This is a genomic window from Pseudomonas sp. Soil_N_39, assembly GCF_057655955.1.
The window spans coordinates 56,130-102,472 of record NZ_JBDGLI010000008.1 but is presented as its reverse complement, the minus strand read 5'-3'; the positions used below and the strand labels follow the sequence as shown (position 1 = coordinate 102,472).

Annotated in this window: 30 protein-coding genes (1 of these 30 only partly in view); 12 read left to right on the top strand and 18 right to left on the bottom strand. The window is 63.6% G+C overall.

The features are described from left to right. The first annotated feature begins 253 nt into the window (after window positions 1-253). Together AC3A5O_RS13860 and AC3A5O_RS13855 are read left to right on the top strand one after the other, a co-directional pair. Entirely contained in the window at window positions 254-889 is a 636-nt protein-coding gene (locus AC3A5O_RS13860) for a ferric reductase-like transmembrane domain-containing protein (RefSeq protein ID WP_305470746.1), read from the top strand. A 17-nt stretch (window positions 890-906) separates the two neighbouring features. Then, a complete protein-coding gene (locus tag AC3A5O_RS13855; protein ID WP_487753301.1) occupies window positions 907-1,413 on the top strand; it encodes an HvfX family Cu-binding RiPP maturation protein in 507 nt (168 codons plus the stop codon). 153 nt (window positions 1,414-1,566) lie between these two features. On the opposite strand, the gene AC3A5O_RS13850 is transcribed toward AC3A5O_RS13855, so the two are convergent. The 3 genes from AC3A5O_RS13850 to AC3A5O_RS13840 form a co-directional block, all read right to left on the bottom strand. Beyond that, entirely contained in the window at window positions 1,567-2,316 is a 750-nt protein-coding gene (locus tag AC3A5O_RS13850) for an HvfC family RiPP maturation protein (RefSeq protein WP_305492248.1), read from the bottom strand. Then, a complete protein-coding gene (locus AC3A5O_RS13845; RefSeq protein ID WP_487753300.1) occupies window positions 2,309-3,154 on the bottom strand; it encodes an HvfB family MNIO-type RiPP peptide maturase in 846 nt (281 codons plus the stop codon). The genes AC3A5O_RS13850 and AC3A5O_RS13845 overlap by 8 nt, the downstream gene beginning before the upstream one ends. Window positions 3,155-3,415: 261 nt before the next feature. After that, window positions 3,416-3,802: an HvfA family oxazolone/thioamide-modified RiPP metallophore gene (locus AC3A5O_RS13840; protein ID WP_053119671.1), complete on the bottom strand. Its 387-nt coding sequence runs from the start codon at window positions 3,800-3,802 to the stop codon at window positions 3,416-3,418. 299 nt (window positions 3,803-4,101) lie between these two features. Between AC3A5O_RS13840 and AC3A5O_RS13835 the strand changes: the two genes are divergently transcribed. Together AC3A5O_RS13835 and AC3A5O_RS13830 are read left to right on the top strand one after the other, a co-directional pair. Further along, on the top strand, window positions 4,102-5,901 hold the full coding sequence (locus AC3A5O_RS13835; protein WP_487753299.1) for a thiamine pyrophosphate-requiring protein: 1,800 nt from the start codon (window positions 4,102-4,104) through the stop codon (window positions 5,899-5,901). A 280-nt stretch (window positions 5,902-6,181) separates the two neighbouring features. After that, window positions 6,182-8,755 (top strand): bifunctional diguanylate cyclase/phosphodiesterase, encoded by a 2,574-nt coding sequence (locus tag AC3A5O_RS13830; RefSeq protein WP_487753298.1) that lies wholly within the window; start codon window positions 6,182-6,184, stop codon window positions 8,753-8,755. 282 nt (window positions 8,756-9,037) lie between these two features. On the opposite strand, the gene AC3A5O_RS13825 is transcribed toward AC3A5O_RS13830, so the two are convergent. From AC3A5O_RS13825 to gspG, 9 genes are all read right to left on the bottom strand, one after another. Next, window positions 9,038-21,658 (bottom strand): filamentous haemagglutinin family protein, encoded by a 12,621-nt coding sequence (locus tag AC3A5O_RS13825; protein ID WP_487753297.1) that lies wholly within the window; start codon window positions 21,656-21,658, stop codon window positions 9,038-9,040. 210 nt (window positions 21,659-21,868) lie between these two features. Next, window positions 21,869-23,038 (bottom strand): substrate-binding domain-containing protein, encoded by a 1,170-nt coding sequence (locus tag AC3A5O_RS13820; protein ID WP_305470732.1) that lies wholly within the window; start codon window positions 23,036-23,038, stop codon window positions 21,869-21,871. A 541-nt stretch (window positions 23,039-23,579) separates the two neighbouring features. Then, window positions 23,580-24,791 carry a type II secretion system inner membrane protein GspF gene (gene gspF / locus AC3A5O_RS13815; RefSeq protein WP_487753296.1) on the bottom strand — a complete coding sequence of 404 codons (1,212 nt, stop codon included), beginning with the start codon at window positions 24,789-24,791 and terminating at the stop codon, window positions 23,580-23,582. Continuing rightward, on the bottom strand, window positions 24,791-26,209 hold the full coding sequence (gspE, locus tag AC3A5O_RS13810; protein WP_487753295.1) for a type II secretion system ATPase GspE: 1,419 nt from the start codon (window positions 26,207-26,209) through the stop codon (window positions 24,791-24,793). Before gspE ends, gspF begins: the two co-directional genes overlap by 1 nt. 184 nt (window positions 26,210-26,393) lie before the next feature. Then, window positions 26,394-28,754 (bottom strand): type II secretion system secretin GspD, encoded by a 2,361-nt coding sequence (gspD, locus tag AC3A5O_RS13805; protein ID WP_487753294.1) that lies wholly within the window; start codon window positions 28,752-28,754, stop codon window positions 26,394-26,396. After that, window positions 28,751-29,326, bottom strand: a complete 576-nt coding sequence (locus tag AC3A5O_RS13800; RefSeq protein ID WP_305470724.1) for a type II secretion system protein M — start codon at window positions 29,324-29,326, stop codon at window positions 28,751-28,753. The genes gspD and AC3A5O_RS13800 overlap by 4 nt, the downstream gene beginning before the upstream one ends. After that, window positions 29,319-30,500 carry a type II secretion system protein GspL gene (gspL, locus tag AC3A5O_RS13795; RefSeq protein ID WP_487753293.1) on the bottom strand — a complete coding sequence of 394 codons (1,182 nt, stop codon included), beginning with the start codon at window positions 30,498-30,500 and terminating at the stop codon, window positions 29,319-29,321. Before gspL ends, AC3A5O_RS13800 begins: the two co-directional genes overlap by 8 nt. Then, the gene (gspK, locus tag AC3A5O_RS13790; protein ID WP_487753292.1) at window positions 30,497-31,483 is read right to left on the bottom strand and encodes a type II secretion system minor pseudopilin GspK; all 987 of its coding nucleotides are present in this window, start codon (window positions 31,481-31,483) and stop codon (window positions 30,497-30,499) included. The genes gspL and gspK overlap by 4 nt, the downstream gene beginning before the upstream one ends. A gap of 8 nt (window positions 31,484-31,491) precedes the next feature. Continuing rightward, window positions 31,492-31,941 (bottom strand): type II secretion system major pseudopilin GspG, encoded by a 450-nt coding sequence (gspG, locus tag AC3A5O_RS13785; protein ID WP_122566419.1) that lies wholly within the window; start codon window positions 31,939-31,941, stop codon window positions 31,492-31,494. Window positions 31,942-32,089: 148 nt separating this feature from the next. Here gspG and gspI point away from each other — a divergent pair, with 148 nt between their 5' ends. After that, window positions 32,090-32,467, top strand: coding sequence for a type II secretion system minor pseudopilin GspI (gene gspI, locus AC3A5O_RS13780; RefSeq protein ID WP_122566418.1), 378 nt, complete (start codon window positions 32,090-32,092; stop codon window positions 32,465-32,467). A gap of 75 nt (window positions 32,468-32,542) precedes the next feature. Here gspI and AC3A5O_RS13775 read toward each other — a convergent pair whose 3' ends face one another. Beyond that, window positions 32,543-33,013: a type II secretion system protein N gene (locus AC3A5O_RS13775; RefSeq protein WP_122566417.1), complete on the bottom strand. Its 471-nt coding sequence runs from the start codon at window positions 33,011-33,013 to the stop codon at window positions 32,543-32,545. Window positions 33,014-33,130: 117 nt separating this feature from the next. Between AC3A5O_RS13775 and gspH the strand changes: the two genes are divergently transcribed. Next, complete coding sequence (gene gspH / locus AC3A5O_RS13770) at window positions 33,131-33,583, top strand: type II secretion system minor pseudopilin GspH (protein ID WP_092445040.1); 453 nt, start codon at window positions 33,131-33,133, stop codon at window positions 33,581-33,583. Beyond that, window positions 33,580-34,191 carry a type II secretion system protein GspJ gene (locus AC3A5O_RS13765; RefSeq protein WP_305492235.1) on the top strand — a complete coding sequence of 204 codons (612 nt, stop codon included), beginning with the start codon at window positions 33,580-33,582 and terminating at the stop codon, window positions 34,189-34,191. The genes gspH and AC3A5O_RS13765 overlap by 4 nt, the downstream gene beginning before the upstream one ends. A gap of 470 nt (window positions 34,192-34,661) precedes the next feature. Here AC3A5O_RS13765 and AC3A5O_RS13760 read toward each other — a convergent pair whose 3' ends face one another. From AC3A5O_RS13760 to AC3A5O_RS13750, 3 genes are read right to left on the bottom strand one after another with little or no spacing between them, the layout of a single operon-like run. Continuing rightward, window positions 34,662-35,603, bottom strand: coding sequence for a FecR family protein (locus AC3A5O_RS13760; RefSeq protein WP_305492430.1), 942 nt, complete (start codon window positions 35,601-35,603; stop codon window positions 34,662-34,664). A gap of 37 nt (window positions 35,604-35,640) precedes the next feature. Continuing rightward, window positions 35,641-36,186, bottom strand: coding sequence for a sigma-70 family RNA polymerase sigma factor (locus AC3A5O_RS13755; RefSeq protein WP_060742015.1), 546 nt, complete (start codon window positions 36,184-36,186; stop codon window positions 35,641-35,643). Then, window positions 36,183-36,815: a secretin and TonB N-terminal domain-containing protein gene (locus tag AC3A5O_RS13750; RefSeq protein ID WP_122566520.1), complete on the bottom strand. Its 633-nt coding sequence runs from the start codon at window positions 36,813-36,815 to the stop codon at window positions 36,183-36,185. The genes AC3A5O_RS13755 and AC3A5O_RS13750 overlap by 4 nt, the downstream gene beginning before the upstream one ends. Window positions 36,816-37,020: 205 nt before the next feature. Between AC3A5O_RS13750 and AC3A5O_RS13745 the strand changes: the two genes are divergently transcribed. Then, a complete protein-coding gene (locus AC3A5O_RS13745; protein WP_122566415.1) occupies window positions 37,021-37,362 on the top strand; it encodes a hypothetical protein in 342 nt (113 codons plus the stop codon). A gap of 191 nt (window positions 37,363-37,553) precedes the next feature. Here the strand turns inward: AC3A5O_RS13745 and AC3A5O_RS13740 are convergent, their stop codons facing one another. Further along, window positions 37,554-37,994 carry a carboxymuconolactone decarboxylase family protein gene (locus AC3A5O_RS13740; protein WP_487753291.1) on the bottom strand — a complete coding sequence of 147 codons (441 nt, stop codon included), beginning with the start codon at window positions 37,992-37,994 and terminating at the stop codon, window positions 37,554-37,556. A gap of 194 nt (window positions 37,995-38,188) precedes the next feature. Here AC3A5O_RS13740 and pdxR point away from each other — a divergent pair, with 194 nt between their 5' ends. From pdxR to AC3A5O_RS13725, 3 genes are all read left to right on the top strand, one after another. After that, entirely contained in the window at window positions 38,189-39,622 is a 1,434-nt protein-coding gene (gene pdxR / locus AC3A5O_RS13735; RefSeq protein WP_487753290.1) for a MocR-like pyridoxine biosynthesis transcription factor PdxR, read from the top strand. Between the two features lie 121 nt (window positions 39,623-39,743). Next, window positions 39,744-40,037 carry a putative quinol monooxygenase gene (locus AC3A5O_RS13730; protein ID WP_305492232.1) on the top strand — a complete coding sequence of 98 codons (294 nt, stop codon included), beginning with the start codon at window positions 39,744-39,746 and terminating at the stop codon, window positions 40,035-40,037. 298 nt (window positions 40,038-40,335) lie between these two features. Next, window positions 40,336-40,740, top strand: a complete 405-nt coding sequence (locus AC3A5O_RS13725) for a cupin domain-containing protein (RefSeq protein WP_122566411.1) — start codon at window positions 40,336-40,338, stop codon at window positions 40,738-40,740. Between the two features lie 184 nt (window positions 40,741-40,924). Here AC3A5O_RS13725 and AC3A5O_RS13720 read toward each other — a convergent pair whose 3' ends face one another. Continuing rightward, complete coding sequence (locus tag AC3A5O_RS13720; protein ID WP_305470711.1) at window positions 40,925-45,793, bottom strand: NAD-glutamate dehydrogenase; 4,869 nt, start codon at window positions 45,791-45,793, stop codon at window positions 40,925-40,927. 430 nt (window positions 45,794-46,223) lie between these two features. Here AC3A5O_RS13720 and AC3A5O_RS13715 point away from each other — a divergent pair, with 430 nt between their 5' ends. Continuing rightward, window positions 46,224-46,343, top strand: the 5' portion of a protein-coding gene (locus AC3A5O_RS13715) for a hypothetical protein (protein ID WP_046062747.1). 234 nt of this gene lie beyond the right edge of the window; 120 of the gene's 354 nt are visible here — the first part of the coding sequence; it begins with the start codon at window positions 46,224-46,226; the stop codon falls past the right edge of the window.

The following is a 46,343-nucleotide window of genomic DNA, read 5'->3' as shown; positions in this document are numbered from 1 at the left end:
GCTTGCTCGCGATAGCGGTGTGTCTGCCGGCATCCATTCAACTGACCTGACGCCATCGCGAGCAAGCTCGCTCCCACAGGGGTTTGGTCAAGTTGGGATGCGGTTTGTATGCCAGTGTGTCTACGGATAATCGACATACACAAACTTGCACAATGCTGCGTCGCGGACACACCCTGCTTACACCCGCTTGAAAGACTCCCTTGTATCCCCGGCGACTATCCCGACCGGGTCTCGACATCCAAGGAGCCGTTACATGCCTACCGCAACTGCATCCCCCCTTCGTTTCCAGGGCTGGTCGCTGTTCAGCCTGCTCGCCGCCCTGGTGCTGTTGATGACCGGGTTGATCCTGGTGCTCAACCCGGACCTGACCGAAGGCGTGCGCAGTGCCATTCGCGCCACGGCGCGTTCGTCCTTCGCCTTGTTCCTGCTGGCCTTCACCGCCTCGGCATTCGCGGTGCTGGTGCCCTCGCCCCTGAGCCGGTCGCTGGTGCGTGAACGGCGCTTCATCGGACTGGCCTTTGCCTTTTCCCACCTGGTCCATGCCGTGCTGATCTACAGCTACGGCCAGCTCAACACCGAGTTCTGGCCCGGCCGCACCACCCTCGGCAACGTGCCCGGCACCGTGGGCTACGTGTTCATCCTGCTGCTGGCGCTGACCTCGTTCAAAAGCACCACGCGCCTGATCGGTTTCAAGGCCTGGAAGCGCCTGCATGTCACCGGTATGTGGGTGCTGGCGGCGATCTTTGCCTATTCCAACTTCAAGCGCATCCCCATGAGCGACTGGTACGTGCTGCCCTTCGGCCTGATTTGCGCCGCTACCGCCATCCGCCTGGTGGGCAAGCTAGCCCAGGCCATCCAGCGTCACCAACGGTCACAACACGCCGCTTGAGCCCTGGGAGATCGGTCATGTACTCAAATGTCTTGAAAACACTGCATATCCAGCTCGATAACATCGGGGCATGGCTCGCGCCGCTGGGCCTGCGCCTGTTCCTGGCCTGGGAGTTTTTCGAATCCGGACTGGAGAAATGGAACGGCGAGAACTGGTTCGCCGATATCCAGTCCGCCTTCCCGTTCCCCTTCGACCATGTACCGGCCCTGTGGAATTGGGAACTGGCAATGTGGGCCGAGCTGATCGGCGCCATCGCCCTGCTGATCGGATTGGGTACGCGCTTGTCGGCGCTGGTGCTGATCGTCGTCACCGTGGTGGCGACCGCTGCCGTGCACTGGCCGGCGGACTGGTCGAGCCTGAGCGAACTGGCCCAGGGGTATGCGATTAGCAACAAGGGACATGGCAACTTCAAGCTGCCATTGATCTACCTGGTGGCGTTGCTGCCGTTGCTGCTGCAGGGGGCTGGAAAATTGAGTGTGGATGCCCTGCTGAAGACCGGGCTGTATCACCAAAACAAGGCCTGACAAAAATCCCTGTGGGAGCGAGCTTGCTGTGGGAGCAAGGCTTGCCCGCGATACAGACGACCCGGTCAATCAGTCAGGCCAAGGGCGCCCCATCGCGAGCAAGCTTTGCTCCCACAGCAGCCCCTCACAAGGGCTAGCATTTCAATGGGCAGACTACTGCTGCACGCCAACAACCCCTTCCACCTGCATCCGCCGCAACAGCGCGACGGCGCTGTCCATGAACTCGAACGAAGCCACCCCTGCCTCCCGTGCCAACGCCAGCAACTGCCCTCGCCCCGCCAACCCGGGATCTTCCTCGATGCGTTGCAAAAGCCGCCAGGCCAGCGGGCTGAGTTCGGAAAAACGTACCTCAAACCCAGGCGTGCGCCGCACCAGCAACAGCGTCGGCTGGGCCGGTGGCGTCGAAGGCTGGTAGTTCGGTGCCAGGCGATGCACCGGCCACTGGTACGCCAGCGGCCAGGCCAGGGGGGAGACATGCAGCGGCAGATCGAGCAAAGCGGCCTCGTCATGAGCCAGCAACGGCTCGGCCTCGGACTGCAGCAGCGCCATCTCGACCCACTCGTAGTGCGCCAGCTCCGCCACGAACGGCGGCCAGTCCGGCGACGGCTGGGCGGCGAGGTAGGCCACAAACTCCTCGGCGATTTCACCGAACTTCGGCGTGGCACAGCGATGCTCCCGCAAGAAACGGCGCACGCAGGCACGCCAACGCTCCTGTCCCAGCACGCCCACCAACACCGGGAAGGTGCCGCTGAGCAGCGAGCGCATGTTTTCGAAGATCAGGTCGCGGTAGACCTGCGCCCGCGCCGCGTCCATGCCGGCTGGGACCGGGCAGTGTTCCGGGTCACGCAGGTACCGGGTCAGCGCCTGTTGCTGCTGATGCAGCGTTTGTCGGGCCTCAGCCATGGGTCACCGCCTGCCGGGTGACGGCCGGGTGTTGCAACTGGCGAATGGTCTGTAATTCGGCCACCAGCGCGGCATAGGGCGGGAAATTGAAGTCCCGTTCGAGCAAGGTCGGCTGCACACCGAAACGTGCGTAGGCCTGGGCCAGCAGCGCCCAGACCACCGGCTTGACCGGCGCGCCATGGCTGTCGATTTTCAGCGTGTCGGACTCGTCGTAATGCCCGGCCACATGCATCGCGACCACCCGCCCCGGCTCGAGGCCCGCCAGGAATGCCTGGGGGTCGAAACCGTGATTGACCGAGTTGACGTAGACGTTGTTGACGTCCAGCAACAGGTCGCAATCGGCTTCGCCCAACACCGCCCGGGTGAACTCCAGCTCGCTCATGTCGTGTTGGGGCGCGGCGTAATAAGAGACGTTTTCCACCGCCAGGCGCCGCCCCAGCACATCCTGGGCCTGACGGATCCGCGCCGCCACGTGATGCACCGCTTCTTCGGTAAAGGGCAGCGGCAACAGGTCATACAAATGCCCGTCATCGCCGCAGTAGCTCAAGTGCTCGCTGTACAACGGCACGTTGAAACGTTCGAGGAAAGCGCGCACCTGGTCGAGAAACGCCAGGTCTAGCGGCGCCGGCCCACCCAAAGACAACGACAGGCCATGGCACGTCAACGGATAACGTTCGGCCAGCGCATGCAGAGCGGCGCCATGAGGGCCGCCGATTCCGATCCAGTTTTCCGGGGCCACTTCGAGAAAGTCGAAATCCCCGGTCGGTGCCTGGCGCAGTTCATCGAGCAAGGCCCGGCGCAGGCCGAGGCCTGCCGAAGGTTGAGGTAAATTCAACATGGACACATCTCCTGGGAAAGCAAGAGATGAGGAAGCGCAGCGAATGGTGCCAGTCGAACACCAAACTTGTGGCGAGGGGATTTATCCCCGCTGGGCTGCGAAGCAGCCCTGAAGCCTGCCAACTCGGTGTGCCAGGAAGATTGAGTCTGCTGCATTGGGGCTGCTGCGCAGCCCAGCGGGGATAAATCCCCTCGCCACATAGACAGCGCATGGCTCCTTTCTCATTTCGGCCATTCGCATACGCCCCTCACCCGTTAGAAATCAGGACTCGATAGCCGCCCCACACTTGCCTTCGCCACATTTGCCTTCCGCGGTCTTCGCCTGGGCCGACAGGTATTGCTTGGCTTCCGGCAACGAGATACCGCCGTCATGGTTGGCGTCGATCTTGTCGAACTCAGCGGCGCGCTCCGGTGCCGCGGCGATGAACTCGTCCCGCGAGACCTGGCCATCGTGGTTTTTATCGGTCTTGGCGAATTTGTCTTCGCCGCACTTGCCTTCGGCGGGTTTCTTCACGGTATCGGCTGCCGCCAGGGTGTAGCCCTGGGCCAGATCGTTCATGGTCAAGGCCGAAGCCGCCGTGGAGAGACCCAGGCCGCCGACCAGGGCCAGGCCGAGTGCAAGGGACGAATTGCGAGAGAAGTTGAGCATGGGGTATTCCTCTGACGATTGACGATTAAGGCGCCAGTCACCCGCACCGAAGCTCGGTGTCGGCTGGCTGGCGTAGTTAATCGCCGGTGTGTATCCGGCCTGTGTCGCCGGCCCGGGCCTTCGTCAAGCAGGTGTATCTGGGCCGGTGCGGTACACATTGCGATACACGCCCGCCCGGCCTCAGGTCCCTGGCGTTGAAAAAATCGAAACCTTGGAAGGCCTGCACCGGTCAAGTCCTGTATGAACGTCAACCGCTGCGCGTCGCGCCAAGCGCCCGCGGCCTGAAACGAGGGACAGACATGAGCATGACCGTCGGTGATTTTCTGGTGGAACGTCTTTATGAATGGGGGGTTCGCCGCATCTATGGCTATCCGGGCGATGGCATCAACGGCGTGTTTGGCGCCTTGAACCGCGCCGAGGGAAAAATCCGCTTCATCCAGGCCCGCCACGAGGAAATGGCCGCGTTCATGGCCTGCGCCCACGCCAAGTTCACCGGCGAGCTGGGGGTCTGCATCGCCACCTCCGGGCCCGGCGCGTCCCACTTGGTGACTGGCCTCTACGACGCCCGGATGGACCACATGCCCGTGCTCGCCATCTGCGGCCAACAGGCCCGCGCCGCGCTGGGCGGGCATTACCAGCAGGAACTGGACCTGGTCAGCCTGTTCAAGGACGTGGCCGGAGCGTTCGTGCAGCAAGCCAGCGTGCCCGCCCAGGTGCGCCACCTGGTGGACCGTGCCGTACGCACGGCGGTGGGCGAGCGCCGGGTCACGGCGCTGATCCTGCCGAACGACCTGCAAGACATGGAATACACCGCGCCGCGCCACAAGCACGGTACGGTTCACTCCGGCGTCGGCTACCGCAAGCCCAGCATCGTCCCCTACGAAGAGGACCTGCGCAAAGCCGCCGAGGTCCTCAATGCCGGCAAGAAAGTCGCCATCCTGGTCGGTGCCGGCGCGCTGCACGCCACCGACGAAGTGATCGCCATCGCCGAGAAACTTGGCGCTGGCGTGGCCAAGGCACTGCTGGGCAAGGCCGCCCTGCCCGATGACCTGCCCTGGGTCACCGGCACCATCGGCCTGCTAGGCACCGAGCCCAGCGACAACCTCATGGCCGGCTGCGACACGTTGCTGATGATCGGCTCCGGCTTCCCCTACGCCGAGTTCCTGCCCCCTGAAGGCCAGGCCCGGGGCGTGCAGATCGACATTCAGGCGGACATGCTCAGCCTGCGCTACCCCATGGAAGTCAACCTGCACGGCGACAGTGTCGACACCTTGCGCGCCCTGCTACCGCTGATCGAAGAAAAACCCGACCGCGCCTGGCGCAAGAAAATCGAACATTGGCGCGAACGCTGGGACCGGACCCTGGAAAAACGCGCCAGGGTATCCGCCAAGCCGATCAACCCGCAACGGGTCACCTTCGAACTGTCGCCGCGGCTGCCGGACCGCGCCATCATCACCTGCGATTCCGGGTCCTGCGCCAACTGGTTCGCCCGGGACATCAAGATCCGTCGCGGCATGATGTGTTCGCTGTCCGGTGGCCTGGCGTCGATGGGCGCGGCCGTGCCTTATGCCATCGCGGCGAAGTTCTGTCATCCGGAGCGGCCGGTGATCGCCCTGGTGGGCGACGGCGCCATGCAGATGAACAACATGGCCGAGCTGATCACCGTCGCCAAATACTGGCGCACCTGGGCCAACGGCAGCTGGATCTGCGCGGTGTTCAACAATCGGGATTTGAACCAGGTCACCTGGGAACAGCGGGTCATGGAGGGCGATCCGAAATTCGCCGCCTCCCAGGACATCCCCGACGTGCCCTACCACCTGTTCGCCGAATCCATTGGCCTGAAGGGCATCCTGGTGCTGCATGAGGACGACGTGGCCACGGCCTGGGAAACCGCGCTGGCGGCGGATCGTCCGGTGCTGATCGAATTTCGCACCGACCCCGACGTTCCACCGCTGCCGCCGCACATCAAGCTGGAACAGGCGAAGAAGTTTGCCTCGACCCTGCTCCAGGGCGACCCGAACGAGCGAGGCATCGTGGTCGAGACCGCCAAGCAGGTATTGAGCAGCCTGCTGCCGGGTCATCGCACGGATAAAGAGTAAGGCTGACGCGATGCCGCCGTTGAGCTGCATCGTCACTATGAACCGTCCCCGCGGCTGATGTTCTGCGTGCTGTGGGGATGGCTGGCCGTGCCTTGCAACCGATGGTGGCAGGCCGCGACCGGGGGCCAGTCGCTGCCCAGCTCATGCGTTTCAAGACCCGCACAGGAGGAAAACAACGCAGCCTGTCGGCCCCTTCGTTAACACGACTCAGTAAATCAGCCCACCCGCCGATATAAGACAGGTGCGGGTGAAATCGCTTTTTGGCTGATGACTTATCTTTATGATTGAAAATGCTGGCAATGACTCGACTGTCCTCTCCCCGGGCTCGCCAACCCGTAGCTTCACCCGTCGCACTTTTCCGGCCATCATGCTCCTGCTGTTTGTCATGTCCGCCTTGGCGATCGCCGTACTGCTCAACATCACCGGCGCCCAGGATCGGCGCGCCCGTGAGCAGAGCCTGTTTTTCGCCCAGCGGGCCATCGAGGGGATTCGCACCGGCATCGGCCGCGACCTGAGCGACTATTCCAAGTGGAGCGACGCCTACCGGCACCTGCATGTCGAGGTCGACAAGGAATGGGCCTATGACCAGGAAAACGTCGGCAGCAGCGTGTATTCGCTCTACGGTTACCAGGCGGTGTTTGTCATTTCCCCGACCGGCAAGACCGTCTATTCGGTGATCGATGGCCAGATGAGCGACGTCGATGCCGACACTTGGCTGGCCGGTGACCTGCGCGCCCTGTGGAGCAAAGCCAGCACCGAGGAAAATCACGACGAAGTGGTCGTCGAGATGCTGCATCACGAAGACGCCCCAGCGTTCGTCGCCGTGTCCGCCATCACCACCGGCACAGACAACAGCGTGGCGCAAATTCCCGGCCAGCCCAGCCTGATGCTCTTCGTCAAGGTCCTGGACCCCGGCGCCCTGGAAAACCTGGCGCAGAACTTCGCCCTGCCCGATGCCCATATCGCCAGGACACCGGGCCCAGCCGATACCGCCCAACTGCTGCTCGACGACCTGACCCTGGAGGCCCTGGCCTGGCGACCACAAACCCCGGGCCAGGACCTGCGCAAGATCCTGCTGCCGTTGCTGGCCGTGGCGTTACTGGTGCTGGGGATCCTGGCCCTGGCCGTTCTGCGCCATGCCTTGGTGATGCTTCGCGCCCAGGAAAGCCAATACGCCAGCCTGCTGGCTCACCGCAAGGCGCTGGAACGCAGTGAAGAACGTTTCCGCGACATTGCCGAAGTCTCCTCCGACTGGTTGTGGGAGGTCGATTCGACCGGGACCCTGACCTATCTGTCGGAACGCTTCGAACAAGTGACCGGGTTCAACCCCACGGAATGGCTGGGCAAACCCCTGCACCGGCTGCTCCACCCCCATGGCGGCTCGATCTCGATTGCCCAATGGCTGCTCGGCGGTGCCAACAGCCTCTCATCGGCGCCGCTGCTGTGCGAGTACACCGCGCGCAACCAGCGCATCCGCACCTGCAAACTCTCGGTACGGGCCATCGAGGCCGGCACCCTGGGTTTTCGCGGCACCGCCACCGACATCACCGACGAGTTGCGGGCGCTGGCCCAGATCAAGCACCTTTCCTTGCACGATCCGCTGACCGGGCTGGCCAACCGCAACCGTTTGTTCGATTGCCTGCGTGAACACCTGGGCCGACCTGATCGCCCGCCCCTGGCGTTGCTGAACCTGGACATGGACCGGTTCAAGCCGGTCAACGACTCCCTGGGCCATGCCGTGGGCGATAAAGTGCTCAAGGAAGTGGCGCATATTCTCCAGCAAAACGTGCGTGGCACCGATCTGGTGGCGCGGCTGGGGGGGGATGAGTTTGTCATCGTCATGCCCGATCCCGGCGACGCCGACAATCTCGATCAACTCTGTGAACGACTGATCGACTGCATGCAACGGCCCATGCACCTGGACGGCAATACGCTGTACCTGGGGGTGAGCATCGGTGTCGCCTGGTCGCAGCCCGGTGACGAACGGACCGATGAATTGTTGCGCCACGCCGATATCGCCTTGTATGCGGCCAAGGCCGCGGGCCGCAACACCTGGCGCGTGTACGTGGAAGCCATGGGCAACCTGGCCCGCGACCGGCGGCAATACGAGCAGCAACTGCGCGACGCCATGCAACGGGATCAACTGGAACTGCGCTACTTGCCGCGCTTCGACGTGAGCGCCGAGCAACTGCACGGTTTCGAAGCCCAGACCTTCTGGCACCATCCCGAGAAAGGTGAACTGGGTGGGGCCGACTTCATACCGGTGGCCGAAACCTCTGGCCAACTGGAGGAGCTGGGCACCTGGATGTTGATCAACGTCTGTGAAGAGGCCGCGACCTGGCCGAACGCCGTCAATGTCTCCATCGCGGTTTCCCCCCGGTGGTTCAACAGCAGCTTCCTGCTCAACCAGGTGCAAGAAGCCCTCGAAGCAAGCGGCCTGGCGCCTCAGCGGCTGACCCTGGAAGTGGCCGAAGGCGTCCTGCTGGCCGACCACAAGACCGTCGCCAGCACCCTCCATGCGCTCAAGGACCTCGGCGTGCGGATCAACATAGACAAATTCGGCACCAGCATCGCCTCCCTTCGCGAAGTACTGAACCAGCCGTTCGATGGCATCCGCTTCGATCGCAACATCCTCTCGCAGCTGGGCCTGGAGGACGACAAGGAGGGCGTCCTGGCGATGATCCGCTTGAGCCGCAGCGTAGGGCTCATGGTCACCGCCGAAGGCATCGAAAACGCCCGGCAATTCAGCCAACTGCGCAACGTGGCCTGCGACCATGTCCAAGGCCCCTACTTCGGCGCGGCCCTGGCCCGCTCGGAAATGGCCTCGTTCTTCACCACGCCGCGGTGGCTGTAACCCACTTCTCCACCGCTATCGCGAGCAAGCTCGCTCCCACAATGGGCCTGTATCGGACCCAAAACCTGAGGTCACCCAATGACCCTGTGGGAGCGGGCTTGCTCGCGATGACGCCAGCACAGCCAACATATATGCCAGCAGGTCCACCGCTTTCGCGAGCAAGCCCGCTCCCACAATGGGCAAGGGGTGCACGCAAAAACTCATGAACACCCCTAGATCCCTGTGGGAGCGAGCTTGCTCGCGATGACGCCAGCACAGCCAACCTCACCGCAAGCTCAATCCCTACAAACTCAACCGCCCCCGCTCCTCCTCGGTCAGCCGCTGGCGGCTCTGCTCGTCCAAAGGTCCCGCGCCCAGGACCTGCACCGGGCTGGCCGGATCATAGGCCCGAGGCGCTTCGCGGCTGGCACCATCGCGTGACGGGGCCAGTTGCTCGGAGCCAAAACTCACCACCTGCACGGTAAACACCGACGCCTGGTTCTGCCGCGCGGCGTTCTGTTGCTGACGGGCCACATCCTCAGCCGCTTGCGTCGCCGAGGACGCCGCCGAACTGGCCGAGGTGATGGCCCCGGTGTTCACCGAGGCCGCCAGCGGCACGCCGGAGGATTTGCCCTGAGTCTGGATGTTGGCTGCGTTCACCACGGTCAATGCCGCGATGTTCACGTTGCCCGACACCCGGATCCCGGCCTCGCCCGCGTCGATGGTGCCCAACGGCGCGATCAGGTCGATATCCCCCGCCGCCACTTCGGCAATCGGGTTGAGGGTGGCGATACCCGCGCCGGTGCTCGGCACCGACGGCGACAGGGTCACGTTGCCCCAGGTGTCGTACAAGCGCTTGGGCGGCGTGTACACCACGGTGGTCTTCGAACCCCGACCGGCGTTGATATCGCCCTGGGCCGACCAGCCGAGGATCGAGCCGCCGAAGGTGGTCATGATCCGACTCTGCCCCAGCAGAATGCTGTTCTGCGCGTACAACTGGATATCGCCCACGCCCTGGGTAATGACCCCGGCGGTGGACGGCGGCGCGTTGCCCTCGATGCCGAAGGTCTGCCCGCCGCCCGGGGTGAGCATCTGGATGCTGCCGCCGAAAGCGGTGTGCACACCCGCCCCGCCGAACATGGTGATGTCGCCCTTGTAGGTGATCGCGTTGCCCGCCACATCCTTGCTTGGGAACAACAAGTCGATAGCCTCCCGCCCGCGCAGGTAGCTGCCCTGACGCACGCCGCCCGCCTCGTTGTACTCACGACCAGCGGCCTTGAGCTCGGCAAAGTACACATCCCGGGCAAACACCCGCTGCTGCTCGGCCGGCAGCGCCGCGAAGTAGCTGCGGGCCTGCTCGGTGTCGCCGCTGAAGCCGAAGCGTTTGTCCAGCCAATCCACCAGTTCCGCCTCGTAGGTCTTGGCGACCTTGCCGTCCTGGTTCGCCAGGGGCACACCGGCCAGGGCCTGGTTCGCCGGGTCCAGGTACGCCTTGACGAAGCGCTCGTAATCCGCCCCGTTGAGCCCCGCGCCGGCTTGCAGCACCAGGCTCGCGCCGGGGCGCGCATCCCCGGGCACCACCGCGCCGAGGCTGGTGATGCTGACCTTGTCGTCCATCAGGATATTGCGCCCGGCGGTGATTTCCAGCAGGCCGGGGCCGGCAACGTTGAAGGTGCTGTAGAGGATGTCGCGCCCGGCCGAGACGATGGAGATGTCGGTGGGGTTGTTGTGGATGAAGAGGTTGCCGGTGGTGGTGTAATCCCCCGCGTCGAAGTTCTGATTCAGCGAGCCGCCCAGTGGTATGCCACTGCTGACAATGTCTCGTCCGGCCATCATCCGGACAGGTCCGGCGCCTTCGTATGCGATTCGCCCCGGCCATCTGCCCGTAGAGACTGATGTCATCGACCGTCCAGTGGCGACTGCCAGCAAGTCACCTTCAAGCGCATAGAAGCGAGCAGGATCGACATTAAGGGCCCATTCGCTGGAAGCGCTGCTGGTGTCAAAGGCAAACATCGGCAATATGTTCGCACTAGGGCGAGCGGGGTTGCCATCGGCTGAGAGATTGCTGGTCTTTATGACGAAACCATCGACGATACCGGCAAAGGCCGGCCGAAACGGTGTGGCCAGGGCTGCGGACGATGCACCGGAACGACTGACCGACATATCGCCACCGTAGATGGAGTCGCCGGCCATGAATTGCAGTTCACTATTGACGCCGGGAGCAAGCAAAAGGGCTGGACGATTGTCGCCGTTGTAGGCTGTTCCATACAATGCCGAGGACTCCCCATAGTAAAGGCTGCCACTGGCCGCCACAGCTCTCAGGATCGATGGGTAGACCACCGCCAGATCCGTTGCGGTACTGAAGGTAAAAGGCGTCAGGTTACCTCCCGACGACCACAAGTCGATCGCGGTATTGGCCGTCCACAGCGTGAACCAGCTCACACCCGATCCGTTAGTCGCACCATTTTTGAAGGGCGACACACTCATCATCGGCGCCCGGCCCGGGTCGGCGACGTCCATCACGACAAGGTCGCCCAAAGTTGTCACATCAAAGGTAGCGTCGCCCGGCATGAGGGTCAGCCCACCCGTTGCAGATCCTCGTGTGGACTTAAAGGAATCGTAGGCCCGCGTTTCTCCAGGGGACTGTGCTGAGACAGCATTGCCATATTGAAGGTCGATTCGACCGATGGCGCCGCTATCGATCTGCGCGTGCCCCCGCAGGTTGATGACCGCGCCGTTGAGATGCCCGTTCACGAACAGGCTCTCGGGATTCAAAGCGCCACCCACACGCAGATTGAGATCACCGCCACCGGTCAGTTGCAGGCTGCCATCGGCGCCTACGCGCCCGGTGCTGCCCACAGCCAGCAGCAGCCCCTGGCTACGAGCGTTGATGTTTGAATTGAAGTCGCTACCGGCAAGTCGGTTCAACACACCCGCGTCACCCTTCACCTGTACATCCAGATCACCGCCGCCCAAGGTCCCGAATCCGGTGAAAGCGGCCATTTGATCAGCGCCATCCGACATCGTCGACGCGGTATAGCTACCGAAGTTGATCCACCAAGCGGTCGGCTGGCTGTTCGCTGAATCACCATTGCCCTGGCGCCAGAGCCAATTGCCCACATTGGCCGAATCCTGGCCCATGTCGGTAGGGTTCGGTCGCCCGTTAGAGTTGACAGGCGCGGTCAGATTACCGCTGAGGTCACCGCCGACCTTAAGCAACAGGTTACCGCCCGCGTCCGGATACCAGGCGCGATAGAGACTTTCAGTGCCGCCATCGACCAGCCTTTCATTGCTGCCATCCTCGTCGTTGAGCACCGTGTCGTTGCCGCCCAAGGCCTTGGGCTGGTTGTAGGGATCGCCCGGGAACGTCGGCGCCGACGAGGTGCCGGCGGTATAGATCCCGAACAACGAATCCATGCGCAGGCTGCCACCGCTCAGCAGTTCCAGGTCGCCGGTGCCGGTGCGGAGGACACTTGGACGGACACTGCCGGCAACCGGTTTGTATTCCCCGTCAGCGGGTGTACAAATTTCCGGTACTGCGTCGCAAAACGACTGGACTGAATCGAATTGGAAAAATTGCGCCGCGGCCTGGCTGATCAGCTCACCGGCCTTGACCTCGAAGCCTGAATTTGCCAGCTGTTCCTCTGCTGACTTGGTCCATTTGTAAGAAGCCTGGAGCGTGCAATTGCCACCAAAATCAGCACAAAAAGCTTCGGCCGATTCGTAACCGAAAATATCGCGAAAGATGGTTTCGTCGACAGGCTGGCCCAGTTCGACCGTGACCCCGTTGTTCAACATGTCCTCTACGCCCGCCTCGGTCCATATGAGGCTGCCCTTTCCGGGTACGAGCACACCGAACATGCCGTAGTGGCTGTCGGCGAAACGCAAGTCGCCATGGACCGGTTCAGGCTGGACGATCCGGCTGTCCGCAGCCGTCGTGTCGGCCCCGGCCACCAATCTCAACGACCAGGATTGAGAACCCTCGGCGAGCATGGGAGCGATGGCCCACATGCGGCCATCGCTGCCCGCAATCTCTGGACGCAACTGCACCGATTCGACGCCATCCGGTAACTTCACGTCGGTGCCGGACGGAAGCAGCGAACCGCGGTTCAAGACCAGGTTGCCTTCGAGCTTGAGGATATTGGTCTGCGCATTGCCCGCGTTTGCCACGTTGGGCAGCGCCACGCCCTTGGGCCAGGTGAAACCGCGCAGTGCGGCGGCACCGCTCAACACGCTGCCGGCGCCCAACTGCGAGCCGGCTTCGAGGGTCTGGGCCCGGCTCAGCAAAGTGCCTGCGGCAAACAGCAGGTTACCGGAGGCGTCGTGCACCGCTGCCGCCAATACCGTGCCGGCCGGCAGTTCCAAGGGTTGTTCCAGGATCGCCGCCACTGGCAACCGGGTGCCGGCAGCCAGGGTCACATCTTTGATCGGCAAGTCGTAGTTGAGTGTGGTTCCCGCCGGGAACGCCGTACCGTCGGCCAGCGTCACGCCGGCACCGGGAACGACGATGTCGCCACCGGTGAAATCGATGCCGGGCAGCAGCACCCAGCCTTTGTCATCCTGCGTGGGCGGCGGTGGCGCGAAACCGTCGTTGATGCTGCCGTAGATGCTCAAGTCGCCACCGGCGCGCAGGGTCAGCGCACCGGCCTCGCCGGAACCGTATATGTCGGTTTTCTGCGTGTGAGGGTTCACACTGGCGTAGCGATAACGGGACAGGTCCAGGTCTCCCTGCACTACCAGGTCGCCGTCGGCCGTGGCGCTGACAATCTCGACACCGGGCCGCAGGTGGAACGCATCGGCATAACGCGTGTTGTTCAGGCCGGCGAGCTTGCGTTGCATCAGGTCGCCGTTGTCCAGCGCGGCTTTGATGAACTTGGTGCTGTCGTCATGTATGTCTTTCAGGTAGTCCTGGTCGATGACCTGATAAGGACGGCCACTTGCCGCCGGATCGCTGCCATAGTCGGCATCGCTGTACTGCCACATACCGTTGACGGCAATCGAGCGAGCGCCCTGGATATCCAGGTTCCCGCTGGCGTCGATGGCGATGTCACCGTGGGTGGCATCCGGTCCGATGCGGCGGGCGTTGAGTTCCAGGGTGCCGCGAGCGCGACCATCATGCTGCCCCGCAGGCGCCGCGGTGCCATGGCGCAGATCGATGCGCGCGCCGTCGGCTAATGTCAGCACGCCGCCCCGGGAGGTCAGATCGACCATGGCGCGGTTCGGTGAGTCGATGATCTTGCCGTAGCTGTCCACACGCAGGCGATTGCCATGGGCATCGAGCACCGCGCTGCTGCCCAGGGTCAGGGAGCGCCCGGCGGCGAGCCGGATGCTGCCGACCCGTTCGCCGCTGGCGTCTACCTTGCCATTGACCAACAGGTTTCCGTTGTCGACCGACACGCTGATGGTCGAGGCCTTGAGTTCGTTGCCGATCACCAGGTCGCCCTGTTTGAGCTGGAAGCCACGGGAGCCGAACACCTGCCCGTCGTTCAACCGTTGGTTCAAGGCCACAAACTGCTCGCTGAGGTTACCGCTGTCGCCCAGGCGCTGCGCCTGGATTTCCACGCCGCCGGCCAGGTACGGCATGGCGGTGCCGCCGGCGTCATATTCGCCCGTGCTGTTGCCGAGAATCCGCCCCTGCAAATCAACGATCCCGGCGGCCTCGTCCAAGGCCACGGCACTGAGCCGGCCAGCCTGATTGTTACGGGCCGAGAGGTCGATGCTTGAGCCATCCGCTTGGCGGATATTGCCGTTGCGGCTTTGCAGGATCACCTCGCCACCGGCACTGTAACGCGTCACATCGTTAAAGGTGACTGCGCGCCCAGCCAGGTCGATTTGCGCCGCATCCGTCAGGGTCAGGTCATCCGTCGCGCTGAGGGTGAGCTTGCCGCTGGGCAACACCACTGCGCTGGCGAGGTTGAGGCTCGCTCCCTTGAGGGACAGCTCGCCCCCAAGCCCGGAGACAGCGCTCGGCTTGGCGGTCGTGCCAGTTACATTGACCGCGCCGCCGGCTGTGATGCGGTTGACCGATCCCGCTTCACCGGTGAGCAACGGCGTGAGGATATTCAGGTTGCCGCCGCTGGAGGCATAGCCCGTTTTCGCGTCATAGGCGCCCTGGCTCTGATACACCGCCAGGCTGCCCTTGTGATTGGCGGTCACACGTTCGCTGGCGCTGAGGTTGACGTTGGCGAACCCCAGTGCCAGGCGATCCAGAGTGGTGATAGAGCTGGGTTGGGTGAACGCACCGTAACCGAACTCGATACGCTGGGCCTGGATGTCCAGGCGACCGGCGCCGGTGCCAGCCCCGCCGGTAATCACCGAACCCGGTGCATCGACGCCACCGTTCCAGATCAGATTGGCGGTGCGGATGGTCGCCACGTCACTGGCGCTGCCGGCGCCATAAATGGCCGGGGTGCTGAGCATCAGGTTATTCAGGCGCGACTTGCCGGTGGCCGGGTCATAGGTGTCGAGGCTGACGGTGCCGTAGAAATTCAGCGCTTCACGGGCCGACAGCTCGAGGGTTTCCAGGGCTGGGGCGCCGTATTCAGTATCGCCGCGCAACAGGCGATCAAGAACGGTCTGGCTCAGGGTCAGACCCGCTGGCAAGACTTGGCGCGTCGCCGCATCGCTCAGGGCCTGGGCGGTGCCGACGTTGATGTTGCTCAGGGCCAGGGTCAGGTGACGGGTGCCGTAGCGCACCTGGTCGTTCAACTCCAGGCCACCGCCGGTGGCGGCAACAATACTGCCTTCGGAGTGAATCCGCGTGACGCCACTGCACGGCGTCAAGCTGCAGCCGCCTATGTTGATAGAGCCGCTGCTACCCGATGGAGGTGCCAACACATTGAGCAAGCCATTAGAGGCTGCCAGCATGTTGAAGTCTTTAAGCAAGCTATAAATAAAGCCATCACGGGCATCGTAAGCAGCCGCTCCACGACCAATGGTATTGATGGCGGCGCCTTGTTCCACCAACACCTCACCGCCACTGGCAAGCAGGAAAACCTCCGGCGCCGCCAGCGTCGCCCCTTCCCGCAAAATCACATTGCGCGACATATCAAACTGGGGGATGACATAGTTTCCGCTCTGGCCATAACTAATCGAAAATAGCCCGCCGATCACCTGACGCGAAGCGTTCAGCGCATTGAGGCTTTCGGCATTGAGGGTCACGCCCTCGAAGCCGGCCGTGGCCCCTCGCCCATCAGCAACCACCTCCAGTGCGCTGCCGGTGCTCCCAACCACTGCGACGGTACCGCCGTAGCCCCCTTTCTGGGGCGCGAACTTACCGATCCCCTTGAAGGAGAACGCCTGGTCTCCGGCCCCGGCGGACAGACTCAACTTCAGGGTCTTGGCGTCTATCGGCAACATCGCCCGAGGCACGCCCAGGCGCGCTGCGTCGGCCATGGCGAATTGTGCGTAGCTGGTTTCGTTGTATTGCGAGTAACGACGCAGCACCTCTCCCGACGTCAGGATGACCTGGCTGGACAAACTGTTACGCTGCCCGGTATTGGCGATCGACAACACCCCGGCGGTGCTCCAGGAGCCGTTGCGCATCTGCTGCGTGCCCGTTGTGGAGCCTGGCCCCGCCAAGCCGTTGACCTCTACCCGGAACGCCCCCGGTAGCAACGCATAAGTGGAAGGCATCAAGGTATAGGTACCCGCCGCCAACCCGGGAACACCGGTACCTATGGTGATCTGCTGGCCCACCCGCGGATCCACCGCGCCGCCTTCCGGGGCGACTGGCGCATAAGCACTCTGGTTGCCTGGCACGATGGCGTAGACCGGGTTGGAGGACAGTCCCGGCAGGGTGAAACCGCCGTTGGCGCCAATCTGGACCAACGGATTGAAACGCGCATCGGTGGAGCCGCCACGGCCAGAGATAAAACCGGCGCCGAGCAACTCACCGCCACCCGAGAGGTCCAGGACCGAGCCTTCCTGGGCCGCCACCGACTTGCCGCCCAGAATCACACCGATGTTCAGGTCGCCGGTGGTGGAAGGCACCGCGCCTTGCCCCAGAAAAACAACCTTCTTGCCTGCGTACTGATAACTCTGGCCATCGACAGTGCCGCCATAAGGCAGGACCAGACCCTGGCCACTGACCGACGTCAAGCTGCCCGGCAGCAAGTCCACTCGGGTCGATACACCCGCCAAGCTGTCGTTTGTACCGATTTCAAGCAATCCCAAAGGTGCACGGACAACACCACCTTGCTCGATCTTCGCGCTCCCCAGTTGCAAGCGCCCGAATACCGAATAAGGCAGTTGAGGTGCAACCTGGGTGGTGCGTCCGATGACCAGGCTACGCGCCTGGTCATAGAGAATCATGCCGCTTCCGGGTTCAGTACCCCAGCCATAGCCTGCCAATATCCGTGCACCTACACCGGTCGCGGGATACAACTGCGCCGCTTGCAGGATCATGTCCGAAGGGGTCAGCAATTGGGTAGTGAAGCCTTCGGGCATATAGGCGCCAGAGAATCCGGCCAGGAATCGAATATCACCCCGACTGTTTAATTGAGCCCGGTCGAAACCGGCGCGCTCCAGCTCGACGGTACTGCCGTCTGCCTGCCTCAGCGTGCCTTTGCCGCTGAATATCACACTGCCCTGTACATCCAGCAGGTCTGCGTTAACGGAAAACACTGCCTTGTTTGCCAACAGCGACACACCGCCGCCCTCGACCGCTGGCCGAGTATACCCGTCCATATTCGGTCGAGCGGCCGCCGGCCCGGACAGCAGCACATGGGAGGCATTGAGTTGGACCCGGGTATTGGCTGGCGCGTTTGCGCTCGGCCCAAAGCTGCGGGCATACAGGCTCAGGCTTTGGCCCAGAGACAGTGACACGTCGCCATCGACGCTCAACAGGCCATTGCTCAACAAGGCAAGGCTGTCGAAGCCGCCCGACTGGACCTGGTCCACGCCTAAGCGACCGCGACCGTAGACCAGTGAATCCGCCGAGGTCTCGGCCGTGTCGCCCAGCAGGGTCGCCTGGGCGTTTTGCCCCAGCACCAGCTCACGCACTTGCAAGACCCGATCACTGACCGCATCGTTGCGGTAATAGGGCGTTTCCAGGGCTACTGACAAACTGCCGCCTGCCGCCCCTGTGCCACCCGAACGAGCGCTGAAGTCGCCGTCCAGGTACAAACCATTGGCCGATGCCAGGGAAATACTGCCTCCATTACTCGCCACCGACGTACGTCCCTGGCCGGGAATGTCCAGTACGGCCTGGCTGCCATCCGCTTGCAGACGCGCACCGTCGCGCACCACCACAAACAGTTCGGATGCGGAAGCAGAACCTTTCGCGGCATCGATCTGGCCGCCGATGACAATCTGGCCGCCGTCGCGCACCAGGCCGTAGGTCTGGCCGCGCATATCCTGGGCAGTCACGGCGCGACTGGAGACGTCGATCAGCGCCTGTTCGCCGAGCCAAATGGAACGACCGTGGCCCTGGGCATTGACCCCTTCGCCGTCCGCACCCGTGACGCTCAACTCGGTGAGGCTGACCCGCCCGCCCCACGCATTAAAGGTGCCGTTGGCAGTCAGTTGTCCGATGCTGCGCACGTCGATGCCCTGCCCCGGATCGACGCTGATCACGCTGCCCTTGCCCAGGTTCAACACCGTGCTCGCCATGTCGGCGGCGCTGGAGTTCGCGGTACCGGCAGTGAGGCTCAGGCTTGCGCCGCGACGCTGGGTCAGGACGCCTTTGATCGCATCTTCCTGGTACAGCTGCGGCGTCCAGCGCTGCAAAGCCTCGGCCGGCTCTGCATCGCTGCCGGTGCTCAACGCCTGCTCGCCAAAGCGGTACACCGGCATCGTCACATCGACCCGGGTCCCGTCGGCCACGGTCAGGCCTTCGTTGCCAGTGATGTCATAGGCCGAGAAACCCTTGTCGAAGAAATCGCCACCCAGTTGCAGGGTGCCCGGTTCAAGCGCCGAGCCGCTGTTGCCGATCAGCACTTTATTGGCCGCCAGCTTCAAGGTCCCGCCACCGCTCACGCCGGTGCCGCGCAGTTCACCACCCAGGCTCAAGTCGCCGCTGTCTGACGACGTACTGGTAATCGCCGTCAGGGTCAGGTCCCCGCCCTTACCACCGCGGGTCTTGCCATCGGCCATGACCGCGGCACCGGAGCTGACGTCGATCAGGCTGCCCTGGCGCACATCTATGTTGTCGCTGCGCACGGACACTGTGCCGCCGTTGATAAATGGCAGACCTTGGCGGTCGTTGCCGTCGAGCAGCAGATTGCTCCACCGGCCAGCGGTGTTCAACGTCACGCCCTCGCCCAACGTGACCACAGCACGCTGACCTGTGGCGGGCGAAAGCACAACATCGCCCATCTGGAAATTATCGGTTCTGATCTGTTTAAGCACGTTACCCAAGGCAATGCGACCGCTGCGGGCCGTCAGGTCGGCGCTCACTTCGACCTGCGGTGCATAAAGCGTGATGTCGCCGCCATCGGCCACTTTTAGCGTGCCATCGACTTTGATGCCTTCTGTCGCCGCCACCTTGACCGCACCGAGCTGGAAGCCGTTGAGCAGATCGTTATCCAGAACCAGTTTGCCTTGCCGATCGGTGTCGACCACCGAGGTCAGGTCCAGCCCCGCAGCAATTTTCTCGGTCACCTTGCCGACGGTGACCTGATCAAGCGTGGGGTTCAAGGCGCTGTTGATCACACCGCTGGTCTTGTCATAGATCGGCGTGTAGCTGCCCACCCACAATTGCGCCCGTCGGGCCACGGCGTTTTGCGATTGCTGGTAGCCGTCGAGATTGAGATTGGGTGCCTGGGTCTGGCGTTCGCCCTGGTAGACCTCGCCAACGATCTGGCCTTCCAGCACGGCGTTGCGGGTCGACACTACCAGCTTGCCGGCATCACGGCCGACGGTGTAGCCGGCTTCGAAGCGCTCGCGCGGGGCGATCAGCGGGTTGTAGTAATAATCGGTCTGGCCCCAGCGTTGGCTGTGGTCTTCGTAGCCCTTGTAGATACCGGTGTAGAGGATATCCCCCGGCGCCTTGGACAATTCATACAAACGCCCATCGGCGCCCTTGAGCCAGGACTGGCGCAAGTAGCCGCTCTGCACATCCAGGGTGCCGCCAGACAGGTTCAGTTGCGCCGTCTGCTGAGTCACCACGTCGTTGCCGGTGAACGTCAGCGTGCCACCCTGGGCGGCCCATTCACCCATGCTGTGGCCCCGGGTGCCCAGGTAGCCGCCGACTTCCAACAGCCCACCCGCCGTGTACCAACGGTCAGTGGCGTAGCCGTTGGTGCCCGCCGGCACATAGATCAAGTCACGCACATCGACCCAGACATCGTTGTTGGTCAGCTTGCCGCCCTCGCGGTTGACCGGTGCGTCGCGCTGTTCGTTGCCCTGCACGTTGACCTTGATGGAGTTGGACTCCATCGCCACCTTGACGCCGATGGCGCCGGACACATCGATCACCGCACCATCGCGCACCAGGCTGCGACCGGAGGCGCTTACCGCGACCTGGCCGCCGGTGGCCAGGGTAATGGAGCCGTTCTGGAAGTCGACGCTGCCGCCACTGACGATCTCGACCCGCGACTGGTCGCTGCGGTCGACCACACTGCTGAGGTTGTTGAACTGGCCGGTGATCAGGTTGTTCGGCGTGCCATCCAGGCCGACGGGCCCGGCGTTGCGCTGGCTGTCCAGGGCGCTGCCGCCCGCAGCGTCGAGCAGCACTGCGGTGGCGCTGCCCTGCCCCAGGGTCACACTGCCGGTGCGGTCGTTGAAGGCGTTGAGCAGGTGCACGGTGCCGCGGGTGTCCACTGAACTGGTGGCGACGGCCACGCCGTTCTGCTCGACCCGGTGTCCGGTGAGGGTGATGTCGCCGGTGCTGGCCTGGATCAGGCCGCTGTTGATCACCGTGCCAGCGCTGCTGCCGGGCTTGAGAGACGTCGCGACCTCGTTGCCACGGGTGGTGGAACGCAGGTTGCCGCTGGTGCCTTGGCCCCGGCGGATGTAGAAACTGTCGCCCGCCGCCAGGGTGGTCTGGCCCTTGGCGGTGATGATGGAGCCGGCGTTCTCGACTTCGGTGCCCAGCAGCAAGGCATAACCGCCCCCGGCCGTGGAGGTGGCGGCACGGTGGGTTTCGATCAGCGCGCCCTGTTGCACTTGGACCTTGCCGGCTGCGTCGGTGAAGGTTGGCTGGCTGCCGGTGGCATCGACGTACAAGCCGCGCTTGTCGAATTGCTCATCGCTGATGTTGGCCGCCACCGCCGCCAGGTTGCGCACGTTGACCTGGCTGCTGCCGCTGAAAATGATGCCGTTGCGGTTGACCAGCATCACCGTGCCATTGCCCTTGATCTGGCCCTGGATCTGGCTTGGTCGCGCTTGAGGGTCGTTGACCCGGTTGAGCACGGCCCAGTCCGACTGCTGCTGGAAATCCACCGTGGTATTGCGCCCGACGTTGAAGGTTTCCCAGTTGAGAATCGCCTTGTCGGCAGTCTGTTCGATCTTCACCGTGGTCTTGCCGCCGGCTTGGGTCTGCTGCGGTCCCTTGGCATTGAGCCAACCCTGGGTCAGGCTGTTATCGACCTTGAGCCCGCCCTCGCCCAAACCGTCGGGCACCACCTGAACCTGACCGAGCGCAGCTTGCCTGCCTGCAGCCTGGGCCGCCTGCTGGGCCGCGATAGCGGCCACAGTGTTATTGAGGTTGGTCAGCGAACGCTGCAACTGCGCATTGGCCCGTTGCTGTTGCGCCAGGGGCGGCGGCATGCCGGGCTGCGCCGTCGTGGGCCGCCCCGCGCTACCGGCCTGGGACGCGCCCTTGGCGGCAAACCAGGCCGAACTGAACGCCGTCGCCGCCTGGGCATTGCCGGCCACCATCAGCAGGGCAATGGCCTGGGCCAGCGGCTTGAGCCGCAACATCGACAACTCGCCATCGCGACGTGGGGCGTTCAGTTTCGTCTGAGGTTTGCAGCGCAGCATCCTACTCATCCTTTCGGTTTGCTCTAAGGGGCACAACGCAGTGCTATCAAGCTGCCAGCGTTGGTTATAGGGGATAGGCGGTTACAACCGCTCGGGACCGAACGGATGTCATGAAAATTTCATGTGGCTGTGTTGTACGGTTGATACGCAAAAAATCAGCAACGACTTACGTCGTTGCTGATTGATACTTCGTGTTGCTCAGGCGTGGCGTTACAGCGGACGACCGATGCCATTGCAAACGTTGGTGTTGCCGATGCTTTGAGCGCTGGTACTGGTCAGGAAGCTGCCACGAATGGCGTTTTTCCAGGTCGTTGGCAGCGGCACGAAGCGGTTGGCAGTGATGGCGGCATCGTTGTTGTTGGCAGCGACTGCACCGTAGTGGCGGGTGAAGAAATCACGCACCTGAGTGCTTTGGGCGGCGTTGGCGTAGCACTGGCTGAAGATCACGTTGGTGAAGCCCAGGATCGGATAGCCGCTGGTTGGGTAAGCCACGACACTTGGATCGTTAGGGTTGGTGGTAGCGGCGAACACCGGCACCCAGGCGTTCGGGTTGGCGCGGTTGGCGGCAGTAGGTACCGGAACAAGAGCGATAGCGGCCGATACGTTGGCTGGAGCTGGGGATACACCGCCAACACGAGCAACCTTGGTGGCGTCGTCCAGACCGGCCAGGGTGGTAGCGGCGTAATCCGGGCTCATATAAGTGATGCGACCTTGGGCAGCGTTCAACGCGTTCATCACAGCCTGGCTACCAGTGGCGGAAACGGCGCCAGCTGGCAGGCCGCCGCTGTAGCTGGAAGCGAAGTTGGTGGTGATCTCGAAGGTGCCGGTTTCAGCGCACTTCGCCTTCAGGAAGCGGGTGAAAAGCTCGGTGGTGCCGCTGCTTTCTGCACGGTAAACCACGGTGATCGTGCCGGTACGGCCCGAACCGGTGATCTGGCTCCAGTCGGTCAGGCGGCCGGAGAACACGCCACACAACTCGTTGACGCTCAGGTTAACGTTGGCAGTGCCGGTCTTGTTGAAAGGAATGGCAACCGAAGTGGCGACCGAAGGCACTTGGATCAATGGACCCCAGGCGGCGTGGTTGGTGGAGTAGCTGGTCAATTCAGCCGGAGTGAGCTTCGAATCGCTGCCCGCCCAGTGCACGTTCTTGCTGGTGTCACCAGGTACGAAACGGGTGTAATCGTTGTTCAGGAAAGCGGCCTTGCCAGCACCGCTGCCTACGCCGATGTAGGGGGCGAAACCGGCAGTCAGTACACCGGAAGTCTGGTACAGCGGCTGAGGCAAGGTAGCACCACCGCCATTGACATCAGCCATGGCGGCCTGAGCGGCGCAGAGGCCGGCGAGGGTCAGGGATACCGCGAGAACGTTGCGCTTAAACATGAAGAATCTCCTTTCATCGTGTTCGTACGTAGGTTGGGTGACGCATGCTTGCCGTCATGGCGCTCGGTCCTGTGCCGATGGCGATGAGGTGAGGCCATGGGTTAGAAATTCGCAGCTTCCGGTGACAGATAAAGGAAAAAACCTCGGGAGCTGAGGGCTGTTTTTCGAGTTTTTTCCTCGGGTGTTCGAGCGCTCTGGGTTGAGGGTCCGGGCTGGTTTTGCGGGGATACGACAAGGGTTGTCAGGGAAGCCGACGGCAGGCGGTCGTGCGGCGCGCAAACATGACAGAACGAGGAACCCGAGTTTGGCGCGGACGGGGCTCGGGAGGTGTTGTGGCAGTGCAAAAATATTCGCAGCTTTTGTGGCGAGGGAGCTTGCTCCCGCTGGGTTGCGAAGCGACCCCAAACAGGTTGATTGCGATCTGCCCGATGTACTGGGGTGTCAGGTTTTGGGGCTGCTGCGCAGCCCAGCGGGAGCAAGCTCCCTCGCCACAGGGGCCGTGCTTGCCGCAAGAGTGGTGGTAACCAGAAAAATGCTCGGTTTACTGGACCAACTGATTGATCTCGATGATCGGCAGCAGCACGGCCATGACGATCACCAGTACCACGCCGCCCATGACCACGATCATCAACGGCTCCAGCAGCGCGGTCATGCCCATGGCGCGGCGTTCGATGTCGCGGGACAGGGTTTGCGCGGCGCGTTCGAGCATCGGCGGCAGGCAGCCGGTTTTCTCGCCACTGGCGATCAGGTGGATCAGCACCGGCGGGAAGACTTTCTCCACACGCAACGCCGCTGCCAGGTTGACCCCTTCCCGGACTTTGGCCGTGGCCTCGCTGACGCTCAGGCTCAGGCGGTCGTTGGACAGCGTCTGGCGCGCCGCCTCAAGGGCCCGCAGCAACGGCACCCCGGCGCCGCCGAGGATCGCCAGGGTCGAGGCAAAGCGCGCGGTGTTGAGGCCCAGAACGAAACGTCCGATCAGCGGCAGGCGCAGCACCCGCGCATGCCAGTTCAAGCGCGCCGCCGGGTTGCGCAAATACATCCGCCAACCCCAGAACCCACCAGCCAGCACGCCAAAACACAACCAGCCCCAGGCGCGGATGAAGTCACTGGCGGTGAGCATCGCCACGGTCAGCCCGGGCAGGTCTTGCCGGGCCTGGGAGAACGCGCTGACCACCTGCGGTACCACGTAGCTGAGCAGGAAGATCACGATGGCGACCGACACCAGCCCCACCACCCCGGGGTAGATGAACGCCGTGAGGATCTTGCCCCGCAGGTTGTTACGCTCTTCGATGTAGTCCGCCAACCGCTCCATCACCTGAGCCAGGTCGCCGGACTCTTCGCCGGCGGCAATCAGCGCCCGATAGATTTCCGGAAAATCCCGGGGCCGCGCCGCCAGGGCTTCGGCCAGGCGCATGCCGCTGCGCACATCGGCGCGCACTGCGCTCAAGGTCTGGGCGATGTGCTTGCGCTCGGCCTGTTCCACCGTGGCGCTCAACGCGGCTTCCAACGGCAGGCTGGCGCCCAGCAGGCTCGCCAGTTGCCGGGTTGCCCAGGCCAGGTCGTTGTCCGAGAGCTTGGCGCTGAACAAGCCACCGCCGTTGGTCGGTGTGGTGTTGCGCTCGAGCTGCACCTGCAATGCCGTCAGCCCGCGACTGCGCAGCAGGTTGAAGGCGGCACCCTGGCTGTCGGCTTCCAGGTGTCCGATCTCGATCTTGCCGGTGGCGTCGGCCGCTTCAAAACGGTAGCGATTCATCAGGCGTCCCGTGTCACGCGCAGGATTTCTTCAGGGGCCGTGGTGCCACTGCGCACCCAACGCTCGCCATCCTCGCGCATGCTGAACATCCCCGCCTGACGGGCGGCGACGCGCAGTGCCTGCTCCCCTGCCCCTTGGTGAATGAGCGTGCGGATGTCATCGTCGATGCAGAACAGTTCATGGATACCGGTGCGGCCGCTGTAGCCGGTCTGGTTGCAGGTCGGGCAACCCACCGGGCGCCAGGTGCCGGGCGTGGCCGGATCAGGTTGCTTGCAATGCGGGCACAGCCTGCGCACCAGACGCTGGGCGAGCACGCCGAGCATCGACGAGGCCAGCAGGAACGGCTCGACGCCCATGTCGATCAGACGGTTGATGGCCGACACCGCGTCGTTGGTGTGCAGCGTGGCCAACACCAAGTGACCGGTAAGGGACGCCTGCACGGCGATTTGTGCGGTCTCCAGGTCGCGGATTTCACCGATCATGATGATGTCCGGGTCCTGACGCAGAATCGCCCGCAAGGCCAGGGCGAAGGTCATGTCGATCTTGGCGTTGACCTGGATCTGGCTGATGCCCGGCAAGTCGTATTCCACCGGGTCTTCCACCGTGAGGATGTTATGCACGCTGGCGTCCAGCCGGGCCAGGGCGGCGTAGAGGCTGGTGGTCTTGCCGCTGCCGGTGGGGCCGGTGACCAACACGATGCCGTGGGGCTGACGGATCAGGTGATCGAGCTTGCCCAGCACGTCCGGGTCCATCCCCAACGTTTCCAGTTGCAGGCGTCCGGCTTGCTTGTCCAGCAACCGCATCACCACCCGTTCGCCATGGCCGGTGGGCACCGTCGAGACGCGGATATCGATGGGCCGACCGGCCACGCGCAAGGCGATGCGCCCGTCCTGGGGCAGGCGTTTTTCGGCGATGTCGAGTTGGGCCATGATCTTGATCCGCGACACCAGCGCGCCGTGCAGGGCCTTGCGTGGCGAAACCACGTCGCGCAGGGTCCCGTCGACCCGGTAGCGCACCACCGAATGGCTTTCGTAGGGCTCGATGTGAATGTCGCTGGCCTCGTCCCGGGCGGCCTGGGTCAGCAAGGCGTTGATCATGCGGATCACCGGCGCGCCGTCCTGGGTGTCCAGCAGGTCGGTGATCTCGGGGATGTCCTGCATCAGGCGGTCGAGGTCGACTTCGTTTTCCGCCGCGCCCACGACTGCGGCGGCACTGCCGGTGTCGGCGTAGGCACTGTTGAGCAGCCCATCGAGCTCCTCGTCGCGCACCCGCTCCAGCCGCACTTCGCCGAATTGACGGCGCACTTCACTGATGGACCAGCCCGGCGTGGACGGGCACACCATCAGCACCGCGCCCTCGTCGGACTGGCGCAACACCAGGCGCTGGGCCTTGGCCCAGGCGTATGGGAGGGTGTTCATGTCGACACCTCAGGTCCAAGAAACACACATGTCCCCTGTGGGAGCGAGCTTGCTCGCGATAGCGGTGGGTCAGTTGCAATGATGTTGAGCGAACTGCCGTCATCGCGAGCAAGCTCGCTCCCACAGTGTCTTGGGGTGACCTCAGTATTGTGCATACCGCGAACTCCCATAGGTTGGGTGTTCATCAGCGAGCGCCTCCTTCGACCGGCACTGCCTTGATCGCCGCCCTGGGCGTTTGCAGGCTCACGGGCGCCGCCCCCGGAATTGCCCGGGCCGAGGCTGGCAGTTGCGGCGCCTGCATGTCTGGCATGGCCCAGCTGCGATCCGGTTGCAGCAGGCCTTGGGCGCGGCGCATGAAGTCGTAGCGGTTGAGGGTGATGCCGCGCCCCGCCGCCGTGTCGCGGATGATGTACGGCCGCAGGAACACCATCAGGTTGGTCTTGGTGATCTGCCGCCGCTCGTTGCGAAACAGCGCACCGATACCGGGGATGGTCGACAGCCACGGCACCGCGTCATTGCTCTGGCTGTAGCCATCCTGCAGCAACCCACCGAGGACCATGATCTGCCCGTCGTCCAACAGGATGCTGGTGTCGATGGCACGTTTGTTGGTGACAATCCCCGTGGTGCTCGAAGCGCGGTTGTCGACGCTGCTGACCTCTTGATAGATATCGAGCTTGACTGTGCCGCCCTCGGAAATCTGCGGCCGGACATTGAGCTTCAGCCCGACCTCCTCGCGGGTCACGGTCTGGAACGGGTTGTTGCTGGTGCCACCGCCGCCGGTGACGTAGCTGCCGCTGACGAAGGGAATGGTCTGGCCGACAAAAATGCTCGCCGCTTCGTTGTCCAGGGTCAGCAGGTTCGGCGTTGACAACACATTGGTGCCGCCCTTGCTCTTCAACGCCCGGGCCAGGACCTTGAGGTCGAGGATCTTGCCAATGCCGGGAATGTCCACGGTGCCGTTGACCACGCCGAGATTCAGCCCCTGGGGCAACACATCGATGCTGGTCTTGCCATTGAGGTTGAGCCCGGTGCCGCCGAGATTGACCCCGCCGATCACGCCGCTGCCACCGAGGTTGCCGCTCTGCCATTGCACGCCAAATTCGCTGGCGTCGTCCTCACCAACCTCGACGATCAGGCTCTCGATCACTACTTGGGCGCGACGCTGGTCCAGCAGGTCGATGACTTCCCGCAGGTTGCGGTACAGCGGGTCCGGCGCGGAGATCAGCAAAGTGTTGGTGGTGGCGTCGGCCTGGATGGTCACGCCGCCGGCGCTGAACGCGGTGTTCTGTTCGTTTTTCGTCGAAGCGGAGGTGGTCCCGTTGCTGCCCTGGGCGTAGCCGTTGCTGGTGGTCGACGCACTGCCGCTGGTGGTGCTGCTGGTGCCATCACCACTGCTGCCCTGCCCGCTCTGGCCATTGGTGCTGCCACCCATGCCACTGAGTACCGAGCGCGAGTTGTCGTTGCCCTCGCCTTCGCTTTCCCCGGTGAGCAAGCCGCGCAGGGCCTGGGCCAGTTTGCCGGCCTGGGCATTGCGCAGGTATACCACGTGCAGGTTGCTCGGATTGTTCTGGGCATTGTCGAGCTTGTAGATCAGGTTGCGCGCCAGCTCGGTGCGCTCGGGGCTGCCGGCGCGGATGATGATGGAATTGGAGCGCGGGTCGCCGATCACGTTGATTTTCTGGGTCTGGTCGCCGCCCTGGGTTTCCAGCAGGTCGGAAACCATCTGCGCGATGTCGACAGCGATGCCGTTGTGGATCGGCACCACATCGGTGTCGATGGCGCTGGGGGTGTCGATGCCTTCGATGAGCTGCGCCACCCGTGACAGGTTCTCGGCGTAATCGGTGACGACAATGGTGTTGTTGCCCGGGTAGGCGTTGATCGGGTTGTTTGGCGAAACGATCGGGCGCAGCACCGGGATCAGGTTCACCGCGTTTTCGTATTGCAGGCGGAAGGTGCGTGTCAGCATGCCGTTGCCGGCCGGTTTGTCGGCGCTGTAGATCGGCCCTCCCAGCAGCTTGGCATCGGCCTCCGGCACCACCTGGGCCACGCCGCCTACGTCCACCACGCTGAAGCCTTGCATGCGCAGGGCGGCCAGCAACATGTCGTAGGCCTGGTGAGCCGGGACCTGGCCTTCGGAAACCAGCGTCAGGTTGCCCTTGACCCGCGGGTCCACCAGGAATTGTTGGCCGGTGGAACGGGACAAGGCCCGCACCACCGCCTGGATATCCGCCTCGACGAAATTCAGCGTCACCGGTTGATCCCCCAGGGGCGTGCGCGCCGGCACATTGCTGCGGGGTTCTCGGGCACGGGCGGTGAGGTCGACCTGATGCCGCACCGCGGGCTTGCGTTCACGCAGGTCCTGGGCCCGCTGGCGATCGAGCAATGCATCGCCGCTACGCTGGGTACTTCCCAACGGAACACCCAGCTCGCTGTCCACCAGCAACGGCGGCTGCGACGCGGGCGGCGTGCTGTTGCAGGCACTCAACGCCAGCAACAACAGCGGCGCGGCCTTGCGCCAATGACGTGGGTATCGGGCCCCTTTCATGAAGCTTCCTTAGCGCTTTGCGCCTGATCCATGCGAACGGTTCCGGACAGTGTGCCGGCGCTGTTGTCGAGGTTGTCGTGATTATCGGGATTGGCAAGGGCGGTGCGCTGCAAACGGGCCTCGATCACTTCCAGGGAGAACTGCCGTGGGTTGCCCAGCAGCCAGCTGATCACTGCCTCCGCCGGGGCCTGGTCGAACGTGAGCTGCCAGGCATCGGGGAACTCGGTGCCGGGTGCTTGCAATTGGTAGTGCTGGCTCAAGCCGCTGGCGTCCAGGCTCTGGCGCAGGGCGGCTTCGAGGGGCTGGTCTTGGGCTGGCCCGGCGACGTCACGCAACAGCACTTCAAGGGCTTCGGTTTGCGACCGTAGCTTCGGGGTTTCCGCTTGCCAGTAGGCGATGGTCTTGAGCGGTGGCTCAATCAACGCGAGCCAGACCAGACAGCCGCCCAACACCAACGCAGCCAGGGCCACAGCAGCTTGCTCGCGCACGGCAAGCCCCTGCCAGAACGTGCGCAAACGCGTACGAAAAGTTTGCCAACGGACCCATGCCAGGGACAGGGAGTGCTTATTCATCGTCGGCGTCCGGGGTTTCGTCGGAGGAATCCTGGGTACCCTGGCCGGCCGGGGCCACCCGCAGGCGCCAGCCCTGGTCGATGGCGGCGACGTCGATGCCGGCCTGGGCCAGGGGGATTTTCCAATCCTCTTCGGCGGTGGTTTTCTGCGCCTCGGCCACGACACTCAGGCGCAATTCACCGTTCTCGAACACCAATGCCTGGACATTGCCGCTCATGAACGGCATGGCGCTGCCCGCTTGCTGCACCAGGCTGGCAAAGCGTTGGGCCGGGTCGGTCGCCGCACCGCTCTGGCGCGCCGCGATCTGCTGGCGTGCCTGTTGCAGCGGGTTGAGGATCACCGGCAACTCGGGAAACGCCTGTTTCACCCGCTGGCTCATCTGCGCCTTGAGCCGTTGGCCCTGGGCCGCTTCGCGGGCGGCGTAGAGGTTCAGCCCGACCACCCACACCGCCAGCGCTACCGCGCAGATCGCCGCCGCCCGGCCCCAGCCACCGCGTGCGACGGCGTTGCGTGAAAGGCCGGCATGCAAGCCCCAGCCCGGCGCCGGGCCAGTCCAGCGTTGGCTTTCAGCCAATGTATTGATCGAAGGTTGCGGCGCAGCCTCGCCGACCCAGTGCAACCCGGCGCCCGTTTCCAGCAGCCACTCGTCCAGCGCCTCCTCCTGCAACGGTTGCACCACGGCGTGCTGCAGGCCATGACGCACCAGCAGATGGTCGTCCTCGATACAGGCCACCGGCCCCGACAGCACCGGCAAGGCGTAGGCCGCCGGATAGAGGCCGCGCAGCTTCATGCCGGCCTGGTGCACAAGCCGCCCGAGATTGGCGAGGGATTCACGGTCCAGCCAGGCGATCTGCACCTGCCCATCAACGTCGCGCGGGCTGTGGGCCACCTGCATGTGTTCGCTGGCACCGAGCATCAGGGCCTGGGCCGCGCACGTCACCGCCGCGGTGATCTTGGCCGCCGGTAATAGCGGCAACTCCAGGCGAGTCAACAGGCTGTCGCGGGGATGAAGGAAACACTCCACCGAAAGGTTTTTGCCGCCCTGGCCCAACGCCCGGAGGCTGCTAAGGCCTTGCTCGCGAACCTGGCCCTGGCGATCCAGCCAAGCAAACGCCACCACACTGTCGAGGTCCAGGCTGCCCAGCGGCACCAGGGCAATGCGCAAGCGCGTCATACGCCCACCCTTGACCAGATCACCTGGGGCAAACGGTCCTCGGTGCGTTGCAGCAATGCGTCCAGTTCGACCCGCCGCTGACCGCTGCGCGCCTGGCCCCGCAGGCGGAACCAGTCACTGGTGATGCCGACCTTGACGCTGGCGGTCTCCAGCTCCGGCATGCGCAGGCGATTGACGAAATCCCCGCGGTTGATAAACCAGTGGCCGCCGTCGCGCTCCCTGACCAGGGCCTCGGCCCGTTGCAGCGACAGCCCCGGCACGTAGGCGGCCAGCACCGGGGCACTGGCGGTATTGCCATTGATCCAGGTGTTGGCCGGCAGGATCGTCACGTACGGCGTCAGTGTGTCCAGTAACCGCGTGGTGACGCCCTTGACGCTGCGCAGGTCTTGCAAGGTACGCAGCATCGGGCGCGTCGGGGCCAGCGGCGTGTTGTCGGCCTCTGGCGAGGTTTCGCGGCCGCTGTTGAAGGTATTGGCCTTTGGCGCCTGATCCAGCCGCTGCGGATTCAACAGGCGCGGATAGGCCTCGACCACCCTTTCGACGATGCGCGTGCGGACCGTCGCAGCCACGCCCAACTGCTGGCACAGGCGTTCGAAGGCGCGCACTTGTTCCTCGTCCACGCGCTCATTGGCGACGAGGTTGCGCAGGTTGAACTTGCCTTGCTCATCTTCCAGCTGGCCTTCGAACGGCGTGTCGACCTGGCCTGAGCCCGGCATCACGATGGGTTTCGCCCAGGGTTGGCCGAAGCGCGTCAGTGGATCGCGCTGGCGGGCGTCCCAGAGCAACTGGCGACTCAGTTGCAAACCACCCTGCAACCGCGCCGTGCCTTGGACGCGCAACTGCTCGGCCTCCAGGCTGCGGGTGAACAGGGTCTGGCGGGTCAGCATGCCGCCGGCGATGACCGCCACCACGGCAGCGATCAGCAAGGCACTGATCACCGCCATGCCGCGCTGCTTCGCCGCGAGGGGCGAATCCGTTCGCATCACGGCCCTTACAACTGCCAGGAGCCAATGTCGGCATTCACGCCGTCGCCATCAGGCTGGCCGTCGGCCCCCAGGGAAAAGATATCGACTTCGCCGTTGGCACCGGGGTTGAGGTAGTTGTAGGGGCGGCCCCATGGGTCGTTGGGCAGGCGTTCGAGGTAGGAACGCCAGGTGCCGTTTTTCGCGTCGGCCGGTTTCTCCACCAGCACCTTGAGACCCTGGTTCATGCTCGGGTAACTGCCGTGGTCCAGGCGATACAGCTTCAAGGCTTGCATCAGGCCGCCAATGTCCTGTTTCGCCGCCGTTGCGCGCGCTTGGTCGGGACGGTCGAGGACCTTGGGCACCACCATCGCCGCCAGGATGCCGAGGATCACTACCACGACCATGATTTCGATCAGGGTGAAACCCAACTGCCCGCGAGGGCCTTGGGAGCGGGCGTTGTAACGGGCGATCTGCATCTCGACGGTCCTTCGCTGGATTCGATTCGAGGCGCAGTGTTGCAAGAAAATATGTCAGTGATATTGAAATTGCTCAGGAGCTTGCGTCGTCAATCGGTCACGAACGTCGGCTAGCGTTGCAGGTTGTCCTCGCCCTCGAGCCCGCGCCATGCCACGCCCTGCTCCGCAAGCCGGCTTCACCCTGATCGAAGTGCTGGTGGCCCTGGCGATCATCGCCGTGGCCATGTCGGCCGCCGTGCGCGTGGCCGCGGTGATGACCCAGAGCAACGGCCTGTTGCGGGACAAATCCATCGCGCTGCTGGCCGCCCGCAGCCAACTGGCGCAGTTGCGTCTGGAAGGCCGTTTTGCCCAGGGTTCGAAAGTGTTCGAGTGCGACCAGGGGCGCTTGCTGCTGCGCTGCGAACAGACCCTGCGCCCGGTGGAAAACGGTCGACTGCTGCGGGTTGAACTGAGCGTGTCGGACCGCAGTCGCGAAGCACCGCCGTTGGCTCGGTTGGAGACGTTGGTCAGCCGGGAGAAACCTTGAGCGTTGTGGGCTAACACATCCTTTGTGGCGAGAGGTTTATCTGTGGGAGCAAGGCTTGCCCGCGATACAGGCGCCTCATTTCCTCGGAGACTGCGTCGTCTTCATCGCGGGCAAGCCTTGCTCCCACAGGGGAGGCAAACTCACTGAATCCGGCAACCGGGCCAGGACCAGTCGGGTCTGCTCCTTGCCCCGCTCGATGACCACCGCCTGCGCCTCGATCGCCACCAGCCGCACCCCTTGGGCCACGCGCTCACCCACCAGGAAACTGCGCGGCGGTCCGTCGTTGAGGCTGAGGATCGCCACGGCGGCGTGGGTGCCGGCCATCACCCCGCTGACCTTGATGTCCACCGGTGCCGGCTGGTTGGAGAACCATTGCAACGCCGGGTTATCGGAACGCTCGGCCATGCGTTGCGGGGCGACGTCCGGCGTGCGGGACTCGGCCGAGGTGAGCAGCAGCGAAGACCAGGTCGCCACCCCGGCCAACGCCGCCAACAAGCCCACGGCCTGGACGATTTGCGCCGGGGACACACGCTCGATGAACGCCATGGCCTGAATCTCCTTTTTTTGATTCCAGCTTGCAGCGTACGCGTCAATTCTCTCCGTTTTATTTCACATCCTTATCATCTTCACCGTGCAGAGTGACCTTTACGCAAAGGAGCGCGCATGAACCTCGGCAAGCAACGCGGTTTTACCCTGATCGAATTGATGGTGGTGCTGGTGATCATCGGCATCGCCAGTGCCGCCGTGAGCCTGAGCATCAAGCCGGACCCGTTGAAGTTGCTGCGCCAGGATGGCGAACGGCTGGTGCAGCTGTTGCAACTGGCCCAGACCGAAGCGCGCACCGACGGGCGGCCGATTACCTGGCGATGGGACGCCAAGGGCTTTGGCTTCAGTCGCCGCGCGGACCGGGGCACCGGGGTTGATCGCTTCGAGGACGACCCGCAACTGCGTCGACGGCGCTGGCAGAGCCCGTCGATGGAGGTGCGCGTGGAACCCAGGCAGCGGGTCGTGCTGAATGCCGAGTGGATCGGCGAGCCCTTGCAGATCCGCTTGTCGGACGGCCAGAACAGCCTCACCGTGCAACGCAGTGCCGCCGGACGGGTGCAACTCCAATGAGCGCCCGGCAGGCGGGTTTCACCTTGCTGGAAGTGATGGTGGCGATCCTGCTGATGGCGGTGGTCAGTCTGATCGCCTGGCGCGGGCTGGACAGCGTGACCCGTGCCGACAGCCATTTGCAAGCCAGTACCGAGCAGACCGAAGCGCTGCTGCGGGTCTTGAACCAACTGGAGCGCGACGTCGCCCTGCGCGCCAGCATCGAGCTGAGTGAACCGCTCAAACCCGGCGTCGACGACCCGCCCTCGACCGCCCCGCCCGCCCTCACCGTGCGCAGCACCGAAGGCCGGGGCTTTCGCCTGGATGTGATCCGCGTGGCGGCGGCCCAGGAGGGCGAGCTGCAACGGGTGCGTTGGTGGCTCAAGGGCGACACGCTTTACCGCGCCCAAGGCCAGGCCCGCAACCGCTACCCCCTACCCGCACCCGGCCCGGGCGTGGCCGTGCTCAGTGACGTCAGCGACGCCGGCCTGCGGTACTGGGACACGGAGAAAGGCTGGCGCAAACTCAGCGGCAACCGCCAAGAAAACCCGACGGGCATCGAGATCAGCCTGAGCCGCCAGACACCCCAAGGCGTCGAGAAATATCGGCAAGTATTAGGGCCACTGGAATAAGCCGAACAACACTGTCCCCTGTGGGAGCGAGCTTGCTCGCGATAGCGGTGGGTCTGTTGAAGAGGATGTCGAATGTGCCGGCCCCATCGCGAGCAAGCTCGCTCCCACAGGGTTATGGAGTGAACCGAAGACTTGAGCCAAGCACAGAGCCTTTGTGGGAGCGAGCTTGCTCGCGATAGCGGTGGGTCTGTTGAAGAAGATGTCGAATGTGCCGGCTCCATCGCGAGCAAGCTCGCTCCCACAGGGTTATGGAGTGAACCGAAGACTTGAGCCAAGCACTGGTTCCTTGTGGGAGCGGGCTTGCTCGCGAAAGCGGCATGACAGTCGACATTGATGTCGAGCCTACAGGCCTCTTCGCGAGCAAGCCCGCTCCCACAGGGTTATTGGGTGGCCTCAGGTTTTGGGCCCGGCATAAGTCCCTTGTGGGAGCGAGCTTGCTCGCGATGAGGCCCGCCCAGACGCCGCTGGCCTCAGCTCAGTACCACCACCCCACCCGGCAATTCGGTGCATTTGGCGCCGTAGGCATCACGGATCAACAGCGCCACGCCCGCCAACTGGTCGAGGCGAAACCGTGCGTGGACCTTGCGCTGGCCCAGCTCGCGGTTGAGCAGCAACAACATGCCGGGACGGTAGCGGTTGATTTCGTCGATGACGCTGGCCAGGGACGCGTCGTTGAACACCAGGACCTGCTCACGCCAGGCAATGGCGGCCGACACATCGGCACGCTTGGGAGCGCCCACCTGGTGAGGGTCGTAAGTCAGCTGCATACCCGGTTCCAGGCGAAACCGCTGGCCTTGCACCTCGACCTGCACCACGCCCTCCAGGCAGGTCGCGCAGACGCTCTGGTCGGTGTAGCGGATGTTGAAGCGTGCCCGGGCGGCGCTGATCCAACCGGCGCCGGCCCGGACGCTGACCACCTGGGCACTGCGCCCCTGCACTTCAATTTCGCCACTGAGCAACTCCAACCCTTGTCCGCCATCGGCCAGCGCGTGGCGGCTGAGACGGGTCTGGGTATTGAGCTCCAGGCTGACGCCCTCGGCCAATTCCACTCGGCGCTGTTCGCCGACATCGGTGATGTAGTCGGCCCCCAACCCGGAAACACCGCCGGGCACCGTGGCGCGGATCAACAGGAAAGCCGCCGATGCGGCGATGGCGCCACCCAACAACGCCCGACGGCCGAAATGCCGGGGCGCCTGCAACGCCGCGGCGGCGGGTTGCAGCCCCTGCCACAGCACCTTGGCCTGTTCAAAGGCCTGCGCATGTTCGGGGCTTTGCCCGCACCACAAGCGCAAGGCCCGGGCATCGGCCACGGTGGCGCGCCCCGAGGTCAGCAGGATCAGCCAATCTCGGGCCTCGCTGGCCAATCGGGCCTGGGGCGTGGCGTCAGGGGAAGCGATGCTGAAGATGTTCAAGCGCACACACACTCATGAAAGGGTCGGGTCTCTACTCTCAAGACGGTTTTCCCGCGCCGGGACCGAACCGCTGAATGACTTTTCTTTCCAGGCGCAGGGCACAATGCCCCAGCGCCGCCTTGATTTCCTTCTCCACCATGCGGGTGGAAATACCGAAGCGCTGGGAGATTTCCAGATGCGGCGCTTCTTCCAGGCGGGCGGCGATGAAAATCCTGCGACGGCGCGCCGGCAGTTCGTACAAGGCCTTGAGCAAGGTCTGCAACTCCTTCTGCCCACCCACCACCCGCGCCGGGTCCAGCGCTTCATCCGAGACCTGCAGCAATTCCTCGATTTCATCGCCCGTAAGCAAGCGTGCATCGGCCTGCCGACGATCGGCGGCGATGTTCAGGGCCATGCGATACAGATAAGCATTGGGCTGGGCGATGTCCGGCGTGTCGACCATGCGATCGACCCGCAGGTAGGTTTCATGCAGCACGTCGTTGGCCAGTTCCTCGGAGCCCAGGCGTCTGCGCAGGCGCACCCTGAAATCCTCATAGGAGGTGAGAAACAACTTCACCAACGGGCTGCGACCGATGTCTTTCATCGCCCGGACACCCCTTCCCCTGTCATGCATTCCATGCTTCTTCCTGATGAGTCGGGTAACAAAAGCAGGGTCACCGGCTGGCGCAACGAACTGGGCGCGGGGCGGTCGATCCTGAGGTTTTGCAAACTGTTGACCAAGGCCTTGTCCCGCATCAGGTCGCCCGTGGAACTGACCAGGCGGCTGTGCTGGACCACGCCGTCCCGGCCGATCCACACTTGCAGCACCGCCCGAAAACTGCCTGGGCGGGTCAACGGTGAACGACATAAATTGCGCTGGATGACCGTCTGGATGGCTGCCGCGTAGTTGCTGTCACTCATGCCCGGAGTGACACCGGCAGGCAGCGGAACCTCGCGGACCCGAACCGGCTGCAACGTGAACGCATCCGCCCGGGCATAATGCGCCGCCAGCCCGGTGCCGCTGAGCAACACCCGCAACCCGTCGGAGGGGGTGAACCGCCCCTGCACGCCCAGCGTTTGGCGCTGGCTCGACAACTGATGGTCCACCAGCACCGCCATGCCCGTAGCGCGACTGAACTGCTCTAGCGCCGTGGTCAGTTCCTGGGGCGCGATGTCCAGGTCCACCAGGCCAACCGCCTGGATCGGCCCGGCCAGCAGACACAGCAACACCATCAGCCACCCCAAGGGCACGCTGGTCAATCCACGTCCGCGTTCGCCCCCGGCTCTGCCCTGCTGCACAACTGACGTATCCGTTGAAAATCGTCATCCTGAGGGGTGTTTATGAATGTCGTATGACAACTGATACAAATCCTCCAGGCCGCACTAGACTGATGCCCTGACAACGCACCGTCCGCTGCCGCGGGCCAGGAGGTCGGAGATGAAACAGTGGATGAACATGATCGCAGGCCTCGGGCTGTGCATGGCCCTGCCCTGGGCCCAGGGCGAAGAAGCCCCGGCCTGTATCGAGGTGACTGTCGGTGGCTACAAGACCCCCGACTACAACTGCCTCAGCCGGCAGATGGGTAACGACCCGCAGGCCGCGAAGGCGGCGCAACAGGCCCAAGAGGCCATGAACGTGCCGGTCAATGAACGCGCACCGAACAGCATCGGCCTGGCAACCCCGGCGGCCACGGGGGTGCGCATGGGTAATACGTTTGGCACCTCGGTCAAGCCGCAAAGGCCGCCGGCTCCGGCTAACAACTCACCCCTGACAAAGTAACGACACTGCTTTTTGTGGCGAGGGGATTTATCCCCGTTGGGGCGCGAAGCGGCCCCAAAGCATACAACTCAATCCTTCTGAAACACCGAGATACAGGCGTTTAGGGCTGCTACGCAGCCCAACGGGGATAAATCCCCTCGCCACAAAAGCAGCTCGCCACAGGAACACACTTAGGAGCTTGCTCCAGACAATCACCCCCCCGGACTCTGGCGAAAACTCACCGCCAGCCGGTTCCAGCTGTTGATGGTGCTGATCGCCAGGGTCAGGTCCACCAGTTCCTCCTCGCTGAAGCAGGCCCGGGCCTGGGCATAGACGTCATCGGGCACCTGGCTTTGCGCCAACAGCGTCACCGCCTCGGTCCAGGCCAGGGCGGCGAGTTCGCGAGCCGTGAAGAAACCGCTGTCGCGCCATACCGCCACCGCGTAGAGCCGCCGCTCGGTCTCGCCCTGACGCCGCGCTTCCACCGAATGCATGTCGGTGCAGAAGGCACAGCCATTGAGTTGCGAGGCGCGGATCTTGATCAGGTGCAGCAGCGCCGGTTCGATACTCAGGCGACTGGTCAGGGCTTCCAGGCCGATCATGGCGCGCATCGCCCCGGGGGATGCGGTGTAGTAATCCAGACGCGGGCTCATGGCGGGCTCCGTGGCATTCGAGAACTTCACGGTAGGCCCTGGGACTGGGCAATGACAGGTCCAATTCGTCGAAAAAACCGGGGACAAGTCCAATGAACGGGATTTTCTCCACGCAACTTCTACGCAGTCGCACAATGCGGGTAATCTTGCGCCTTTGATGCTGGCCGCCAACAATCGCCCAGGAGCTTGCGGGTATGGAACTTCATGTTGTCATCAACGGCCGCAAGGACCTGTCGGGCCAGTTGTATCAACAGTTGCGCAGCGCCATCGAAAGCGGTCGCCTGACCGCCGGCACGCAACTGCCGCCCAGCCGCCTGCTGGCCGAGCAACTGGGGGTCTCGCGCAAGACCGTCTCCGACACCTACGCCCAACTGACCTACGAGAACTTCCTCACCGGCATCATCGGCAAAGGCACCTACGTCAATGCGCGGCCGGCCAAAGTCGTGCGTAAGCAGAGCCACCGCGAACTGGCCGGCGCCGACGTCGTCGAGGCCTGGCGCACCATGCCGGACCTGATGCGCCATCCCACCCTCGAAGGTGCGTTGCGCTACGACTTCATCGGCGGCGCCACCGGCAAGGGCCAGTTTCCGCTGGACGACTGGCGGCGCTGCACCGCCCACGCGCTGCGCCAGATCGCCAGCGCCAAGGGCTTCTACAGCCAGCCCGAAGGCCTGCCGTCGCTGCGCAATGCTATTGCCCGGCACATCGCGTTTTCTCGCGGGGTCAATTGCCAGGATGAAGACGTGGTGGTGTGCAACGGCGCGCAACAGGCCTTGGACCTGATTTCGCGGGTATTGACCCGTCCCGGCAGCCTGGTGGCCATGGAAGATCCGGGTTACCCGCCGGCGCGCTTGCTGTTCGGCTCCCAGGGCGCCACGGTGGCCGGGGTGCCGGTGGACGAGCACGGCATGCGGGTGGACCTGATCCCCGACGGCACGCGGTTGATTTATGTGACGCCCTCCCACCAGTTTCCCCTGGGCATGCCCATGAGCCAGGCCCGCCGCGAGGCCTTGCTGGCGCGGGCGTATGAGCTGGGGGCAATCATCATCGAAGACGACTACGACAGCGAATTCCGCTACGAAGGCCGGCCCGCCGATTCGTTGCAGAGCCTGGATGAGCGCGGCATCGTCGCGTACGTCGGCACCTTCTCCAAGACCCTGTTGCCGGAGCTGCGGCTCGGTTACGCAATCCTGCCGCCAGCGATCCTTGAAGCGGTGATCCTGGCCAAGCGCCTCACCGACCAGCACACCTCTACCCTGCCCCAATGGGCACTGGCCAAGTTCATCGCCGAAGGCTGTCTGCTCAAGCACATCCGCCGCTGCCACACCCTGTACGCCGGGCGCCGCGAGCGGATCCTGGCGCGCATGGCCGGGGACTTGTCACCCTGGTTCGAGGCCGTGCCCACCACTGCGGGCTTTCATATGGCGGTGTTGTGCAAGGTGCCGATGGACCTGGCGCTGGTGATCGAGCTGGCGAGAAAAGCCGAGGTCGGGCTCTACAGCCTCGCGGGCTTTTTTAATGATGTGCCTGTGCGGCCGGGCCTGTTCTTCGGTTTCGGTGCGATCGAAACCCTGGACATCGACATCGCCCTCGACCGTTTGCGCGACATTCTGCAGCAGGTGGCCTGAGGATTGGACTGGGCATTTATCCGCCCATTGGCTGTTTGAGCCTTGCATCGCCAGGCCTATCCTGCACGGGTGTCATTGCGAGTAAACACCCCCGTCCGACTTGATTCAGGAGCCTGAAACAATGTCTCGCCAAGTGATCAATACCGTACAGGTGCGAGCAGCCGCCGGTCGCTCGGAAGAACTGGGCCGGCAATTGCAGCAAATCGTCGAGACCCTGCGCGCGCTCCCAGGCTGCGATGCCTATCTGGTCGACCGTTGCCCGGACGATGGCGACCGCTGGAACGTCAGCGCCCGCTGGCAATCGGAAGCGGCCATGCAAGCCCACTTCAATTGCCCTGAAGTGCAAGGCTTCATCAGCCTGATCGACAACCGTCTGGCCCGAAGCGTGGATTTCAATAGCTTTCCGATTGTCTGAGGCCCACAACTTCATCCCTGCCTAGCCAAGTTGTGGCGAGGGGATTTATCCCCGCTGGGCTGCGCAGCAGCCCCAAAATCTTCGTATCGGCGACGGATCTGGCGAGTGCTGCGCACTCGAGCGGGGATAAACCCCCTCGCCACAAAAGCGCTCACCAGCCAATAGCCTCATCGGCCCAGCCCATTGGTCTACCCACCTTCCGAAAGATTGGACGTTTGCTTGCGCCACCCTGGGGCTTAGGGTGAACCCATCGTCGCGACAGCGCGAAATCACTCGAAACCACACAGGCCTTACCCCCATGAAAACCCTCTGTCTGTTCGCCGCCCTCAGCCTGCTGCCCATGACCCAAGCCTACGCCCACGAAGCCGCGCCGTCGGAGAAGGTCACGGTGTTGCAGGAGCAAATGCTGAAAAACGTTCCAGGCAAAAAAGCCATGATGCTGACCGTCAACTATGCCCCCGGCCAAGCGTCCATTGCCCACAAACACGAAGGCACGGCCATGGCCTATGTGCTGGAAGGCGCCATCACCTCCCAGGTCAAGGGCGAGCCGGCGAAGACCTACAAGGCCGGGGAGTTCTGGTATGAAGCGGCGGGGTCCGAGCACCTGGTGTCGAAAAACGCCAGCGCGAGCCAACCGGCGAAATTGCTGGTGTTCATGGTGATGGGAGAGGATGAGGCGGTGTTGATTCCGCTGAAAAACTGACCCGCCGAGACGTAGTCCCCCTGTGGGAGCGAGCTTGCTCGCGATGGCGGTGGATCAGTCAAGTTCAATGTCGCTGACCCACCGCTATCGCGAGCAAGCTCGCTCCCACAGAGGCCACAGTGAATCTTTAAATCAAAAAAAGCCCCGCATCTCTCAATGCGGGGCTTTTTCATTCAACGCCGGATCAGTTGGCCGTTACGACCGCCTGACCACTCATTGCCAGGTCCAGCAATTCGCGGTTGGCGACCGCGTACATGGCGTAGTCGGTGCCGCTGGCGGCACGGATGTCCACCAGCATCGCGCGCCAGCGCTCGACCATGCTGTGATGCTGCTCCAGCCACAGCGCCAGGCGGGTTTCCACTTCCTGACTACCGTCACCCTCCTGCAGGACCGAGATGGTGATCGCCCGTTGCTGCCAGTCGACGTCATCGCGGAACGCTTCGCGGGCCAGGGCCTGCCAGTTGTTTTCCACCGGCAGAGCGCTGATCTGTTGCAGGTACCAGGTGATATCCAGGGCGCTGCCCACGGCGAAGTAAGCCTTGGCCACATCGGCGGCGTTCTGGCCGGTGACGTCGGACGCCTCGATGATCGGCAACAAGGTGTACAAGTGCGTGGTGCCGGCAACCATGCGCGCCAGCAGCTCTGGCACGCCGGCCGCGACGTAAGCCTGGTAGCGGGTCTGCCAGCCTTCGCGGGTCGGGCCTTCCAGCAGTTCGTCGAGCTTGAGGCCCAACGCCGCCAGGTGCGGACCGAAGTGCGCGACGTCACGGGCAGCGTTCTGCTCGTTGCGACGGCTGCGCAGGAACCAGCGCGTGGCGCGACGGCCCAGGCGCATCAGCTCGTCCATCAGCTCCAGTTGCACGTCGGCCGAGACCTGGTGGTCCAGGGCTTCAATCTGACGGAACCAGTGCGGGAGGTGGAAGATGTCACGCACGATCACATAAGCGCCAGCCACGTTTGCCGGGCTCATGCCCGTAGACTCTTTCAACCGCTGGACGAAGGTGATGCCCATGTGGTTGACCAGGTCGTTGGCGATCTGGGTGCTGACGATCTCGCGTTTCAGGCGATGGCGACGCATGGCCTCGGAGAACTTGCTCACCAGCGTCGGCGGGAACGCGGTTTCCATGTCACGGGTCAGGTAATCGTCGTCCGGTACCAGGGAGTTGAGCAGCGCTTCCTTGAGGTCGATCTTGCTGTAGGAGATCAGCACCGACAGTTCGGCACGGGTCAGGCCATGGCCCGCCGCGACACGTTCGGCCAGTTGCTCTTCAGTCGGCAGGAACTCGATGGCGCGGTCCAGCTTGCCCCGGGCTTCCAGATCGTTCATCAGGCGCTTGTATTCGGCGATCCGCACAAAGGCGCGGCGTGCCGCCAGGGACAGGGCCTGGGTCTGCTTGTAGTTGTTGCCCAACACCAGGCCACCAACTTCGTCGGTCATGCTCGCCAGCAACTGGTTGCGTTGCTTGTCGGTCATGTCGCCGGCCTGCACCACTTCGTTGAGCAGGATCTTGATGTTCACTTCGTGGTCGGAGCAGTCCACACCACCGGCGTTGTCGATGAAGTCAGTGTTGGAACCGCCGCCATTGAGGCCGAACTCGACGCGACCCAGTTGGGTCATGCCCAGGTTGCCGCCCTCGCCCACGACCTTGCAGCGCAGTTCGTTGCCGTTCACCCGCAGCGCATCGTTGGCCTTGTCGCCGACATCGGCGTGGCTTTCGGTGCTGGCCTTGACGTAAGTACCGATACCGCCGTTCCACAACAGGTCCACCGGCGCCTTGAGCAAGGCGTTGAGCAGTTCGGTCGGGGTCAGTTTGTCGGCCTTGATGTCGAAGCGCTCTTTCATCTGTGGCGAGATGGCGATGCTTTTCGCGCTGCGCGAGAAGATACCGCCACCTTCGGACATGATGCTGGCGTCGTAGTCGGTCCAGGCCGAACGCGGCAGGTCGAACAGGCGCTTGCGCTCGGCAAAGCTGCTGGCAGGCTCCGGGTTCGGGTCGATGAAGATGTGCAGGTGGTTGAAGGCCGCGACCAGTTGCAGCTTGTCGGACATCAACAAGCCGTTGCCGAACACGTCGCCGGCCATGTCGCCGACCCCCACCACGGTGATGCTGTCTTCCTGGACATTGATGCCGCGCTCGCGGAAGTGACGCTGAACGCCGACCCACGCACCCTTGGCGGTGATGCCCATTTTCTTGTGGTCGTAGCCGGCCGAACCGCCGGAGGCGAACGCATCGCCCAGCCAGAAGCCGTAGTCGATGGCGATGCCGTTGGCGATGTCGGAGAAGGTTGCAGTGCCCTTGTCCGCCGCGACCACCAGGTACGGGTCATCGTCGTCATGCCGCACGACGTTGGCCGGTGGAACCAGCGCGCCGTCCTTGAGGTTGTCGGTGATGTCCAACAGACCCGAGATGAAGATGCGGTAGCAGGCGATGCCCTCGGCCGCGATCTCGTCCCGGCTGCCGCCCAGCGGCAGGCGACGTGGCAGGAAACCACCCTTGGCGCCTACCGGCACGATCACCGAGTTCTTCACTTGCTGGGCTTTTACCAGGCCCAGCACTTCGGTGCGGTAGTCTTCTTCACGGTCGGACCAGCGCAGGCCACCGCGAGCAACGTTGCCGAAGCGCAGGTGCACGCCTTCGACCCGTGGCGAGTAGACGAAGATCTCGAACTTGGGCACCGGTTTCGGCAGTTCCGGGATCAGGTGCGGGTTGAACTTGAAGCTGAAGTAGGACTTGTTCTGGCCGTTGGCGTCGGTCTGGTAGAAGTTGGTCCGCAGGGTGGCCTTGATCAGGTCCAGGTAGCGACGCAGGATACGGTCTTCGTTGAGCACCTGGACGTCGTCCAAGGCCGAGAGGATCGCTTGCTCCAGACGCAGTTGCTTGTCTTCCAGGTCATCGCCACTGAGCTTGCGCGCCAGGTAGAAGCGGGTCTTGAACAACCGGGTCAGCTCGCGAGCGATGTCGGTGTGGTTGTTCAGGGTGCTGGCGATGTAACCCAGGTCGAAGCCCAGGCGGATCTGCTTCAGGTAACGGGCATAGGCACGCAACAGCGCCACGTCACGCCATGGCAGGCCGGCGGTCAGCACCAGGCGGTTGAACGCATCGTTCTCGGCATCGCCACGCACGATGTGGACGAAGGCGTCCTGCAAGGTGTCGTTGAGTTGCTGGATGTCCAGGTCCAGGCCTTCGGCGGCGGTGAAGGCGAAATCATGAATCCAGAACTCGCGGCCGTTGGTGTGGCGCAGGCGGTACGGGAATTCGCCCAGCACGCGCAGGCCGAGGTTTTCCAGGATCGGCAGCACGTCGGACAGCGCCAGCGGCGTGTCGGCGTGATACAGCTTGCAGTGCAGCTCGCGCTGGCCGGAGACCTGGCCCAGTGGCTGGTAGAAGCTCATGACCAGCGGGTTCTTTTCGTTCAGGCTCAGCAGGTGCTGCATGTCGACCACGGCCGAATGCGCGGCAAAGCGCTCGCGGTAGCCGGCCGGGAAGCCTTTGGGGAAATCCGACAGCACGTTGGTGCCTTGGGCTTCGCCGAAGCTCTCGATGACCAGGCTGGCGTAGTCGTCCTTCCAGCTGCGGCAAGCCTGCACGACTTCTTTTTCCAGCAGCAACGGGTCGATGTCGAGGCGGTTCTTCGGATCCACCCGCAGGATCAACTGCACACGGGCCAGTACGGATTCGGAGAAGAAGGTCCAGAACTCGCAGTCCGAAGCCTTCAGGCGATCCATCAGCACTTGCTGGATCTTCTGGCGCACTTCGGTGGAATAGATGTCACGTGGCACGTAGGCCAGGCAGTAGCAGAAACGGCCATACGGGTCTTTGCGCAGGAACACGCGGATCTTGTTGCGTTCCTGGATCTGCACGATGGACATGACGGTGCTGAACAGCTCGTCCACCGGGGTCTGGAACAGGTCGTCACGGGGCAGCACTTCGACCACCTGGGCCAGCTCCTTGCCCAGATGCGCCTTGGCCTGGAAGCCCGAGCGACGCTCGATTTCCGCAACCTTGCGGCGGATATATGGGATGACCCGCACGCTCTCGCCATACACCGAAGAGGTGTACAGGCCCATGAAGCGGCATTCCTTGATGACCTTGCCGTTGGCGTCGATCTCGCGGATCGACACGTAGTCCGGGTAGGCCGGACGGTGTACGCGGCTCGGGTGCGCGGCCTTGGCGAACGACAGCAGGGTCGGTTCGCGCAGGTAGGCGACGGCGTAGTCTTCGATGCGCAGGTCTTCGGCGGTCAGGCCGGCGCGCAGCAATTTGGTCAGGCCGAGGAACGACTCGGGGTTGTACTCGATGTGACCGCCGTCGGCCTCATCGCGTACCACGAACTCTTCGTAGCCCAGGAAGGTGAAGTGGTTGCCCACCAGCCATTCCAGGAAACTCTTGATCTCGCTCTTTTCATCAGCGTCGATGGCGTAGGCGCTGCTGTCCAGGCTGTCGAGAATTTCCTGGACCTTGGCTTTCATCGGTTCGAAATCCGCCACGGCCACGCGCACTTCGCCCAGCACTTGCTCAAGTTCCTTGCTCAGGACGTTGAGTTCGGCGGCGTTGGCGCAGCGGTCGATCTCCAGGTACATCAACGACTCTTGCAGGATATCGTCGCCCTGGGTGCCTTTTGGCAGGATTTCCAGCAATTCGCCCTTGCTGCCGCGACGCACGCTCAGCACGGTGGTTTGCAGGGTATGGATGCTGTAGCCGCGACGGTTCAGCTCGGTGCGGACCGAGTCCACCAGGAACGGCAGGTCGTGATGCAGCACTTCCACGGCCGTGTGGGTCGACTGCCAGCCGTGGCGTTCGTAATCGGGGTTGTAGACGCGCACCTGCGGTTGCGTGTGATCGAAGCGCTCAAGCAGGCGCCAGGCAGACAGGGTGCAGCCGGCGAGGTCGGACAACCGGCGCTGGGTAAGTTCATCGAGGGAAATGATGCCGAAGAATTGTTCAGCGAACAGCGCCACTTGTGGCAGTGCCTGTTCACTGATGTGCTGCGCCAGTGCCGCTTGCAGTTGGTGCTGGAAGTCGGCTTTGCTGGCTGCGGTGAAGAACGCCATCTGTGGTACTCCGCTTGGGCTTGTTATTGATTGAAGCGTCGCGTGCAACCCCTGCGGGGCTGTCGGCCATCCCGTTCCTGATTCTCGGGCAGAGGAAACAGGATGACAGGTGGGTGAAGCTGGACAGGACCCGCAGGTCACATCCTTTTCCATGTAATTTTCCTGTCATGGACACCTGCAAAAACCACCCAGGGGTGGCCTTGGCGGGTGCACATCCGTTGCGCAGCTTAACGAGTGCGACAACCTGCCTGCTTGCAGCGCTGCGACATATTCGGTCATCGGCTAGCTAAACAGCCGGTACGCACCGAACAACCCTAGCAGGCTGGGGACCAAACGGCACCCCGAGGCGGTAAACCAGCAGAAAATCCTTCAGGCTGGCAAAATCCACTTTTCGCACCCCGCAGGTGCACTCGATCCTGGAGCCATCACCATGCAAATGACCACCGCCCTTCTGATTGCCAACCCGTGCGACGACGAAGAAGACAACATGGCCATGCTCTGCTGCCACAGCGCCCAGGGCGAAATGTTCCTGATGACGCGCTACCCCGAC

What these genes read in the sequence shown, in the direction of transcription:
- AC3A5O_RS13860 (WP_305470746.1), top strand. Translation starts at nt 254, where the DNA reads ATGCCTACCGCAACTGCATCCCCCCTTCGTTTCCAGGGCTGGTCGCTG.
- AC3A5O_RS13855 (WP_487753301.1), top strand. Translation starts at nt 907, where the DNA reads ATGTACTCAAATGTCTTGAAAACACTGCATATCCAGCTCGATAACATC.
- AC3A5O_RS13850 (WP_305492248.1), bottom strand. Translation starts at nt 2,316, where the DNA reads ATGGCTGAGGCCCGACAAACGCTGCATCAGCAGCAACAGGCGCTGACC.
- AC3A5O_RS13845 (WP_487753300.1), bottom strand. Translation starts at nt 3,154, where the DNA reads ATGTTGAATTTACCTCAACCTTCGGCAGGCCTCGGCCTGCGCCGGGCC.
- AC3A5O_RS13840 (WP_053119671.1), bottom strand. Translation starts at nt 3,802, where the DNA reads ATGCTCAACTTCTCTCGCAATTCGTCCCTTGCACTCGGCCTGGCCCTG.
- AC3A5O_RS13835 (WP_487753299.1), top strand. Translation starts at nt 4,102, where the DNA reads ATGAGCATGACCGTCGGTGATTTTCTGGTGGAACGTCTTTATGAATGG.
- AC3A5O_RS13830 (WP_487753298.1), top strand. Translation starts at nt 6,182, where the DNA reads ATGATTGAAAATGCTGGCAATGACTCGACTGTCCTCTCCCCGGGCTCG.
- AC3A5O_RS13825 (WP_487753297.1), bottom strand. Translation starts at nt 21,658, where the DNA reads ATGCTGCGCTGCAAACCTCAGACGAAACTGAACGCCCCACGTCGCGAT.
- AC3A5O_RS13820 (WP_305470732.1), bottom strand. Translation starts at nt 23,038, where the DNA reads ATGTTTAAGCGCAACGTTCTCGCGGTATCCCTGACCCTCGCCGGCCTC.
- gspF (WP_487753296.1), bottom strand. Translation starts at nt 24,791, where the DNA reads ATGAATCGCTACCGTTTTGAAGCGGCCGACGCCACCGGCAAGATCGAG.
- gspE (WP_487753295.1), bottom strand. Translation starts at nt 26,209, where the DNA reads ATGAACACCCTCCCATACGCCTGGGCCAAGGCCCAGCGCCTGGTGTTG.
- gspD (WP_487753294.1), bottom strand. Translation starts at nt 28,754, where the DNA reads ATGAAAGGGGCCCGATACCCACGTCATTGGCGCAAGGCCGCGCCGCTG.
- AC3A5O_RS13800 (WP_305470724.1), bottom strand. Translation starts at nt 29,326, where the DNA reads ATGAATAAGCACTCCCTGTCCCTGGCATGGGTCCGTTGGCAAACTTTT.
- gspL (WP_487753293.1), bottom strand. Translation starts at nt 30,500, where the DNA reads ATGACGCGCTTGCGCATTGCCCTGGTGCCGCTGGGCAGCCTGGACCTC.
- gspK (WP_487753292.1), bottom strand. Translation starts at nt 31,483, where the DNA reads ATGCGAACGGATTCGCCCCTCGCGGCGAAGCAGCGCGGCATGGCGGTG.
- gspG (WP_122566419.1), bottom strand. Translation starts at nt 31,941, where the DNA reads ATGCAGATCGCCCGTTACAACGCCCGCTCCCAAGGCCCTCGCGGGCAG.
- gspI (WP_122566418.1), top strand. Translation starts at nt 32,090, where the DNA reads ATGCCACGCCCTGCTCCGCAAGCCGGCTTCACCCTGATCGAAGTGCTG.
- AC3A5O_RS13775 (WP_122566417.1), bottom strand. Translation starts at nt 33,013, where the DNA reads ATGGCGTTCATCGAGCGTGTGTCCCCGGCGCAAATCGTCCAGGCCGTG.
- gspH (WP_092445040.1), top strand. Translation starts at nt 33,131, where the DNA reads ATGAACCTCGGCAAGCAACGCGGTTTTACCCTGATCGAATTGATGGTG.
- AC3A5O_RS13765 (WP_305492235.1), top strand. Translation starts at nt 33,580, where the DNA reads ATGAGCGCCCGGCAGGCGGGTTTCACCTTGCTGGAAGTGATGGTGGCG.
- AC3A5O_RS13755 (WP_060742015.1), bottom strand. Translation starts at nt 36,186, where the DNA reads ATGAAAGACATCGGTCGCAGCCCGTTGGTGAAGTTGTTTCTCACCTCC.
- AC3A5O_RS13750 (WP_122566520.1), bottom strand. Translation starts at nt 36,815, where the DNA reads ATGGTGTTGCTGTGTCTGCTGGCCGGGCCGATCCAGGCGGTTGGCCTG.
- AC3A5O_RS13745 (WP_122566415.1), top strand. Translation starts at nt 37,021, where the DNA reads ATGAAACAGTGGATGAACATGATCGCAGGCCTCGGGCTGTGCATGGCC.
- AC3A5O_RS13740 (WP_487753291.1), bottom strand. Translation starts at nt 37,994, where the DNA reads ATGAGCCCGCGTCTGGATTACTACACCGCATCCCCCGGGGCGATGCGC.
- pdxR (WP_487753290.1), top strand. Translation starts at nt 38,189, where the DNA reads ATGGAACTTCATGTTGTCATCAACGGCCGCAAGGACCTGTCGGGCCAG.
- AC3A5O_RS13730 (WP_305492232.1), top strand. Translation starts at nt 39,744, where the DNA reads ATGTCTCGCCAAGTGATCAATACCGTACAGGTGCGAGCAGCCGCCGGT.
- AC3A5O_RS13725 (WP_122566411.1), top strand. Translation starts at nt 40,336, where the DNA reads ATGAAAACCCTCTGTCTGTTCGCCGCCCTCAGCCTGCTGCCCATGACC.
- AC3A5O_RS13720 (WP_305470711.1), bottom strand. Translation starts at nt 45,793, where the DNA reads ATGGCGTTCTTCACCGCAGCCAGCAAAGCCGACTTCCAGCACCAACTG.